The following is a 57671-nucleotide window of genomic DNA, read 5'->3' as shown; positions in this document are numbered from 1 at the left end:
ATGAAGGACTGGCAGAACTTCATGACTTCGTTGTCGCTCTTTCCCTTGGGGTCAAAGTCGCTGCCACCCTTTGCACCGCCGATGGGGGTGGTGGTCAGAGCGTTCTTGAAGACCTGCTCGAACCCGAGGAACTTGATGATTCCCAGGTAGACGGAGGGGTGAAATCGCAAGCCACCCTTGTACGGCCCAATGGCGCTGTTGAACTGTACGCGGAAGCCGCGGTTGATCTGCACTTCGCCTGCATCGTCCACCCACGCAACGCGGAAGATGATCTGGCGATCGGGCTCGAGGATGCGTTCGAGGACCTTGGCGCGGGCGAGCTCGGGGTGTCTCTCGACCACAACGGCCACGGACTCGGCAACTTCCTGGGCCGCCTGGTGGAACTCGGTCTCGCCCGGGTTGCGAGACACGACGGTGGACATGATATCATCGACGAAATGCGAGGACATGGACAAGTACTCCTTGCAGGAATCGTGGGGAAGGCAGAGCGCCACGGGGCGCATAGTTTAATATTATACCATAGTCTGTTCCTGCAGGTTACGGGTTCGTGTGCGCGGAAACCGATGCTGAGGACTGTGACGTGTGGACGAACCACCCTTGCCGCAGTCCATAGGAGAACCGATGCCCATAGCGCGAGGCGAGTTGAGTACAGGGCTGCCTGACCTGGACCGCGTGATCCGCGGCCTCCTGCCCGGCGACAATGTGGTCTGGCAGGTGGATGACCCGGCCCACTATCGACAGTTCGCGATCCCCTTTTGCAGAGCCGCGGTGGCCCAGGGACGCGAGACCATCTATTTCCGCTTTGCTTCCCACGACCCGTTGGTGGAGGCCACTGGTGGCGTGCAGGTACTGGAGCTAGACCCGCGTTCGGGCTTTGAGAGTTTCGCTAGCCAGGTGCGCGAGACTATCCAGCGAATGGGCACCGGTGCATACTACATCTTCGACTGCCTGTCGGAACTGGCCGAAGTCTGGCTGAGTGACGAGATGCTGGGCAGCTTCTTCCTGTTGACCTGCCCATATCTGCTGGACATGGAGACTGTGGCGTATTTCGGCCTGCTGCGCAATCGCCACTCCCCGGAAGCCACGGCGCTCATCCGGCAGACCACCCAGATCCTGTTGGACGTGATCCTATTCGACGGCGAGGAATACCTTTACCCCATCAAGGTGCAGCAGCGCTACTCCCCCACCATGCACAACCTGCACCTGCTGCACGGCGACAGTTGTACCCCCGTGGTGGACAGCGACATCATCGCCCGAATCCAGCAGGCGGCGCCGTGGATGAACCTCGGGTCGATGGGGGGCGGTCCCGGCTTGTGGCACCGGGGATTTCGACAGGCTGAAGAAGTCCTCGAGTACGGTGAGGCAGTACTGGATACTCGACGTGATCCCGCTGGAGAAGCGGCCCCTGCAAGGCCGCGTTCCTGGGACCTGAAGAACCGCCTCTTACGCATGGCGGTGTCTCGCGACGAACGAATGCTGGGCCTTCTCGACCGGTACCTGACACTGGAGGACCTCGTCGCCATACGTCGTCGCATGATCGGAACGGGCCTCATCGGGGGCAAAGCTGTGGGGATGCTGCTCGCACGCGCAATCCTCAAGGCCTCCGACCCGCGTTGGGAGACGATCCTCGAGCCCCACGACTCCTTCTACGTGGGCTCGGATGTCTTCTACACTTACCTTGTGAACAACGGCGTCTGGTGGGTGCGCGAAAAGCAGCGCAATCCGGAGGGGTTCCTCGAAGGCTCAGAGACTGCACGCCAGCACCTTCTCACCGGCACATTTCCCGACTATGCCGAGAAGCAGTTCCTCCAGATGCTGGACTACTTCGGCCAATGGCCCATCATCGTGCGCTCCAGCAGCCTGCTTGAGGACAATTTCGGAAATGCTTTCGCGGGGAAATACGAGAGCGAGTTCTGCGTCAACCAGGGCCCGGGGCAGCAACGCATCGGCGATTTCCACTCCGCCGTGCGCGCGATCTACGCCAGCGCAATGGGCGAGAAGGCCCTGGTTTACCGAGCCCAGCGCGGCCTTCTGCAGCGAGACGAGCAGATGGCGCTGCTCATCCAGCGGGTATCGGGAAAGCTCCGCGACGGTCTGTTCCTGCCGGACTTGGCGGGGGTTGGGCTGTCCCTCAACCCGTACGTGTGGCACCGCGACATCGACCCTTCCGCGGGTGTGCTGCGGATCGTCATGGGCCTCGGGACCCGCGCGGTAGATCGCACCGATGATGATTATTCGCGGGTGGTGGCGCTCAATGCCCCGCGCAGGCGCCTGGAATCGACTTTCGACCAGATCCGCCGCTACTCCCAGCGTCGGGTGGACTGCCTGGACCTGGAGGCCAACCGGCTCATCTCCGTCGCGCCCGGGGAGCTGGCCCGCCGCGCGCCGGACCTGCCCATGTCCATGCTCGCCTCATACGACCGTGATCTCGAGGAACGCGCGGGACGTTCCACACCAGTCTCGCCCTGGGTGCTCACTTTCGAGGGCCTCCTGGAACGGACGGAGTTCGCGGAGGATATGCGCAGGATGCTGGGGGCACTGCAGGAGGCCTACCAGTACCCGGTGGACGTGGAGTTCACCACGAATCTGAAGCCGGACGGCAGCTACCGCGTGAATCTTGTACAGTGCCGTCCGCTGCAGGTGCGAGGAGCCGGGCCGGATACCAGCATGCCCGCGGATATCCCGGCCGGCAGTCTCTTGCTGGCATCTGCGGGCCCCATCATCGGCCAGAGCACCGATCTCAACCTGGAGCGCATCGTCCTAATCCGGCCCGATGCTTACGCGCGCCTGCCCCTCAATCAGCGGCATCAGGTAGCCCGGTTCGTGGGTTCGTTGGCGGGAGTAGGGACGAATCCTGAAGGGCGAGGGGTGCTCCTCGCGGGCCCGGGACGCTGGGGGACATCAACGCCATCCCTCGGGGTCCCAGTCACTTTCGCGGACATCAGCGGCGCAACCGTTGTCTGTGAGGTGGCAGCGATGGGCGAGCACGCCCCGCCAGACGTATCCCTGGGCACTCATTTCCTGAACGAACTGATCGAAGCGGACATGCTTTACCTTGCGGTCTATCCAAGCCGCTCCTCGCACGTACTCAACGAAAGGCTCATCGAAAGCTTGCCAAACCGCCTCGCAAGGGTGTTACCAGATGCAAGCGGGTGGGCCGAAGTGATCCACGTTCTGGAGGCCGCAGACCTGCCGCCGGGCACTCGTGTACGCTTCACTGCAAATACCCCCGACCAGCGGGCCGTCTGCTACCTGACTGGTGATTTCGCTACCGGTCAGGGTTGTTGAGCACTGCGAAGGCTCTCAGGCGCCAGAAGAGGTCGGAAGAGTTGGCCACCAGTGCAGCCAGTTCCGCTTCCGCCTTCCAGTCGCCGGCCGCCGCCCGGGCATGGTAGCCGTCCACTCCAGCCAGCAGATCCTCCACCTGCCTCGTGGGAGCCACGCCGTCAGGGCCGGCATCGGCAAGCAACTGCATCGCTTCCGCGCGGAGCTGATCCACGTCGAGTTTCTGTACGCCCAGCGGCCGGAAGTCGGCCTCGGCAAGGCGCGCTGCATCCGCGGCGCCCTGTGTTTTCAGGTACTCTTCGGCTTCGGCGTTGGTGTGCCCTGCGAAGTCGTAGAAGCCCATCAATGCGCGGCCCTTCGAGGGGTCGTAGTTGAGAGTGGTCAACACCGCATAGCCGCCAATCGAGACGCTGCCGCTGGTGAGGCCATCGGGGTTGAGCAGTGCCGCGCATGGGCCATCGCCCTCGCCCTTGGCCACGTCAAAGATGGTGTCGTAGTAGTAGAGCCACGTGTCTGCTTGGGGGTCGACCACCAGCGTCTTGCCCTGCCCCTCATCGGTCCGCGGTGTCATGCAGTGCCGGTCACCCACGCGCTTACGGGCCGATGTGAAGAAGCTGGGGTAGCAGCGCAAGGACGCCTGAGCTGTCTTCACTTCCTTGCCCTCAAGGGGCGTCCAGCCCACTTCGCACAGCAGGTGATTCGCTCCCGGCAGGAGCAGGAACCGGAGCATCACGGTTGCATCGGGATGTGCGAAGACCACCTGGAACAGGCCGCGGCTGCCGCTCTCCAGCACCCGCCAGTCCTCCACAGGGCAGTTCGTGGCGTCCACCCCGTTGATTATGAACTTCAGGAAGCCGCCCCAGTACCAGTTTCCTGAGATCGGCTGGGGCATGCCGAAGTTCCCCTCGGAACTGGGCCGCTGGATGCCGTGGGATGGGTCGACGCAGCCCGAGTAGCCCAGTCCGTAACGGATCGCTCCCGAGTCCAGAGTGACGCTGCGTTTTTCGATCTTGTGACCGGCCGTACACTCGTGGGTCGCCGGCCCATAGCTGACGGCGGGGGCGCTGGCCACCACGGCGTCCTCGTCACAATCCACAGGTGGGCCGCAAGCAATCCCCAGGCCAAACAGCGTCAGGAGCACCCCGATCAGTATGCGCACTGTCATGTTTTCGGCCCCTTTCGCGAACCGCGGCAGCGTTCCTAGCGAACAGTCCAGTTGGCCTCGGCAGTCTGCTTGCTGAACAGCTCCGTGACTCTCACCCGCCAGGTGCCGGGCTGGTCATTGGCCGCGATCAGCAGCGGGACGGTGGCCTTGCCGCCCTCGAGGATGGCCACCTTACGTCCCCACAGCGGACTGTTGCCTTGCGGGTCGATGACCTCCACCCAGACAGCCTGCCTGCTCGATGCTCCCTCGGGCACGTCCAGTGAGACCGTGGCCTCAAATGGCTCACCCGGCTGCGGATTCTGCGCGCTGAGTGCCAGAGAAAGCCCCGTGATCTGCCTCGGCGAAGCCAGGAAGAAAGACGCCCGTCCCCACTTCAGCCGCGTATCCACCTGCTTCACCAGCCCCAGATACTTGCCCGCGCGCAGGTCGTATACGTGCATGGGCTGGGGTAGCGCGATGCGAGCCGGCTGCGGAGTGCCCGCGGTGGTCCCGCTCTTCGGGCCAAACCAGGCGTTCTCCATCCTGCGCATCAGGCCGAACACAAGCGTGTCTCCACTGGCCCAGACCCGCGTCTCGGTAACGGGCAGCGGGCCACCGTCCGGCGCAGTCATCTGCACAGCCGCCGAGGCTCCGGCGCTCTCGTACAGGGCCTTCAGAATCGCGCGCGTGCCGGCGCCTTCGGGGTCGGTTGTTCGCCCCACGGTTGGGTGGAAGTTGAGCAGGATCGCCCGTCCTGCGCCCACAGAGTTGACCAATAGCACCGGCGTGTCTTCGCACATGCCAAGGGCTTGGGCGCTCGCAGATGCCACGTCTATGTCCACTTTCGCCCGAGGGATGCGCGCAGAGAGACTGACCCCGCCCACTGCGCCACTGACATCAACGGACATCTCTTTGGGTGTTCCGCGACCCTTGCGGGTAATGCCGAAAAGGTCATCCAGCAGACCTGGCATGACCGGCTTGCAGTGGCCGTCATACACGCCGGGGCGCACGTCGGCGATCACCGTGCCTCCGCGCTCCACGAACTGGCGGATGATCGCCGCTTCCTTCGGACTGAGTGCCTGCGCCATGGGCAACAGCAGAACACGGTAGTTGCCGCGCTCCAGTTCGCCGTCCGCAAGCGTCGCGGCGGTGACATACTTCACGTCCCTCCCGAGTTCGTACGTCAAATTGACGAAGTCGTTGTGCGCACCTTCCGCGGATGCGAAAGCGCCGCTGTTTTCCAGAGAACCGGACAGTGCCGACGGGACCGAGTAAAAGACCGCGATCCCGCTGTGGAGCATGTCCGAATTGAGCAGCAGATCCCCGAGGCCCTCACGCACCGGCCGCATTTCGTCCTTCACGTCCTCGATCGCCGGCCAGAAGTCCAGGGTGGGCCGCAGATACCCCCGCCAGCTGCCGATGCCCGACCACATCCAATACCAGACGCTGTCCATGCCCTTGATGACCATGCGCCACGCTGCGTCAGACAGGGCGTCACCGGTCTTTGAGTAACCCATCCAGTTGGAGCGCACCCGGTCACGGTCATAGATCGAGCGGACAATATCGTCGCCCAGTGAAGGGTACGGTCCGTAGAAGGTGTTGATGGAGGTGATTGCGTCATAATCGTCGCCAAAGCCACCGGTTCCTTCGAAACCGCACAGGGACTCCGGGTCCAGCTTGCGGTAGCCGTCTACGAACCGGCCCGAGAACTGCATGAGGTTGTAGCGGGCGAAGGCGGCCCGGTCGAACCAGCGCGGGAAGTTACTCTTCTGCGCCTGGGTCTCCATATTGTCCTTGGGGTCGAGAAGGTTCACCTCGTCGAAGCTCGCATAGTCGCTTCCCCATGATTCGTTCAGGGCCTCAATCGTCCCGTACTGCCCCTGTAGCCACTGGCGATAGGCCGCGATGCAGTCGGGGTGAACGCAGCAGCCCTTGGTTACGCCCTCGTCGCCCAGGGAGTAGACAAACACCCCTTGCTCACGGAGGTTGATCTGGTTGTCCACGATTTTCTGGACATACTCCGCCGCCGCCGGATCGTCATTCCAGCAGACGGGCTGCATGTAGCCGTTCTCGTCCTTGGGATCAAGAATGCGGGTGCTGTACGGCACGATCGATGCATCGCATGCCTTGAGGGCCGCGGGTTGTTTGGACTTGCCGAATGCTCCCATCAGACAGACGTTGTGTCCGGCTTCCTGGAGTTGCCGCCAGGCGTATGCCGCGAGAGTGTCCCTTGGGGCGTCCCACATCACGAAGTTGAACTGTCCCTGTCGCCGCTTCGGCACAGTGAACTCGGCAGTCTTCATCTCGACCTCGGCACCGTCCGCAAGCAACGCGACCTCGCAGCGCATGAGGATCGTCGCGAACTCATCCGCGGTGTAGTCGAAGGTGTACTCAACCTGGCCTGCCTGTACCGGGATATCTCGCTGCAACAGCACTCGGTCGTAGGAGTCCCGCATGCGCATGCGCAGGACGCTTCCCTCCGCCGGCGTTCCGCGCAGAGTCGCCGTGGCCGTGATGGTCTCGCCGCGCTCGATGAAGGTTCGGTTCATCTCCACCTTCTCAACGCCCGCCGGACTGGTGACGGTGATCAGGCCGGCGCCGAAGGCGACGGTGCCCCCTTCGCCGATCACCCGCGCGTCCACGTAATACTCCCCGGCTCGCAGAGATGGCAGCGGGACCTGCACCTGGGTCACGTCGTCGGGGCGCAGCGCCACTTTCTGCTGACCCAGGGGAATCTTCAGCCCGTCTTCGGCGCGCCGCAAGGACGCGAACACAGTCACGGGCATTTCGCGAGCCGCGGTGGTGGACAGTGAGACTACAGCAGCCCGATTGGGCGCGTCGCGGGAGACGCTTGCCGTCTCATCACCGTTGACCGCCGCCACCTGAACCGCGCCTTCCTTGCCCGCCGCCCAGAGAGCCGCGCGCCCTGCGAGGGCCATCCAGTATTCATAGTCGCTCAGCGCTCGGAAGGAGAACTCTTTGAAGGGTGTGATCGCATGCGCACTGTATTTCAGCCAGACGCCGCGACCCCTGCCGAGTTGGTAGGCACCCACATACTGGCTCGCCGGCTTTCCGTCCAATGCAGGCAGACCGCCGGTGAGCACTCCCGGCGTGGGGGTGATCTCCCGCCGCGCCACCATGAAGTCCTTCGCCGGCGCCCCGCAACACAATAGTCCGGCGCCCTTCGCCACTTTCTCGAGGATCATATACTGCATCTTGGCGGGGAGGCGTTCGAAGGCGAATCCGGCGATGACGTACAGGTCATACCGGTTCTCCAGCAGCTTCTCGGCGCGCCTTTCACCGTCTCGCAGACCGTGAAAGACCCAGGTGTCGCCCCTCCCGCAGAATAGGACGGCCTCTCCGGGCAGGTCGAAGCGCTGCTGCAGTTCCACCGCTTCGCGCACGCGGGTTCCCGTGTCCTCCCACGTACCGTCGTACGGGCCGGTGTACACGAAATACAAGGCCCGCGCGGGACCTGCCGACCAGGCTTTGCCCCACGGCTCATGGGGCGTGGCGAGGTTGGATGCCAGGGAGCAGTCCTCCTCGACTTCCTGCGCATTCGTGGCGCAGAAAGCGGGAGACGATCCTGCAATCAGCGCGATCCCAAGGGTGATAACGGCGATCCAGCGTTTCACCGTGTCAGACCTCCCTGTATTGCCATGAAAGCCGGCTAGTTATTGCGCAGCAGCTTGTGAATCATGTATCCCCATTTGCATGCGTATGACGCTTCCATCAGGTCATCGGCGTCCAGCGCAACCGCTCGAAGCTCCTCTGTCGTAGCCTCGTCTGCCTTACTCGCGGCGCGTTCCAGCCGCCGCCAGCGCCGCCGCACGTCTCGCGCCCTGCTGCCGTACTCATCGTCTCGCACGGCCTCGCGCAGTGTGGGTGCATACTCCGGCGCGCCGGCAAGTGCATCCCGGATCATCCCGAGCAAGTGCCGGCGGTATCCCGAATTGATCCGGTTGGTCATTTCGGCGAGCTCGGTCTCACCGGGCGGGTTCCCGGCGAACACGATTACGCCGAAGTTCTCGGGCTCATTGAACTGCCGCGTCAGCGGAGACCAACTCGTGAATTGGTGCCCGCCGGATCTGCGCGTGAAGATGTTCCGGCACACATTAGCCCCCCACCTGTCCCCCGACCTCGGCTTAGCGGAAAGCACGGAATGGGGGATGCGCATCTCCAGGGTGTAGTTGTCTACCCCGAACTTCGAGCCCACCTGCACCTTGGTGAAGTCGGGGGAACCCGCGCCACAGGTGCGCATCCCCCGGGCAGTGATCACCAACTGGTACACTGTGTTTCCAGGTCCACCGGGTTGGAAGAACAGCTCGATGCCGTCATCCAGCCAAGCCTCGCTGCCATCCGCAATCTGGAACTTCATCACCGACACGTCGGGCTCCTCGCAGACCACGGCCACATACAGCGCCTCGTCATCCCAGCACATACGCGCCAAGGTCTGCTTGGCGAAGGCGTATCCGTTGCCGAGGATCGAGAAGCCGGTGGCGACCGGGGTGTTCGCCCAGACGGGGTCTCTGAGGACATCTCCGTCTATACTCGGGGCGGCGCTCACACGAAAGCACGGGTAGGTGAGCGGCGCCCCGTCGCTCATCGCCGGAAAAGCGAATACGAGTAGCAGGCCCGCGATCGTCAGCATGCGCATCGTAATACCTCCGCATCCAGTTAGCGGGCGAACTCGATGATCCCCGCCTGCATGACGTCCCACGTATGGGCGCCAGTGCCCTGCCACATGGTCCACTGCTCATCTGCGGTCTTCCGGACGCTCAGGTTGAACCACACCTTCGGGTCCTTCTCCGGATCGATGCCGAGCGAGGCAAGGGGCACCGACCACTCGGCAGTCCAGCGCTTGGTGTCCACCATGGTGGCAGCGTACTGCGTGCCCTCTTTGGCCTTCTTCACCACGGATTCTGGGGCGCCCGCCTCGTCGGTGCTCTCGAAGTGCCCGGACGGGAACCCTCGCAGGACAATGATCGGCGCGTCCTTTGCCTGGCCCTGGAATGCGATTTCCACCGCATCATCCTGCCCCCACACATTCCCCGGCCGGATGGGGAACTTGGGGTTCACGGGGTTGTCGATGCCCACGTAGAGCCGGGCATCATCCCACGCGATCCACGCGGTGCTCGCAGGCGTCTGCTTCGCGCCGTCAACGCCCTGCTCAATGACAATGCCTTTTCCTGTGTCCAAACCGAACCACTCGTCTGCAGTCAGGGAGCCGTCCACCGTCACCTGTCCCGCGAGCCGGGGCAGTCTGAACACCACGGGTGCGGTTCTCTGGGCACGAGGCGGCGGAGGGGGTGGGGAGACCATGGGCCGCGGCTCATGGACAACCGGCCACGTCGCCCGGTTCTCGTCGTCGATCAGGCCGATGAGTTTGATCGGGATCCGCCTGAAGCCGAGATCAAATGCGGGAGATTCGTCCCTCAACTGGAAGTTCAGGTTCTCGGGGTCCACGAACATGGGGTCGCCTTCGAGCATGTTGTCCTCGAAAGTTACCAGCGGCTTCGCCCTGCCGTCGAAGTCTCCCCAGCGTCCGCCCACGCAGATGTTTCGCGCGATCAAGTTGCCTCGCGGCGCCATTGGGTCTTCGTCGAGGATGTTGGGCAGGCCGGGGTACCTGGAGGCCCAGGGCTCTTCCTTGTAAGGCCACTGCTCCAGCTTGCTCTTGAGCCCCTCGAACCCGCCTGCTGCCCAGCCGAGGCCACGCGAGTCTACGTGAGTTGCCGGGACGCAGTCCACGAAGATGTTATTCTCGATGGTGCAGTCGCGCCCGCCGCCGATCATGGCCGCCCGGGTCACTTTGTAGAAGACATTGCCGTACATGGTAGTGCCGCTGAACTGGTCGTCGAGATACATGCCCACGCAGCCGCGACCCTCGCGGCCGTTGATGTGGTGCAGGTAGTTGTAGCGCAACACCGTGCCCCGCATGCTCCAGTCGCGGCCGGTGTAGATCGCCCCGGCGTCATTGGACTCATAGCTCACGCTATGAATCTCATTGAACTCGATCAAGTGATCGTTCCCACCGAACCCCATAGCCATGTGCGGTGCGTCATGGATCAGATTGTGCCGGGCCACATTGCCCACACCGTACAAGCTGATACCCGGCTGGTAGACCCGCTTCCAGCGTGCGTATTCGTAGATGTGATTGTTCTCGGCTACAAGATTGGCCGGCGTGAGGGTCCTGCGGTCGCCACCATTGAGGGAGATGCCGCCGTTGGCCGTCTGGGTGATGTCACATCCGTAGACGCCACTGTCCCTGCCGGACATGCTCACCGCCGCGCCTCCGGTATTGCGGATCACGCATGCCGCGATGCGCACGTGGTCGGCATTCCCGATCACCACCGGCGTCCCGCGGGTGGCCTCAATGATGAAACCCCGGAACTCCACGTTACTGGCACCATCGCAGCGGATAGCTTCGCCCATCACCGAAACGATTGGATTGCCTTCGGCCACTGGACTTGGCGGCCAGAAGTAGAGGATCCCGGTCTCGCGGTCCAGGTAATACTCTTCGGGCGAATCTAGCTCAGCCAGCAGGTTAAATGCGGCCCACCAGGCGCCTTTGCGATAGCCGTAGCCATGGTAGGGCGGCTTGACAGTAATCGTCCTTGTGGCGGGATCGATGGACTCGATCTGCTGGCGCTCATCAGCCCAGTCCCAGAACCAGTAGCCGTGCACCCACGGGTCCTTCTCGCCTATCCATCGCGAGGGGCGGTCGCCGTCGTAAGTGAACTTGCCGATTTTGTCACCGGGGATGCCGTGGATCTTGTGGGGTGCGCCGCCGGTGACATCCACGATCGTCGCGAAGCCCTCATTTGGCCAGCGCGAGACCTTCATCGGCCTGTCCTGGAAGAACAGCTCCAGCCGCTGCCCGTCCGCAACCGGGTGCCCAAAGTCGGTGATACCAAGGGCCTTGAGGTCCGCCTGCAGCACCTTCCCCCGGGCTTCGGGCATGAGGCGCTCCAGTACCGCGGCGTCCTCCACAGGTACGAAATTCGTGACCTTTCTGCCGCCCACGAGGCGGACCTCAGTGCCCGGCTGAGCTCGGTAGACCACAGGCGCACCCGGTGACCCGCTGTCTTGGGCATCGAGAGCGATCTTGTCGGCCAACTCGTACACACCGGCCTGGAACTGGACGATTACCCCGCCAGGAGGCAGTCCGCCCTCGGCCTTCATCTTGCGCACTTCGTCTCGTGCGCGGTTTGCAGTGGCGAAAGGGCCATCATTGCCCGCCGGTTCGGCTGTTCTCCCGGACCAAGCATCGTTACCGTCCGGCGCAACATACAGGGTCACGGGTTCGGCGCACGAGGACACCAGGCACACCCCCGTAGCAGCGAGTATCAGCGCGAGCAACAGCGCCTGCCTCAAGATCATCATAGTTAGCTTTCCTTTCACTGCGTCAGTCTGTCGTGGGAAAAGACGGGTTCGCGTCATTGGGCGTCGAAGCGCTCCTTCAGCCAGCCCAGGAGTATCCGGTTCACTTCATCAGGTTTCTCCAGATTCAGGAAATGCCCGGCGTCGGCCACCACTTCCACACGAACAGGTCCACCGATCCTGTCCAGCGCAAGCGCTCCGTGCAGCAACGCGGCATCGCCCGGACCGTACTTGCCGCGCCCGGCATACAGACCAAGAACCGGGCAGGTGATGGCGGGCAGCCATGGCCGCGAGTCGAAGGCAGCAATACTCGGCCAGATCGTGTCATACACGGCCTGCGTCATGTGATCTATAATGCCCTGCCGTTTCTCTTCGATCCATTTCCTCGTATCTGTGTGCAGCCCTTCTACAAACATTCCCGGCAGGTGGCGGCTATTGAGCTGCAGGCAGGTGAATGCGTCAACCAGCGCTATTCCCAATACCTTCTCAGGTGCATTCCGCCCGATCTCAAGGCTCATCATTCCGCCCAGGGAGTGCCCGATGAGCAGTGCCGGGCGTTCCAGCTGGGTGTCTGTCACCCACCGGGCCAGGCCCTCTAGTGACAACTCCACCCCTTTGCCCGATGTGCCGTGGTAAGGCAGGTCGGGCGCGAAGACCTGCCATCCGTCCTCAGTCAGAGCTTTCGCCTGCGGCTGCCAGAACCGAGAGTCACAGCCGAAGCCATGGATCATCAAGACCCTCGGGCGGGTCGCATGACTCGTTCTTGCCGGGTGCATCCGCGTTGACCCTCGCGCGTTGGGTGCTTGCATGGATGCATTTCCTGACGCGCTCACGGCCAACCTCCCAGGTCATGCAGGACGTCCCACTACTCGCCGGGAAATACCATCCGAACCAACTACGCTGCCACCGGAGTTTCAATATGCTTTTCGATTCCGTCTTTCGGATTGCCGGTATTCTCATCGGCGGCGCCGCGATAGCGCTGCCTTTCGCCTGCTCCGCCCAGAACGCCCCCGACGATGGCTCCCTCGCAGCATATCGCGCCAAACGGGCTGAGGCCGCTCACCGCACACGCCGGATCATCTTCAACAATGACGGGGACGACCACCTGCTTTCGGGAGATACGTCCATCGACGCATTCTTCGCGCAGCGCACCACGCCCCTGGACGGCTCACAGGTGGACACCATCGTCTATTGCACCTCGCGCCCCTTCGGCATGTTTCTACACGAGACGAAAATCGGCGAAATCCTCACGGACCGTAACGCATTCGGCCCGGGACGGGTAAACATCGTGCCGGACCTCCTGGCGCAGGGCACTGATCCCTTGCGCCTGATGATCGACCACTGCCGCCGCAATGGTCGGGAGATCATCTGGTCCATGCGGATGAACGACACCCACGACACCCCGCATACGCCTGCCAATCCGCACTACTACTTCTCACAGTTCAAGAAGGATCACCCGGAATACCTGTTTGGTACACCCTCCAATCCACCGAAGTTCGGTTCATGGACAGCGGTGGATTTCGCCGAGCCTGAGGTGCGTGACTTCCTCTTCAGTATCTTCGAGGAGATCTGTCAGAATTACGACGTGGACGGCTTGGAGATGGATTTCTTCCGCCATCTGGTGCTTTTCCGCACCGTCGCCAACGGTTCGCGCGCTTCAGACGAAGAGCGGGAGATGATGACCGAGTGCGTGCGCCGTGTCCGAAAGATGACGGAAGTCGAGGGCATGCGTCGGGGCAAGCCGATCCTGCTCACGGCCCGGGTTCCGGATTCCGTGGGCTACTGCATGGGTATGGGCATCGACATCGAGAGGTGGATGGACGAAGGGCTCATCGACTTCCTGGTGGCGGGAGGGGATTTCCAGCTAAATCGGTGGCAATACAGCACAGACCTCGGGAAACGCTACGGTATTCCGGTCTATGCCGACCTGGACCCCTCGGTACGCTACGATCTCGGCAAGCGTTTCGACCGCAATTCGGTGGAGGCGTACCGCGGCCGGGCGATGGAAGCCTGGCATGCCGGCGCGGCGGGGATGTACCTGTTCAACCTCTTCAACCCGCGACACCCGGTGTGGTGGGCCATTGGCGACCCCGAAAAGATGCAGGGCGAGGACAAGTTCTACTTCGTCAATGTCACCGGCCGCTCGGGCTACCTGCGCTCATCACGCGCTCTTCCGGATGGCGATGAGTTCGACAACCTGCCTACACTGCACCCGGCGAGCCCCGCGCGTCTGACGCCCGGAGAGGCGCTCGAAGTTGATCTGCCGGTTGCGGAGGACTTCGCGGCAGCCAGAGCCGCCGGTCTGAATCCCACTGTAACCTGCAACGTCTTCGCGACCTTTGATGACATTCCGGTGCTCAGCCTCAACGGAACACAGATTTCCGGAGCGCGAGACGAAGGCGGCTGGTTCACGTATCCCGTAGACCCCGGAATCTTGAAACTCGGACTGAATCGGGTGCGGCTGTCGAGGGAACAGCAGCTGAAATCCTCTGCCGCCTGGGACGTGGACTGGACATGCGAAGTGCAAGCGCCCACGCCCTGGAGCCGCGGCGGCCTCCCAACGGGCACAGAGGCGAAGATGCAGGACGGCGCGCTGCTCATCGCCGATCGCAGCGCAGAGCGAGGCTCATACCTGTACTACAGCTATCCGTGGAACGTAGATCCGGCGATCAAGGCCACGGTGGAAGTTCGCGCAAAGGCGATCTCCGGCCACAGTGGCGTCATCATCGCCAATGGGGTCGCTGAGGACGAACTGCACATCTACTCGGACCGTATCGATCTCCTGCGTGCCGGCCTGTCGCACGCGATGGACGCTGCGTCCGATTTCCACGACTACCGCGTGGAAATCGAGGGTTCGGACATCCGGGTCTTCGCGGACGGAGAGCTGGTGATCGATGGGCCGGGCAAGCTCACGGCTCCGGCGGCGAACGGCCGCAATTCCGTCAGCTTCGGCGCCAGCACCAGCGGCACCATGGGCGAGGCGCTCTGGGAGCGCATCCGCCTCCGCACAGGCACCGGCTCGGTGCACGATGTGGTGCTGGTGGTGGATTACCCGTAGGTTTCCGGTCTGGCTCTGCCGTCAGAACAGGAAATCCTCCCGGTCCGCCGCAGTCCCCGTGTTCGCCCCTACTCATTCTCGCCGGGGAATCTGCCCTGACCATTCGGCGTCGGCAGTTTCCCCGCTAGAATGTCCTCGTAGAAGGGGTTGTCCCGGGGCATGATCGCGCCGACCTCACCGCGCCAGTCCGACAGTTCCTCCTGGAGACGCTCGGTGACATCGGGCCGCCATGTGCTCTGGTCGAAACTCTCCGAAATGTCCTCGGCCAGGTTGTACAGCGCCGTGCGACCGGTCTCGTAGCACTCAATCAGTTTCCAGTCGCCGTCGCGGATGGCTCCGCTTGGGAGGCTCCCCTGGTTCGAGTAGTGGGGGTAGTGCCAGCAGAATCGCCTCTCGGGCAGAGGCGCGCCGCTGGTCAGCGTATCCAGGATGCTCACCCCGTCGCAGTGGCTCTCGATCTCCAGGGGCATACCGGCGGCCTGCAAGAAGGTCGGGTACAGGTCGCACTGCCACACAGGGTCGGACACCACGCGGCCGCCGGGTATCCCCTTCGGCCAGCGCCAGAGCATGGGGACCCGCAGCCCGCCCTCTTCCGACCACCCCTTGCCCTCAGCGTAAGGCAGATTGCAGGTAATCGAACCCTCCACACCCACGGAAAGCCCGCCGTTATCGGACAGGAAGACCACCATGGTGTCCCCATCGATACCCTCGTCAGTGAGCGTCTGCATGATCCGGCCCACATTCCAGTCAAGGTTCGCGATCATCGCCGCATAGCCCGGGTCGGACTGCACTGTGCGGCGCTGGATCACCTGCCCCGGGTAGTGCAGCGCGGGGTGGGGTTCGCCCGGAAGCAGCGGATCCACCCGGTCTAACCCGAGCCGGCGCGCTTTCGCTTCGAACCGGTCCACAAGAGGCGGCGGCGACACGATGGGCATGTGCACCGCGTAGTGAGACAGGTGCAGGAAGAACGGGCGGTCACGATCCCGCCTGCGGATCAGCCCGATGGCCTCGTCAGTCAGGCGGTCGGTGAGGTACTCGCCCTCGCGGCTCTGCTCCAGGCCGGGCAGTACCGAACCATCGCGACCAACGTAAGGGGCGTAGTAGACCCCCGGAATGTGGTACAGGCCGCCGTGGTGGTCGCCGCCGATATTCACCTCGAAACCGTGGTCCGTAGGCAGGCTCTTCTCAGCCGCGCCGCCCAGGTGCCACTTGCCCACATGCCAGGTTTGATAGCCTGCCTCGGACAACGCCGTGGCGATCGTCCGGTTTTTCGGAGGCAGGTAGAAGTGGTAGGGCGCTCCCAACATCCGACCCATCGCGTTACCGGGGATGTAGTTGGTGATGCCCACTCGTGCCGGCGCGCGCCCGGTCATCACCGCGGCTCTTGCTGGAGAACAGAGCGCGCTGGCAGCATAACCACAGGTAAAGTTGACGCCCTCGACCGCGAGACGGTCGATGTTCGGAGTCTCGTAGAAGGTAGAACCCGTGCATCCGAGGTCACGGGCGCCCATGTCGTCGATGAGGATCACGATGATGTTAGGGGAGGCCATGCTGTCACCTGCATTCCGGGTATTGCGCAACCTAATGGTTCGGTCTATCGTGACTGACGATCACGGGGACTTTCGTACTGATTCGACACTCGGCGTGCTGTTGACAAGGAGCCAACGCGCATGTTCGAGATCGACCTGTCTCGTTACCGGATGGTGGACCTGTCGCCAATCATCGCCCCGCCAGGAACTGATGAACGACCCCTGGAGGTTTCCATCGGCCGCCTCGCCGATGACACATACCGCAATGATATCCACCGCCTCCATACCCACGTGGGCACCCACGTCGAGGCCCCGGCCCACTACTATGAGGGCGGCAAGGTTGTCACCGAATACCCTCTCACCGAGTTTTTCGGCCCCGCAGTGCTCCTGTCCATCGATGACCCGGCGGACAAGGATGTGACCGGCGAAGTCCTGGACCGTCACCTGTCCGGCGTCTGGAAACCCGGCAGCATTCTCCTCTGCCGCAATGGTCTGCGCGACACCCGCGAGTCCATACAGGGCATTCCGAATCTTACCCCGGACGCCGCCAGGTGGATGGTGGATAACCAGGCCAAACTATTGGTCATCGACCGCTGGTTCGGCCTGGGTCGAGACATCCCGGAGACCCGGGAACTGCATGACATCCTCATGAGCCGGGGCATGTGCATCGTCGAAGTGGTGGTCCTGGACGATCTGAGGCGCCCCGATTGCTTCTTCATGTGCCTTCCGGTCGCATTCGCGCTGGACAGCGGCTTCGCTCGGGCATTTGCTCTTGAAGAGCGATAGGGCGCGAGTCACACCTGCGGTGGGTCGGACATTCGCGTTGGCGCCGGCATCCGAGCTCGGACCGTACCCGAAATAGCTGCTCGCACCCACTGCGCTGCCCCTCGACCTGCTGTCTGGAGGGCTCCATTGCGACCCGGGCAGGGACGCTCTCCCCTACCCCACCCCAATGACCCGCACCGGGATGATTGATAGCACGCAGTCTTCCTTGCCCCGGGTCATGCTCACGTACAGGTTTCCGTCGTGCTCGATGGCCGCCGGGTACGACCACTCCGTGGTCTGTCCGACCATGCTCCCGTCTCCCCAGCCCCCGAACAGCCGCCTGCGCGGGTACTGCTGGTGCCTGATCTTCCAGACGCGCCGGAACCTGTCGCCCCCGGGGTCGGTGACCGCGATGGATATCAGCGCCCGGCCGTCCTTCGCGTCACACGTGATCAGGTAATGCTGGCCCGTGCTCAATCTGCCACAGTATGGCTGGCTGGCGCAGAGCGGATAGTTGCTGTACTTGAGCGCGGCCCACGTGCGGCCACAGTCACAGCTCATTGACACCGGCGCCCGGGACGCTTCATGGGGCCGACAGATGGCGATCATGCGGTCGCCGAGGTCCATCAACGCGGTCTCTGGGAACACCAGCTTGAGTTCCTCCGGGCGCGGAAGCTGCACGGTCTCCCACGAGGTCAGGTTATCGCCCTCGCTGATGGCGACCGCCGCCTCGTACCAGAAAAGCTCCCCGCCCATGATCCAGTTGCCGTCGCGCATCTTCAGCGGCGGCCGGAAAGGCAGGAATCCGGGTATGCGCGCGCCGGTGCTCTCCCACCGGCCAGAGTCGTCGTCCAATGTGAAAATCTCCACACCCGGCCGGCCCTCATCCCAGCGAGTGAAGTAACCCAGCAAAGTCCCGTTGTCCTCGTGTAGTACAGGGTGGTTGAAGGATTCACCGTGTCCCTCGGATGCCTCCACCCACGTCTCAGCGTCGCGCCAGGTGAACCCGCCGTCCGTACTGACTGTCCCCCGGATCAGTTCGTCGCGCACGTTCACTTCAGCGGTCCGGTGATTAGCCCAACACAGCCACAGGGCGCCGCGGTGGAACGCGATCGACGATTCGTGCAAGTAGTGGTATCCGCCAGGAACGGCCTCTTCAACGGTCACATGTGTGACGATGTCCAGGTCCTGCATCTCCTCTGGGTCGGGAAAGGGCACATCCGGGTCCCAGAGGGGGAAGGGCTCGTCGCAGTTCCAGTCCCTGTGTCCGTGGATCATCGTGGGAGCCTGCCTTTCAACGCGGAGTTCAGCGCGACCATATTCGCCGCGAGTGCGCGGTCGCCTCCCGGCTGGGTTCCCGGGTAACTCAAACTGAACCAGGGGTCCGTGGCAGGCGTTCTGTGCAGGTATGTGCCGGACAATCGCGGAAAGCGTATTCCGTCAGTTACCGGCGAACATCCCGGCGCAATCACTCCATGGAGAAGCCCTCATGTCCCGAGGCATCCTGCCCATGCTGTCCATTCTACTCAGCCTCAGTGGAGCCTTTGCACAGGTCTCAGGCGACGTCGCCCATTGGGCCTTCGAGGGCAACCTTGAGGACTCCAGTGGCTCGGGCAATCACGCAACCGGCCCCGAACTGAAGTACGTGCCGGGCCACACGGGGCGCGCGCTGAGTCTGGCTGGTCAGACACTCACCGTACCCAGCAAGCCAGAGCTCCAGATATCACCCGGGATCGTCATCGACGTCTGGGTGCGGTTCGAGAGCCAACCCAAAGCATACGAACAGATCGTGCGCAAGGACGGCGAATACTACCTGCGCATCGACGCCAGTTCCGAAGGTGGCTGCTATGCGTTCTTCGTGTTCATGGGCGGCTGGGAGCCCCGTGTGCGCGGGCCCGAGCCGCTGGTGGGCAAGTGGCAGCACATCGTCGCCCGCTGGACGGGCAGCGAGATTGTGCTGACCGTCGACGGTGAGGACTTCACGGGCATCCGCCAGGGCGTGCCTGTTCCTACGGACAAGCCCATCGAGATCGGCCCCACCAGCGCGCAGATCGACGAACTGCGAATCGGTAATCCGGGTCTCATCAGCCGCAGGCGCCTGGCCGACGCCACGGCGGCCGCAACGGACAAGTCGAGCCAGGCGCATTTCGGCGGCGCCGATGGCTGGGAGGGCTGGCAGGCGGGCTGGGGCGCCACAACTACCAGCCGGGCGGGCACAACCCGACTCAGTTGCCCGGAAGCTACCTCCATGTTTTTCAACGCGAACCTGGACTTGGATATCACACAAAAGAGGTACCTCTGCCTTGATGCGGGGAGCGATACGGCGAAGTCGGTGCATGTCCATTTCTTGACCGACGTGGGCGAAGGCAGCGTCACCGTCCCTCTGCATGATCTTAACCGCACCACCATTTTCGATCTTGGCCCCAGTCCGATGTGGACCGGGAGGCTCAAGGCCCTGGGCATCACCTTCGCGGACGGCGACGCTCACCAGCTCACCCTCGAGCATCTGTACATCTCGGAGAAGCCCGCGGGAAAGCCACTGGTCTACTTGCGCAGTCTGGCTCCGGGCAGGGCGGTCTTGCGAGCGGGCCGGACCGAAGAGATTCTCACTACCGTACGCGGTCTTGCCCGAGACGTGGAGAGTGTCTCAGTCGCTCTTGAGGTGCCAAAGGGGGTTGAGATCATCGGCGAGGCCACCAAAGACCTCGGGCTCGTGCCCTTCGGGGCAACACGGATCGTGCGCTGGACTGTGCGCGCGGACGAGCCGGTCTCGGGACGCGTGAAAGCCACCGTCAGCGCCCCGGAAATGGCCGCCTTCAGCGAGGAGATTGGCGTGCGGTTCGATCCTCCTGCCAATTTCCCGCCCAGTGATTACGTACCCGAACCTGTCCCGGCAACTTCGAAGTACACCATGCTCATGCATTACTGCCCGCTGTGGAAATTCGGCACCCACTACGGCTGGAACCGCATTGAAGACTGGCCCAACCGCCGGCCTGCGATCGGCTGGTATGATGAAGGGACTCCCGAAGTCGCCGACTGGCATATCAAGTACGCCCTCGAGCATGGTATTCAGGCTTTCATCTACTGCTGGTACCGCGAGAACTGGGGGCCGGATGTCAAGCACACCCTCGGCCACGCCATTCACGACGGTCTGCTCAAGTCTCGTTATGTCGACCGCTTCAAGTTCTGCATCATGTGGGAAAACGGGTGTGCCAAAGGCGTCCAGTCGGTCGAGGACATGATGGACAATCTCATGCCCTACTGGATGGAGAACTACTTCACCCACCCCTCATACCTCATCATTGACAACAAACCCGTGCTTTTCGTCTGGCGGCCAGAGCGGGTCGCTGGCGAGGTCGGCGGCTCGGAAAACGTGGCCCGCATGTTCGAACTCATGCGCGCCGAGTGCCGTAAGAAAGGCTTTGACGGCTTGTATATCATCGGCTGCGTCGGCGGCGTGGAGACCAACCTCCTTCGCCGCATGAAGGAAGAGACCTGGGATTACAGCTCGGCGTATGGCCTTTCGGGCAAGCCCACCAGCCGGCCCGTCAATGACATCGAGGGCATCCCTTACGTGGACCACACCGAATGGGTGACCAGCCAGGCGCAGGTGCTCCAGGGGAAGAAGGACGCGGGTGGAGTGCCTGACATCGTGGATGTCATGTGCGGCTGGGACCCCCGGCCCTGGCACCGCGAACACACGACTTCGTACGTGGGTAACCTCTCGGTAGACGCCTTCAAGCAGGCCTGCCTCAACGCCCGCGAGATCGTGGAGAACACCCCCGGGAACGGTCTCGACAAGCGTCTGGTGGTCTTCGACAACTGGAACGAGTTTGGCGAGGGCCACTACATCGAGCCCTGCACGGGCGAGGGCTTCGGCTTTCTGGATGCTATCAAAGACGTCTTCTGCGACCCGGGCCAGCCATGCAACCACGTGATTCCCGAGGATCTTGGCCTTGAGCCGCCGGAGCGCGTCTACAAGCTGTACAGGGAGATCGTGGGCCCGGAGGCCGTGAAGAAGGACCACGTGGTGGTGGACCACCTGGTGGCACGCTGGAGCTTCGAGGAAGATGACGAAACCCTCGCCTACGACTCTTCGGCCTGCGCTTTCCATGCCATGAAGCAAGGCTTCGAATCCGCGCCAGGCGTGATTGGCAAAGGCTTCCTGTGCAAAGGCGGGACGATCTCACACGCTGCCAGCCCCGAGTTCTGGTCGCCGTCGGGTCTGACCATCGAACTGTGGTACAAGACGGACGTACCGGACCAGACCGACCAGTGGATGATCAATACGATAGGTCAGTCCACCACCGGGTATCGCCTGGGCATGGGTGCCGGGCATATCGTCTTCCAAATGCCGGTAACCTCCTGGAGCCACAACCTGACTTCGCCCGAGCCCGCGCCGCTGGGGAAATGGACCCACGTGGCCGCAACGTACGACAATCGCGTGATGCGCCTGTACATTGACGGCAAGCTCGTGGGGGAACTGGCTCGCGGAGGGAAGATCACGCCGAGCACCGCGAACTTGAACGTGGGCAGCTACACACCGGGACATCCCCGCGCGTACTTCGAGGGCATCCTGGACGAGGTCACGATCTGGGACCGTCCGCTCAGCGCCGAGGAGATTGCTGAACACGCAGAGCTTCCTCAGAAGTAGGCATGGGCTGACCGGGCATAGAAGCGGGGACCGGTTCACGCCCCGGGGCTGTCCCGGTGCTTGTGTCGGTCCCCGCTCCTGCAATCGTCACCGGACCGCCGGAAGCTACTGAGCTGAAACCGGCGCCAGTGCCAAGACCTCAACCACTGCCCCACAGTCGTCGCGCACCGGCACTGCGAGCATCACGCCGCAGTCCTCGCACCCCTCTCCTCGCTCCGGCCGGCCACTTTCGAAAGCCCGCGCAACGGGGCATTTCTGCGTGTCGGTGCATGAGAATAACGCGCCACACCTCATGCACTCCGGCATCGAAGCACCGTTGCCGTTACCGCACCAGGTCACTCGCCGCTGTAAGTCCACCGCGGCGCAACGGTAGTCCAGCGCTGTGACCAGGGCAGCCAGGCGCTTCTCAGACAGTCCCAGCGCTTCGGGACACGCCGGACGTTGCGGCTCGCCCTGGGCTTCACGGAAAGCTTGCCCGAAAAGCTCCACGGCGCGGTTGATAGCGCGTTCGACCCGGGAAACCGACCAAACCAGGAGACGCGCGTCGTCCCGGAACTCGGCCTCAATCACCGGGCAGACCACGTCGCAACCCATCAGGAGTGCATGCTGAATCTCTCCCGCGGCGAAACCCTGGGCAGCGCGCAGACCGGCGATGGCCTTGAGGGCAGCCTCCAGCTTCTCGAACTCGTCCTCAATGACCGCGGCGATCAGGCCGTCCAGCAAGGCCTCGGAACGGGCCTGGATCTCCTCGATCGATCGGCTCTGGTAGTGAGGGCTCGAAGCATGCACCCTTCGGGCCCAGTCTGCCGCGATCTCACTCTTGCGACTGCGCAAAATCTCCGCCAGCCTGTTGTCCACGCCGGTCCCTCCAGTCCCCCCTGCGTTTTCCTTCCCTCCAAAGGCGTCTGTCCCCTCCCCCGGCTGCAACGCGACTAGACAGGCGTGAAATCGGTGGTCGCATCGATCTTCCTGAGCATAGCCGCGATCAGCTTGATGGCGTTCTCGAGGTCGACCAGAGAGATCATCTCCACAGGGGTGTGCATATAGCGGTTTGGAATGCTGATGAGCCCGGCGGCGACACCGGCCCGGCTGACCTGGATAGCATTGGCGTCTGTGCCTGTGCTGCGCGGGCAAGGCTCAACCTGGTACGGGATCTTCTCCTTCCGTGCCGTGTCGATGAGCATTCTCCCAACCACCGGGTTTATGTTGGGTCCCCGGCCGATCGCCGGGCCACCTCCGATCTTGATGTCCCCGCACTGACCTGGATCCACGCCGGCGCAGTCGCTTGCGTGGGTGACGTCTATCGCAATACCCACCAAAGGCTCGATCCCGAAAGCGCTGGTCTGCGCGCCGCGTAGACCAAGCTCTTCCTGCACCGTAGAGACAGCATACACTGCGCAGGCAATTTCCTCTTTCTGCAGAAGGCGCAGGACTTCCATCGCTACGAACACGCCGGCCTTATCGTCGAAACCAGCCGCGAATCTCAAGTCACCAGCCAGGCTTTTCATGCCCAGCTCGAAGGTGACCGGATCCCCCACCTGGACGAGCTTCCCCGCCGCCTTTTTTCCGCACACGCCAATATCAATGTACAGGTCGGTCAGCTCGATCTTCCCCCCGCGCTCCTCGGGCTTCATGACGTGGACCGGCTTGCGCCCGATGATTCCGGGCACCGGACCATGTTCACTGTGGACGATGACTCGCTGTCCGGCGAGCACCGTGGGATCAACGCCGCCGATCTGGGCGAACTTGAGATACCCCTCGTCCGTAATATGCTGGACCATCAAGCCGATCTGGTCGCAATGCCCTGCCAGCATCACACGCGGGGTTCCCGACGGATTCTTGACCGCGATCACATTACCGTGCACATCGGTGCGCACTTCATCGGCGAGCTTCGCTGCTTCGTCTCGCACAATCTTTTGTACAGGTTGTTCGAAGCCAGATGGGGACGGCGTGCCCACCAACTGTTCGAGAAACGCAAGAGAGGCTTTCTTCATTAGGGACCTCCTGGGTTTTTCCTCACCAAGCGCCTTTCGACACCCTATAGCCTGACACCTTCCGTGCGTTTGCAGAGCAGAATCGAGGGCTTTTTGAGGCGGCTTCTGTTGGCTTGGGCGCGTATGGAGCGCGCGGTCAACGTCAGAACATACCTTGAGCAACTTTTGATTGTTATTTGCGCGACCAAGGATTGATTCATGATAGGCTTTTGGATACTATACTTGTGCACCAAGGGATACATGAACCCTCAGACATGAAGACCTTGTGCCAGCAGCGCGATAACTGAATATCAGACACAGCCCAAAGTCCAACTCTGGTGGCTCCGACTAAGGCCCCCCCCGGCCAGGTGTTGAAACCAAGGGCACCCACGGCAGAGCAGGTCGTCAAGCGTTCCTGCTCTTGGGTCCTCATTCGGATTTCCTCCAGATATCTATTCCAAAGCTCACGAGACGTATATACCTTGGTCATCTCGCTCCATGCGGATGCCAGGGGGGCATCATAAGGCATCTGCTTCCAGAATGCCATTAGGAGGAAGAAGCATGTTGAGCAAGTCCGGAACGGGTTTTCCCGCCGCACTAGTGGTGGTGCTGCTAACCGGACTGTGTGCGACCAGCTGGTCGCTGGGCACCAAGTCCGCCAGCAAGATCAGCGGATACGTGTTCACCGACGGGACAGGACCAGGCGCCTACGGCCTCACGAATGGCATGTGGGATGCGGGCGAGCAGGGGTTTCAGGGGGTCGCCGTGGGCTTGCGGCTACATTTCCTGAACGGGCCCAACGGCAACACGCCTTCCGTCTTAGAGCTGAAAAGCACCACGACGGACGCCAACGGCTACTATGAGTTCAATGCTCTGAACACGGCAGCCCAGTGGGCGGCCCTTGGGCGCAATGAAGCACGTTACGAAGTGTATATCAAGGTCAACGAATGGCCTGAGGCGGCCTATGGTCCGTTCTCAGCCCTTACCTGCACGACCGGTCACGACGATCCGGCTGGCGAGATCCTCAGCAAGCATGAAACTAATGCCCTGAAGGCATCGTACGGCAATATCGTTCTGGCCTATCCGCAAGTGCCCGGACAAGTCTTCAACTGGCCGACAGGCACGTTCCCTGGTTACCGCGGCTTCATGACCAAGAACAACGCCGTATGGCCGGAGCCGCCGTATGATTGGTCAACCGGCGAGCTGACCGAGTATTCCCAGGTTGCCAACGATATCGCCGGCTTCAAGGGTGACCATCGCAAGCATGTGGACTTCGGCTATACCATCGACACGCCTGACCTTCCGCCTGCGTCCATTGGTGACTTCGTCTGGCTGGACAAGAACAGGGACAACGTTCAGGACCCGGGCGAGCCGGGGGTGGCCGGGGCAATCGTCACCCTCTACGACGACAATGATGAGGTTATCGCCACGCAGACCACCGGCTCTGATGGCAAGTACCTGTTCCAGGGCCTGAAGCCCGGCAGCTACTATGTCTCATTCCAGCCGCCTGCCGGCTATGGCTTCGTTACCCCGAACGCCGGTGGAGATCGGGCACTCGACTCCGACGCGGATCAGGAACTCAGCAGCCCGAGTGTCCGCCGCACTGTGGCAACCGATCTCGCACCCAGTGAGCAGGACCTGACCTGGGACTGCGGTCTCTACCAGCTCCCTGCGGCCATCGGCGACCGGGTCTGGTTCGATCTGGACCGCGACGGCCTTCAGGACTCCAGCGAGCTTCCCGTACCCGGTATCACGGTGCTCCTGTGCGACGGGAACGGCGACCCGCTGGGGCCGACTGAAACCACTGATGAGAACGGCCTTTATCTCTTCGACGGCCTGGAGCCTGGCGATTACTCCATCACCTTTGTCAATCCCAACGCTTCCTTCGGGTTCACGAAGCAGAACGCTGGTGACGACGCGATCGACTCCGATGCCAACGTGGACGGGAAGACCGTGTCGACCACGCTCGACCCCGGCGAGACCGACCTCACCTGGGATGCCGGGCTGGTTGTCCTTCCGGCGGCTATCGGTGACTATGTCTGGCTCGATGCCAACGAGAACGGCATCCAGGACGATGATGAAGATGGCGTGTCCGGGGTGCTGGTCAAGCTGCTTGACGGCAATGGCGCCGAAGTAGACAGCATGCTGACCGATGAGGATGGGTTCTACCTGTTCGACGAACTGGAGCCGGGAGCATACTCGGTGAGCTTTGAGCTGCCATCCGGCTACAGCTTCACCACCCAGGACGCCGGTGACAACGCGGCAGATTCAGATGCGGCGTCTGACGGGACCACGGTCGGCACCATCCTGTTCCCCGGTATCACGGATCTTACCTGGGACGCCGGCCTGGTTCGCGAAGATGAGGACGAGATCACGATCGAGAAGACCGGCGGCAAGATGGTGGGCGAGTGCCACACCATTGGCTTCTGGAAGAACAACGCTCAGAAGATCCGAGACTGCAAGAGCGGCACGCAGGTTACCCGGACGCAGTACATCACGTGGCTGAACCTGGTGCGGGATTTCTACCTGGACAACCCCTACAAGAACCTGATCCCGGCAGCCATCCCTGGCGACAAGGCATCTGAAGACGCTGCTCTGACCGCGGCATTCAACATTATGTCCAGCAACAGCAATGACTGGACCTCCAAGACCCTGAAGCAGCTGCTGGCCTGCGAGCTCAACTACGTGTCCGGCGTCTTCGCAATGGCCGACGGCGCGGCACACTCTGCCTTCCTGCGGATGGCCGAAGAAGCCCTGAACACTCCAGGGGCCGATCTCGAGACTATCCACAACCTCGCGGATACCATCAACAATCTGGGCAACGCCAGCAGCGATCCTACCCCGGTAATTGGCAGCTACATGGCCTTCACCATCACGGTGCGCGCAGAACTCAGCGCTGCCCGGCAGGTTGAAGTGCGCGACTACCTGGACAGCTGCCTGAGCTTCGTGACCGCCAGCGCCGGCGGGCAGTTCGTGTCGGCCGGTGGCTATGTCAAGTGGACCGTTCCGCTGCCAGCCGGCCCAAGCGTCACCAACCTGGTGCTCGTCGCGAAGATCACCAAGCTCCCGGCCGGCGATGCCGGGGCTCCGAGCGGCACCGAATGGGTTGTAAGCAACGAGGTGGAGTTCGAGGTCTGGGACCAGCTTAGCGCGTCTGTTCCCAACTTCCAGCTCGTTCCGGCATCCTGGACTGGCAGCAGTATGGGCTCCATATCCTTCGCCTGCCATCCCGGCACCATCAAACTGACCAACATCGCCTACGCGAAGCTCGGTGACGAAGTGACGCCGCCAGCGAATCCCGAGAACCCGGGCAACCCCACCCCGGACAACTCCGGCGCCACTCCCGACCCAGTGGTGACGATCACCAAGGCCGTGTCCGATGATGAGGTCGTGGTGGGCGACACCATCATCTACGCTCTGAAGGTGACTGTGGAAAACGGGCCCGCAACGGTTACAATCTGGGACAAGCTCCCGACCGGACTGAAGCTGGTCGGCGCGACACCGAGTGCACAGTACATCAGCTCCAAGCGCACGGTGGTCTGGAAGGACGTTACATTGGAGACCGGCGACCATTACTTCCTGATCAAGGTCAAGGTGGAGGACTGGCGCGAGAGCCGGCAATGCTCCGTCGAGGCTGACAGCGAAGCCCGCATTGACTTCACCTGCGGCAGCGGTGGGTACAATTGCGGAAAAGAGAAGGTCTGCACTCTGTCCAACACCGCTTACGTCGGGATCGACGGCGAGGTTACCAAGAGCAACACTGTCAAGGTGGATGTGTACCGCCAGAAGAGCTCCAAGCGGACTCGCGACCGGCATCGCTGGGGGTGCTAATGGTCGCCCGCCTTGTTCCCGGGCTCCCTTCACCGCTTTCAAGGCGGTCGAACGGTCCTTCCTCTGAGGGAGCCCCCGGGGGGGGGCCTGGGACCGAATTGCGCGAAGTGAGGTCGAACGGCAGGACTCGCTTACGAACTCGCTGAACGCCGGCCGCCTTGAACATCTGCGCACCTGACTGGCTCCGCCCCAAGCGGAGCCAGTTCAGTTCTGGGCCCTGGGTATCCATGCAGGTAGAGAGTGGATGGAGGGCGAAAGGCCTCCAAGTGGCATCCGGCCCGGAGCATCAGCCTGATCCCGGCCGCTCTTGCGAATGCTTTGGAGTGGTGTTCTTGACCGCCGCCATCCCCCTCTTGACGTTCGTGCTTTCTTCTCTGGTCCTTCCGTCAGTCACCTTCGCAATAGACGACTACGGGGCCGAAGTGTCCCGCCTGGAAGACGCAGGTGAGATCGAATCGGCCTTCCAGGCTGCCCGCAAATGGATGGAGAATGAGCCAGACAACCGACACGCCCTCCAGGCCTGCGGACGTCTTGCCATGCGCTGTGGTGCATTTTCAACCGCTGCGGACTGCTACGAAGCTCTCCTGTTCCTCCAGCCCGACCCGGACGTCAGCGTTCGTCTCGCATCGGCACTTCACGAGATCGGTCGGGCGGATGAAGCCCTGTCCATCTACCAGGACGCTCTTGCCATGGACCGCGCCAACGTCGCTGCCCACGTGGGCATCGGACGCATTCTACTGGATGACCCCGAGCGTCGCTTCGAGGCACGCCTTTCGGTAGATTTTGCTCTCGCCGCAGCGCCCGAGATGGCCGACGCGCTGACCGCCAGAGCGGAAGTGGATCTTGCGGAGTATGACACATCAGGAGCCCTGCAGCGCCTTCTGGATGTGATCGCACGTCACCCGGATGCTGCCCGCGCTCGATTGTTGGCCGGGAAAATCCTGGCGCAACGGGGCCAGACAGCGCAGGCCCGGGAGCACTGGCTGGCCTTCACCCGCCTGGAGCCCTGCCGGCCCGAGACGTGGGTCCTGCGCAACAACCTCTACCCGCTTTACGAAAGCTCCCTGGAGATTCGCGGGAACTATTTCCTGTTCTCCCCCGACGGAACACAGATCGCGTACACAGGTGCCGGTGCCACCGCCAATAGACAGCTCCTGGTCTGCTCGGCCGCGGCACCCCAGGATGCCAGGCCGCTCCTCACCGTGGACGGCTACCCTTCGGGCATCGGCTGGTCACCGGACGGGACGCGTCTGGCATTGCGGTCGTACCACGAGGTAGAGAAGGATGGAAAAAAGACCTGGGAATACGAGCTTCGCACCGTCAACGCAGACGGCACCGACGTGCGGCTCGTACACTCGGGGCAGTCTGTTGGCATCCCATGCTGGCACCCTGACGGAAAGCGCCTGTGCTTCGACGGATACGTGCCCCGCAGGGGTCGCGGCATTCTAATCGCCCAGGACGCGGTGAACGCGCCGCAGGAGGTGCTGGTCTCTCCTCCACCCGGTTACAGCTTCCAGCATATCACATGGAGTCCGACGGGGACCGGCTTCGTGACGCTCTCTGTCACATACACTCCCGAGCGCCTTTGGCGGCTCTCTTTCCATCCCGCCGACAAACCCGACAAGACCAACGTGCTCGTGGAGGACCCGGAGATCATCTACTACCCCAGCTTCATGCCCGACGGCAAGTCGATCCTGTTCCTCATGCGCAATGCCCGCAAGACCTACGACGTCTACGCCACGCCGGTTGATGGCTCTCTACCACGCCCAGCGTGTGCTTTCAAGGGGACGTACTACGCATCCCCTCCCTCCGCTGGTCCGGATGCCCGGCGCATCCTGGTGTATTCGGCCGCCGGAGCAACGCTGGTCACGGTCTCCGGTCTGAACTGATCGCAACTCAACCGTCCCGGTTGTTTGCGGAGGAATTCCAACTTTCCCCGTCGAAAGCCATCCGGCTCCCACGGAACGCAGCGTCTGCGCTCCGTTGGCTGCCCTACCCAACAGCATTCGAGGTGCACCATGTCTGTTCGCGCCTGGCAGAACAAGATCGGCATCCCCACCTACCCCCTTGGCCCCGAAGACCCCAATCCGCCATTTCAGCGGCAGAATAGCTCGTGGGCGGTCTACCCGTACCCGCTCCAGGATGATGTGCTGGAAGGGCCGCCATCAGTGCGTAAGTGGGTGGCGCTGCACCTTGAGAATGACTTCCTCCATTGCATTGTTCTTCCCGAACTGGGCGGGCATCTGTACTCGTTGTACGACAAAGTCTGCAAGAGAGAGGTTTTCTACCGCAACAATGTGATCAAATACGGTCTCGTCGCTACCCGCGGTGCCTGGATCTCCGGAGGGATCGAGTTCAACTTTCCCATGGGGCACACGTATACCACCGTCGACGCGGTGAGTTGGAGCTTGGAACAGTGGAAAGACAGCGCGCAAATCAGTATCGAAAATACGTGCCGAGTGAGCCGAATGGAATGGGTGGTTGACCTTCTCCTGTATGAAGGCGAACGCGCCCTGCACGAGCAGGTGACGCTGACCAATCCCATGCCCTACAAACAGCGGTACTGGTTCTGGAACAATTCCGCTGTGCCGGCCAGGGATGACCTGCGGCTCGTGTATCCGGCACGCAAGGCCAGGGTCTCCGGCGGCATTGTTGACTACCCCGTCAAGGCCGACGGAACCGACATTTCCCGCTACACTGCTCATGATCATGCCGATGACATCTTCACCCTGGACGTTCGTGAAGATTACTTCGGCTGTCACTATGATGACATCGACTTCGGCATGGTGCACGTGGCCGACCGTCACGAGATGCAGGGGAAGAAGTACTTCACCTGGGGCACCGGCGATGATGGCATGATCTGGGTGGATCTGCTCACGGACGAGGATGGGCAATACGTCGAAATCCAGTCCGGCCGTTACGAAACCCAGAGCATTTGGGAGTTCATCCAGCCGAACGAGACGGTGCGACTTGACAGTGTGTGGATGCCCGAACACGGCATGGGTGGCTGGGTCTGCGCCGACGAGGGCGGAATTCTCAATTTCCAGCTCATTGGGGACCAGATTCGTGTCGGCGCGCTAACGACCACGGAGTTCGAGGGCGCTGTACTGGCGCTCACGCACAACGACGTCACCGTCTGGTCAGCTGAGTTGTTGGTCGGGCCCAGAGCGCCCTTTGCCGCGACCATCCCGCTTCCCGAGGGGGCCGGTCCGGACAGCCGATACAGGCTGGAGCTTACCCACCACGAGATCGACGGCCCGATCATCGCCTACAAGCACCCACCTTGGCACATGTGTCAGCCGAAAGTTGCGGAGACCGGCGAAGACAAACCCCGGCAGCCGCCGTCAGAGGAGCACGCGAACTGCGAAGAGCTGTGCGTTCTCGCCAACTCCGCCCTCAAGCGTTTGGAGCACTCTCGGGCGCGCGATCTTTTCACCCGTGTCCTGAGCATCGACCCCGGGTTCTCACAGGCGCATATCGGCCTGGGCCTTCTCGATATCCGCTCCGCAAAGTACGAAGACGCAATCGCCCACCTCGAGGAGGCTACCTTCCGCAACCCCGATTGCGCCGAGGGTTGGCATCTCCTTGGCGTGGCGCGCCGACGGGCGGGAGATCTACTCGGAGCCGAGGACGCCCTGGCCCGCAGCATGCGAACCATGGAAGGCCACGTATACTCATTCCCCGAGCTAATGGCCACCATCAGAGATCAGGAAGGGCCCGGGGAGATGCTGGATCCCGGCGTTCTGCCGTATGGGATTGCGTCGGGACACGCCTTGCTCACTGGCGACCTGTTCCTCCCACCGCCTGGAATCACGCCGGAACAGGGGCTGCGAGGGTTCATCAAACGTTGTCGCGGCGATGTCGAACGATGGCTTGAGTACGCGGTCCGCCAAGAGCCCCGTGTTGCAGTGAGAGTCATGGAGCTCGCCCTCGAACACTGTCCCGGCGCTTCCAACTACCCCATGACCCAGTATGTCCTCGCCTGGTTTTACGAGAAGCTGGGGGAAAAGGATCGGGCAGACCGGGCCTTCGAGCGCGCGGCGGCCTGCCCCGTGGATTTCTGCTTCCCCAGCCGCCTGGAAGAGGTGCCGGTCCTCGCTCGCGCGATCGAGGCTAATCCTTCCGACTGGAAAGCCCGGTACCTCTACGGCAACCTTCTTGCTTCCCTCGACCGTGGCGAGGATGCCATGGCACAGTGGCGCGCAGCGCTGGAGATTGATGACTCTTTCGCCGTGTTGCATCGCAACCTGGCCTACGGCAGTCTGGCCTGGGAGGACAATGCGGAGGCATCGGCGACCCATTACCGGAACGCCATCGCCCGCAATCCCCAGGACTACCGCTACTACCTGAGCCTGATCCAGGTCATGGGCGACAAGCTTGGGGCCAGTGATGATGAACTGTGGCAAGTGCTTGCGAGCAGTCCCCCTGAGGTCAGGAGCAAATGGCAGATAGCCGGGCGTGAGGCCGAACTTCTCGTCCGCCTGGAACGGTTCGATGAGGCTCTCGCGCTGCTCACCTCCCACCGCTACTTCCCGTGGGAAGGCGCCCATCACATGCGGGGCCTTTGGACTGACTGTCTCTCTGGCCGCGCCCGGAAGCACGCGGAATCCGGCGACCACAGAGCTGCCCTCGCCGATCTCGAGCTTGCCCTGACCTACCCCCGCAATCTCGGCGTGGGCAAGCGTTCCCGAGACTCTGACGCCCTTCTCTACTGGCTTGCTGCGGAGCAGGCAGGGGCCGTCGGGGATGCAGGGCGCCGCTCTCAACTGCTGGAGGCAGCGGCGGCCGAGCCCCACGGACACAACCGCGACGCCGACTGGTGGCAGCTTCTGGCTCTGCGGGAGCTCGGCCGCACTGACGAGGCCTCCGCGCTTGAGGCCGAACTACGGGCCTGGGCCGAGGAACATCGCGATCACCCGCGCGCGGGCGCGACTGCACGAACGATTCTGGACCGTTTGGCGGAATAATCAGACGTCAGAATGATGCATTGCGAAGTTGAAGACCGGAGGCCGCGACTATGACAGGCAATACCGTGAAGATCGCCCAGGTGGGCTACGGGATGTTCGGCAGCGACGTGGTGGCCGGTTCCATGTGGGACCTGCAACGCAACGGCATCTCGCCGTATCTCGACCGCATTGGGCTTGACGACCGCGCCGCCGACTACCGGGACCTGCGCTTCGAGATGGTCGCCATTGGTACCCGGTCCGAGAAGTCGGCCCGCAAGGGCTGCGCACTCAACCGCAGGAACGCGGGCATCAAGCCGATGGCTTACCACGGTGACGCGCCCTGGGAGCAGATCATCGCCGACCACCCGGACCTGGACGTGCTCATCGTCGCCACCCCGGACCACCTGCACACTGAGCCGATTCTGTGCGCGCTTGAGGCCGGGGTACACGTCATCGCCGAAAAGCCCCTGTGCCTGAGCCTGGACGAGGCCGACCGGATAATCGAGAGCGCCCGCGCGAAGAACCTGATCGTCGGTGTGGACATGCACAAGCGTTACGACCCGGACCACCTGAAGATCTTCCGGGAACTTGCGCCGCAGATGGGCCTGCCGATCCACGCACGCGGGGTCCTGGAAGAGCCCCTTGAGGTCTCCACTTCTATCTTCAAGTGGGCCGAAGACAGCGACCCCTTCACCTATGTGGGCATCCACTGGGTCGACCTCTTCTGCCACTATCTCAAACTCGTGCCCATGAGTCTCTTCGCGTTCGGCGAGAAGCAGCGCCTGCGCAGTGAATTCGGCAAGGACGCCTTCGACGCCGTTCAGGTCTTCGTGACCCACACCAACGGCATGGCCATCAGCTACGAGAATACGTGGCTCACCCCGAAAGATTTCGAGGGTCCGGTCAATCAGGAGAGCCATTTCATCGGCGGCAACGGGAAGATCGAATCCGACTCACAATATCGCGGCCTGCGCTACTGGATCGAGCGGAAGGGTTCGCGCACGAGCAATACCCACTTCTTCCGCTGGGTGCCCCGACCCGACGGCTCTTTCGGCTGCACGGGCTACGGCAAGGACAGCCTGATCGACTGTATGGAGCGCATCGTCCGCTGCCTCACCGGGCGCGCAACAGCGTCCGAACTCGAGGGGAGCTACCCGGATGCTGCATCCCAGCGCATTCCGGTGGCGATTATCCACGCGGCCCGAGAGGTCATGCAGCGCAACAGCGCTTACTTCGACCAGGGCAAGCCGCCGGTGGTGAGCGCGGGCTTCGGCCCGGACGGGATCACCATCTACGACGGACATGCGGGGAAGAAGCGCATCTATACAAAGCCGGTAGTCTGAGCCGTGATCGGCGGGAGCCCACATGGACTACATCACGGACAATGCGGATGTCCTGATTATCGGCGGCGGGACTGCCGGGCATATCGCTGCCATTCAGGCGGCGAAGCTCGGAGCGCGCACGGCGATCATCGAGGCCGGACCGCAACTGGGTGGCACCATGACCACCGGCGGCGTCTCGTTCCCGGGACTGTTCCACGCCTGGGGCAGGCAGGTCATCGCGGGCATCGGCTGGGAGCTTGTCCTGAAGGCGGTGGACCTGGATTCCGGGACCCTGCCGGACTTCAGCGTCGTGCCTCCGCGCCACTCGCAGCATCACGTCAGGATCAATGGGCCGGTCTACGCGGCGCTCGCCGAGGAGACCTGCCTGGACGCCGGGGTCGTCCTGCACTACTACGAGACCGCAATCGACGCGGAACCGGAGAACCCCGGTTGGCGCGTCGAGACTGCGGGGCGAGGAGTGCGCCGGGCTGTGACCTGCCGGCAGGTCATCGACTGCACCGGCGGCGCGGACATCGTGGGCATGCTGGGCTTTGAGCGCCGTCGCGACGAGGTGATCCAGCCAGGAACGCTGATCATGGTGCTCGGGGGGTATGATCCCGACGCCCTGGACCCGGAACTGATCCAATCCCGCTACCGCGCTGCCCTGGAGTCCGGCGCACTGCGGCGCAGCGATTTCTCCAGCCCCGACGGGCAGTTCATCCACTTCCTGAAGGGCCGGGGCATCAATGCCAACCACATCCCGGACGCCGACTCCTCCACCTCGGTCGCCTACACGAACACCAACATCGCAGGGCGCGCGTCGATGCTGCGCCTACTGCGCTTCATCCGCTCGCTTCCCGGCTGCGAAGATGCCCGGGTCATCCAGTGTCAGGCGGAAGTCGGGGTGCGCGAGACCTACCGAATTGTGGGCGAAACGACGATCACCGTCGAGGACTACATGTCGGGGCGCACGTTCGAAGACGCTGTGTGCAATGCCTTCTACCCCATCGACGTGCATGACGAACACGGCGTAACGCCTCAACCCCTCAGCCCGGGGACGGTCCCCACTGTTCCCCTGCGAGCGCTTGTGCCGAAAGGCAGCGAAAACTTACTGGTGGCGGGGAGGTCGGTGAGCAGCGATCGCCTGGCCAACTCGGCGCTGCGTGTCCAGGCAACCTGCATGGCCATCGGGCAGGCGGCCGGTGCCTGCGCTGCCCTGGCTTGCCGGGCCGCAGTGACGCCGCTGCAGGTGCCGCACAGCGAGCTTGTGGCGGTATTGCGGGAGCATGGGGCAATCGTACCGTAGGGGATAGCCTCATCCCGGCGCGTCGTGCCCGCGCGCGTCTGGTCTCTCCCCCGCGGAGCATGCAGCCGGTCGGTGGGTTTCGGGATGAGGGGCGAAAACGGCGATAGCCGCTAGACCCGCGGCAGCCAGTAGCGCTTCGCGATCTCCAGCGGAACCAACGGCGTGATGTTCCCCCAGACAATTCCACCCCAGAAGAACTGTCCCAGGGCAATTCCCACGAAACACGGAATCAGCTGCCGATACAGGCGCACCCCACCAAGCCGCAGAATCAGGGATTTCACCAGCCAGATCAAGAAGATGTCGCCCCAGATCGGGCACTCGTTCTGGTACGAGGTGGCGATCAGATAGCCCAGCGGGTGTAGCGGGAAGCGCAGGAACAGGAAGCGCAGGGAGGCGAGGGCCAGGGTCACCGCTCCGCCGCCGATGGCGAAGCCCATGCGGGTCACGTCGGGCATCACGCGCCCCGCCATCAACTGCTCCATGCTGGTGAAAGTGTTCACCGCCACCTTTGCCCGGTGATCGCCCAGACCGGTGGCGCCGTCCACGATATTCTGCCCGTACTGGTAGTAGGCGCTCAGATGCGCCCAGGCCGCACCAGCGAAGCCGAGCGCCATGGCGATGAAAAGCGCGCCGGTCATTTCGCCGCGGCGAATATGAGCGTCATCAGCCAGACGGAAGCCGTCGAGCTGGTAGGCGGCCATGAAATGCGAGTAGTAGTGATACGACAGCCACCCCAGGCTGCCCAGCGCCACCATGCTGCTGTCAGGTCCGAGCGCCTTCAGCCCCCTCGAACCCAGGAATATCTGCATATTCAGCAGAGGGAAATCCGTGGGATAGACCTGACTGTACGGGATCCCTGCTTCGGCGCGGATGCGAGCATAGACCAGCGAATATGACAGCACGACCCCGAAGAAAATGAGCGCCAGTACCACGCTCATCCCGGTGAGATTGCACCAGATGACGGCAAAAGCAAGCCCGCCCAGGAAAGCCAGCACGGCACCCCACGCAGGCAGCGGTTCATTGTGCTGCTCATTGCCCCGCACAGCCACGAAGGCCCGCCGGAACACATCTGCGATCTCCTTCCGCGCGAGGAAGGCGAGGATCAGCGCCATTACCGGATAGCCGCCGGAACACTGCTCGGCCATGAAGGGCATCGCCGGATTGTCGTAACCGAAGGCCCGGGCGCCTACGGCCAGACCTTTGTTGAGCAGGAAGAAGAACCATACAGACTGGAGGACTTCAAGATTCACCAGGTAGCCCAGGCCAAAAACCTGGGGGAAATGATGCCAGCGGAAGGGCCGCACCGCATCCCAGGGCGATTCGGTGAAGATGTTCCCAAGTTCGGTGACCGTGCCCATGGCCGGGAACCCGGGGTTGAAGGCACGCAGGACATTGCCCAGGTTCACCACGAATGCGGCAATGAACCCGATGTAGAATATGGGGTTTGAAAACAGGCTCAGACCCTCGCCCGTCGCCGGCAGTATCTGGGTGGGGAGGTAGAGGATCGGGAACTGCAACCGGTCCCCATCCACCCAGCGGCGGCGAAAGAAGCTGAGCATGCCGCTGACGCACAGGAAGATGGCCGCGAAGAGCAGGAACCAGCGGCCAAGAACCGGCATCCAGAAGGCCCACGGCACACGTTCATTGGGCGAGGCCTCGAAACACTGCCGGATAATCTCCTCGTCTCGCACGACCTGCCAGTCCGGGAGCATCGACCACATCTTGGCAAACTCATTGGTGGGTTCGGCGAAGTAGGACAGGACGGTGAGATGGGGCAGGAAGGCCCGCATGATACCGTAGCTGGACATGGGCACGGCCAGGGCCAGGCAGGCGTAGATGACCAGAAGCTCGGGGCGCGACAGGCGCAGGGGCCTCCACAGCCGCCCGAAAGTGACGGCGATCCCCAGCAGCAGGAGCAGCCACCCAACAGCAATGGCAGGCGGAGTGCCTCCAGTGGCGTAGCTCCCGGTGAGAAGCTCCGTGCGCAGAACCCACAGATTGCTGAGGGCGAGGATCGCGGCGAAGACCAGCATCGACCGGAGAGTCAGGCCGCGTTCGAATGGCCTCGGCTGTTCGCTCATCTGTCCTGTTTCCCGTGCGGGCAATTGGGGCTGAGACTCACCCCACGCGGCTCGCACTATCTTAACCAACGGGGACGGGCTCGGCAAGGAGGCCCTTCGACCGGCCGCGTGCCTTGCCTCCACACCCAGAATATGGCAATATGGCTCCTGCCAGGCTCCGGCGCGAGCCTGGCTGTCCGTTGCCCGGTTATCTCCGCCCTGCCATGGTACCAGTCATGCTGGAGCAGTACGCCACCACACTCCCCACTCTCCTGGGAATCGTATTCGTTGGCTCCATCATCCAGGGAGCCAGCGGGTTCGGATTCGGGCTGTTCGCCGTGGCGGCCCTTTCACTCTTTCTCCAGCTCACCGTCTCCAGTCCACTCCTGGCCCTGCTGAACACACCGGTGGTTGTCTACGTACTCTGGGTCCTGCGCCGACACGTGAAATGGGACCACGTTTGGCCCATCGCAGTCACGATGGTGCTGGGGGTGCCTCTGGGCGCGTATTTCCTGATCAAGTGCCCCCAGGAAATCCTCCTGCGGGTGCTGGCGGTCGTGCTCGTGTTAGCCTCGGTGCGCTCGTTCCGGGCCCGGAATGGCAATGGGAACGCAAACGACAGCACCGACCCTCCCGCGGAAGAAACCTGCTCCGGGACGCGCCACCGGGCGAATACCGGGATTATCGGACTGGTCACCGGCGCCCTCGCGGGGGCATACGGTGCAGGTGGTCCGCCGGTGATTGCTTACGTGTACTGCCGCCCATGGACCAAAGAGGAACGGACCGCGACGCTTCAGGCGATCTTCGCGATCAGCCTGGCAACGAGAATCGTGACGTACGGCGCGTCAGGTCTTTACGACATGACGATTGTGCTGGTGTCGCTTCTCTGTATCCCCGCCGGCGCGCTGGGGATGGTGCTGGGACAAGCGATCTTCCGGCGATTTCCACCCCGAGCAATGGAACTGTTCGTTGCGGTCTTCCTGCTACTGGTCGCGATCAAGCTCTTCATCTGGCCGGGAGCGATCTAGGATGATGCCTCGTTGAGCCCCGGACCGCAGATCATCAAAGCGCTGCTCGTTGTCTTTGCCGCCGCTGCAGTGCAGGGCGCATCGGGCTTCGGGTTCGCACTGACCGCTGTCGGCCCGCTCTCGCTGATGACCGAACTGACCAGCGTGACCCCGCTGATTGCCCTGTTGAACGCGCCGGTGACCGGGTATGTACTTCTCCGTCTGCGGCGGCACGTATCCGCGCGCCGCGTGCTTCCACTTGTGAGCGGAGTGGCAATCGGGACGCCCTTCGGGGTGCACGTGCTGGTGAACTGGCCTCGGGAGGTGCTCTTGCGGGGGCTTGCGGTGGTGCTCGTCATCGCCGCTGTCCGTGCTGGGCGCGCGGGCCTGCGAAACGGTCCCAGTGACGGGGCTCCGCATCACGAACCGCGCCACGGCACCGCTCTGGCGCTACTCGCCGGGGTCGCGTCGGGTGCTCTCGGCGGAGCGTTCGGCACCAGTGGCCCGCCGCTAATCGCCTACGTCTACTCGATGCCCTGGTCCAAGGAGCAGCGGACTGCTACGCTGCAGGCCTGCTTCACCGCGAGCGTGGTGCTTGGCATGGTGATGTTCGCGGCACGGGGGCTGTACACGGCCGAACTACTCACCACCGCCGCCTGGTGCATGCCCGGCTCCCTGATCGGCATGCTCGTGGGCTACGCGGCCTTCAAACGCATCCCGGCGCGGGGTCTGGAGTTGTTCGTGTCGGTGTTCCTGGTGGTCATTGCCGTGCGCCTCTTCATCAGCGGTTGAAGCCGGCGCTCTGCGCAAATCTCCAATCCTGTGAGGCGATCCATGGACACCCCTTCATCGCGGCATTCCTCGGGTTCGACCCCGCCTTGGCTGCTCCCCGCAGTAGTCGCCGGCATGCTCGCGGGAGCGCTGCTGGGAGGCTTCTCCCCCGAAGCGGGCCTTGCAGTCTCGGTCCTTGGCGACCTGTTCCTGAATGCGCTGCTGATGATCGTCGCGCCGCTGGTCATGCTCTCGATGATCACCGGGGTCACAGGCATGGGCGACATCCGCACGCTTGGGTCCCTCGGCCGGCACACGATCCTGTACTACCTGTTCACCACCGGCCTCGCCGTCCTGTGGGGAATCCTGCTGGTCAATGTGGTGCGCCCCGGCGCGGGGATCAGCCACGGCGAGAGCATTCCGGGAGCCGAGTATTCCCTGACCGGCCCCCGAGTGACCTTCTCCGATGGCCTGCAGCGCGCAGACTACGACAGCCGTTTCGTGGTCACTCTAGTCGATCAGGGTCTGACCGCGCCCATCGAAGAGGTGGGGACCGGCTGGATCCAAACCGGGCCCTGGACGGATGCCGAGGGGAATCCCGCAGAGCCGCGAGCCTCCGGGAAGGGCATCGAGATCGGGCTGCCCATCGCCGAGAAGATCAAGGGCAAACCAAAGACAGTGCGCGAGACCACAGAAGAGGTCCTGCGGGGATTGCTTCCTCGGAACCTGTTCGCGGCGATGGCGGATAACCAGGTACTGCCGCTCATCGTCTTCTCCCTGCTCCTGGGGGGCGTGCTGACCACCCTTGGCGACCGGGGCCGCCCTGCTATCGCGCTCTTCGATTCCCTGAACGCCGCGGTCATGGGCATCGTGCATCTGGTCATGCGCGCGGCGCCGATCGGGATTTTCGGTCTTGTTGCCGGACGCATCGCCCAGGCGGGCGGCTTCGAGGGCTTTGTCCCCGAACTCGTGGGTCTTGCACGGTATTTCGTCACGGTGGTTGCGGGCCTGTCGCTGCACGGCATAGTGGTACTGCCTTTCATCCTGTGGGCGGTGGGCAGGCGCAATCCTTTCCGTTTTGCTGCAAACATGGCGACGGCGCTGCTCAATGCCTTCTGCACTGCGTCGAGTTCGGCGACGATCCCCCTCACCCTGCAGGGCACGGAGGAGCGAAATGGAGTGTCGCCAAGAGTCGCCGGGTTCGTGGTTCCCCTGGGAGCCACCATCAATATGGACGGCACCGCGCTGTATGAGGCCGTGGCGGCGATCTTCATCGCGCAGGCGTACGGAATCGAACTTCACGCGGCAGCCATGGTCATCGTCTTCCTCACCGCCACCCTTGCTTCCATCGGCGCAGCGGGGATCCCCGAAGCCGGTCTCGTCACCATGCTGATGGTTCTTACCGCGGTCGGCCTGCCTCACGAGGGAGTGGCGCTGTTGCTCACCATCGACTGGCTCCTCGACCGCTTCCGCACTACGATCAATGTCTGGGGAGACGCCGTGGGAAGCGCTGTGGTAGAAACCCTCGAGAAGCGGTCCAATGCCTGGGTGGAAGGCTTCGCTTCCCCCGCCGGCGAATAGACCGGTGCCGTGAAGATCCATCTGGCAGCCCTTCCCGGAGGCCACGAATGCATCGTCTGACCAACCCTGATCGCCCCGGCCTCGCAAGTGCGCGTCTTCTGCCGAAGGTGCTCTACTGCTGCTGCGCTCTTGCCGTATCCATTGCGCACTGCGAGACCGCCAATTTCGGCGGAGTGGAGTACACCCGGGAGCCCTGGGGCATTGAGCGGCCATTTCCGACGCCGTCTGTTGAAGACAAGGAGCGCGGCTGGATCGCTTTTGTGCCCTCCATCACCGACGGGATCGGACCGGATTACCGACCGGTGAGGGCCGAGATCGGCGCGCCGATGCAGGTCTTCAGCGCGCCGGGAGAGTTCGAACCCGCCACCTTCGCGGTATACGCTCTGCGCGACACAGGGCCGCTGGACATCACATCGGGCCCACTGATCAGCACTCACGGAAGGACACTCAAGGAGTACCGCGTCGACGTCAGGGCGGTCACGGTATGGCCTCAGCGCACCTCGTGGCGCAGTTCTTCCTACTACGTCATCCCCGAGCTTCTGGAAAGCGCCAAGCGCCTGTCGGTGTCAGCCGGGAAAGTCCAGCAGTTCTGGGTCAGCGTCTATGTACCGCCGGGCACCCAGCCCGATCTGTATCAGGGCTATGTGCGGGTCGCGGAGGGTCTGCGCACGGCGGTCGTCCCCATCAGTTTGCGCGTTGTGCCTTTTGTGCTCAAGGAGCCCAAGAACCGCTTCTGGGGGCTCTGGCCGGACACCGGGCGTTGGCGAGGCCGGTCGGACGACCGCATCCTGGACGAGATGGTGGACTGGCGCATCAATGGCGTGACCCGCTGCATTCTGTACCCGCTGACACATGGAGCTTTCACGTGGGAAGATGGGCGCGTCAAAGCCGATCTGACCGAGTTCCAGCGCCACGTGGACCTGTATCTGGACGCCAACCTCTCCGAGCCGATCGTCATCAGCCTGCAGGGAATTGCCAGTCTCGTTCGCCGACTGCGGGGGCTGCAAGCGGACGATTACGGTCCGCAGTTCGCCGAGACGCTACTGCAGATCGCGGGTGCTGTGGAAGACCTGCGGGTGCGCAAGGCCTGGCCCAGGTTCGTCTACCACACCGTTGACGAACCCGGAGGGCACCCTGCGGTGCGGCAGGAGGCCCTGGAGACCCTGCGGATTCTGCACGATGCGGGCTACCGGACTTTCACCACTGCCGACATTGACTTTGCCAACAATGTGCTGGACCCGTACCTCGATGTGCGCTGCTATGGTGTCGGCTTTTGTGCAGGGAACGCCGAGCAGGCGCAGGCCCGGAAAGATGAGTGCGAGGCTGCCGGTGACGACTACTGGTGGTATGGGATCGGCTGCTACACCGGGCAGGAGGGTTCCGTCGCGGTGAACCGGCATCTCGGCGGGTTCCTGTTCCACAAAACCGGCGCCCAGGCGTGCTGGGCATGGACATTCCAGCGCCCCAACGGCGACCCTTTCAACGACTTCGACGGAACAGGGGCCGAAGCGAAGGACGCCTGCATCACCTACCCGGGCCGATCCGGGGGATCCGCGAACATCCCGACGCTTCAGTGGGAGGGAATTCGCGAGGCTGTCGACGACGTGCGCTATTTGGACTTACTCGACCGGGCTCTGTCGGAACTCGATGCGTCTGAATCACCCGCTGCCGCCGTCGTGGCCCGGTCAACGAGGGCAGAGCTGGCCCGGATCCTCAATGACGTGCCGTGGCTGGACGACGGGCAGTTGCCCTCGGACTCGGCCCAGGTTCTGCGCTGGCGGGTCTGCGAACTGCTCTTCGACTGCGCCCAGGCGCTGGGTGGCGCACTCGCTCGCCCGAACGCTCCAGGTGAGAAACGGCAAGGCAAGCCGGTTTTCGAGTCCGGAGCGCTGCCGGACATCCGGCCGGAGTTCGAGCCGGCGGTCCCAGCGGCCTGTGCTCCCCTCGTCTCTACTCCCCCCGTGCTTGACGGCGACCTCGGCGACTGGTCCCCCGTCTACGAGGTCGCGGTGCTCACCGATGAACACGGGCATTCCGCGCCGCGCTCAACGAAGGTCTTCGCAATGCGCGACCGATCGCGGCTCTACGTGGCGTTCCAATGCGAGGAGGACCAGATGGACCTTGTGCGCGCGGATGTGACAGAGGACGACGGACCAGTGTGGTCGGACGATTCCGTGGAGGTGTTCCTCGGCGCATCGCCCGACCCGCGCAACTACTGCCATTTCGTCGCCAACAGCCGGGGGACGCGCTACGACGCGCGGGTACGCGTTCAGGGCGCATTGGGCAATCAGGCTCCCAGGGGCTCTGCAATCCGTTCAGACGCATCCTGGAACGCGGACTGGACTGTGAGCGCCGCCGCGTGTCCCGGCGGATGGTGCGTGGAGATGTCGATCCCGCTTGTGGCACTGGGATGGGACGGGGCCCGCTCGCTCTACGCAAACTTCACCCGCACCCGCCGCGTTCCCGGGGGCTCCGAATACGCCTGCTGGTCGCCGACCTTCGGCGGCTACCACAGCCCGGCCCGATTCGGCCGGCTGATCATGCATACCGGCGCGCTGTCGATAGACAGTGTGCAGTGCTCGCCCGCTTTGTGGGGGGCAAACCGGATCACACTGGACATCTCGAACCCTGACGGACTGGCAGAAGTGGACCTCACTGTTACGATTTCCGGTGCTCCGCCCGAGCGCATCCGGACCGTGCTCCTACCCGGCGCGGACCGGCTCACAGTGCCCTTCGAACTGAATGCGCGCGACCTGAACACAGTGGCGATTCAGCTTCAGCCCATTAGCATGTGGGCGAAGCCCTCGGACGCGCCGCAGGGACCGCTGGATGAACGAGCGCGCCTGCGTCTGGCCCGGGACCTGGCGCCCTCTCAGGTCCGACCAACGCGGAGCACGGCGCTGACCGTGGTCTCGGCGCGCTGGCTGGACCAACCCCTGACGATCACTCCGCAACGCACCATGCTCCTGGCAGGCCAGCCGGGAATTGACATAACCGCTGATCGCAATCTGGACCGCGGCCTGCTTCGGCGCTCGGTGCTGAATGTGATCTTCACCGGCCCCGAGTGCAATGAGCGAACCACATTGGAACCGGGGCCGACCGGACGCACCTATCTGCACCTGGGGACTGCTTCGCTAAAGCCCGGGAGGTACGAGCTTGGGGTGAGGCTGACGGCCGAGGGCAAGCAGCTGGATCAGGCGCGGGTGCCTCTGTGGATCAACGCCGGCCCATGGAACTGAGATGCTGGGGTACCGCACCGCTACTCTTCGACCACCACCGCCCGGCAGGGCGCGGCGCATGACTCTTCGAGCTTCATGGGCAGTGCGCACAGTTTCACGCGGTCCGCGCCGATGTTCATCAGGTTGACCGCAGGAGCAAGAAGCAGCGTGCCTTGCCCGAAGAACCGATCCCAGAAGCCCTGGGGATCCGCCCAGGAGTCAAATCGCGGCACGTCGCCGCAGAGGATCACCGGTTCGTGGTCCAGAATCCAGTGCATCGCTTCCGCGCTGAACCATGGGCAGTTGGTGACGAAATCCGGCTCGCGCCAGTGGGCGTCCCATCCGGTGGCCACGATCACGGCGTCGCCTCGCTGCACAGGGACATTGCAGTCTATGAGGTCCCGCGCGGTGATCATCCCGTCCGGCTCCTTCGGGACCCGCAGCACCGCACAGTCCACCATCCAGAGGTCTTCGAGGGCAATGTCAATGAGCGCCGGGCCATTGCGGTCCACGTGCAGCGAGGTCTCAAGATAGGTCCCAGACTGCACACTCATGGCCATTCGCCAGGAGTAAGTCACGTGCTCCACAGCCTCGAGCTGGGGCACTTCAGCGATCTGAACTTCACCGTAAGTGCCGCCGTAGGTCCACATGCCTGAGTAGATCGGGCCGCTGATGTCAACGATTTTCATTATAGCAACCTCCGGAAGAGCGGACGGTATCCGCCAGTGAGAGCGGCAACTGAAGAGCTCCGCCTGATTGTACAGGACCCCCGCATGCCGGTGAAGTCCCGCAATGGCACGCAGGGAGACGGCCCCATGTTGTCGAACTGCCCGCGGGTGACCTTCATGAACCGCGCACACATTTTCGCGTTGGGGGCGGCCCTCGCGATGGCTCTCTTGCCCGGATGCACGAGGGAGAGGGAGCCTGACGACGGGAAAGTCCACGTCACCTATTGGGAGAAATGGACCGGGTTTGAGGGCGACGCCATGCGCGATACCGTGGACGCCTTCAACGCCTCCCAGGACCGCATTTTCGTGGAGCTTCTCACGGTCAGCCAGATCGATCAGAAGACCCTCATGGCCGCCGCAGGTGGCATCCCGCCGGACATTGCGGGCCTGTGGTCCAATGATGTAGTTTCGTACGCCCAGAAGCGTGCAGCCCTGCCCCTGGACAAATACTGCGAGAAGCATGGGATCACAAGGAGCTTGTTCATTCCCCAGTTCTGGGACATGTGCGTCTACCGCGGCAGTCTGTATGCCATCCCGACAACGCCCGCGACCACGGCCTTGCACTGGAACAAGGGACTTTTCCGCGAGGCCGGGCTCGACCCTGACAGGCCCCCTCGCACCATCGAGGAACTGGACGAGATGGCGGCGCGGCTCACGAAACGCGAGAATGGCAAGATCATTCAGATGGGGTTCATCCCGGCCGAGCCCGGCTGGTGGAACTGGGCGTGGGGCTACTTCTTCGGCGGTCAGCTGTGGGATGGCGAGTCGAAGATCACCTGCGACTCACCCGAGAACGTCCAGGCATTCGAATGGGTGCAGAAGTACGCGCGGGAGTATGGCGTCGAGGCGCTACAGACCTTCCAGAGCGGCTTCGGGAACTTCTCATCCCCGCAGAACGCCTTCATGGCCGGCAAGGTGGCCATGGAAATGCAGGGCGTGTGGATGTATAACTTCCTGGACAAGTACGCACCTGGGGTCGAATGGGGCGCAGCGCCCTTCCCGCACCCGAAGGACCGCCCCGACCTGGCGAACACTACAGTGGCCGAGGAGGATGTGGTCATCATCCCTCGCGGAGCGAAACACCCGGACGAGGCATTCGAGTTCCTTGCCTTCCTTGCCACCCACAAGGGTTCGGAGTTGCTCAATCTCGGCCAACGCAAGTTCACGCCGCTGCTGAATCCCACCCCCGAGTTCTTCCGACAGCACCCGAACCCGGAGATCGAGGTTTTCACCGACCTCGCCGGCAGCCCAAACGCTGTGAGCAGCCCGCATCTGTCTATCTCCCGCGAATTCACGGGCGAAATGGCCAACGCCTTTGACGAAATCTGGCTCTGCCGGAAGACGCCGAAACAGGCTCTGAGTGAGGTGCGCGTGCGCATGCAGAAGCGGCTGGACTGGGAGTTGTCACGCGCGGAGCGGTTTGACTGAGGGGCTTCGTTGGCCGTCCGCCTGCGCCGTCCACTACCGCGCGGAGCGCGGGTTCGTACCATGCAGCGTCGTCTACCATCTTTCTGATTACCAAGACACCATGCAGAGGACCCCATGACATCACCCATCACGAACTCACAACCGATGAACCTCTGGCCCGGCGAAGTACCCGGAATCCACACTGGCGAGCCCCGTCACGTCCCGACCCTGGTTCCCTTCCTGGTCGACACCCCGAAACCGCGAGGCGCTGTGGTGGTCTGCCCAGGTGGCGGCTATGCGGGCCGGGCCGATCACGAAGGCGAGCCCATCGCACGCATGCTCAACCAGGCCGGCATCCACGCCTTCGTTTGCCATTACCGGGTCGCGTCGTACCGGCACCCGTACCCGCTCATGGACGCCCAGCGCGCCATTCGTACGGTTCGAGTGAACGCTCAATGCTGGGGCATTCTGCCCGACAGGATCGGGATTTTGGGCTTCTCGGCCGGTGGGCACCTGGCAAGCACCGCGGGGACGCATTACGACGCCGGAGATCCAAACTCGGCCGACCCCGTTGCCCGGGTCTCCTGCCGTCCGGATGCGCTTGTGCTCTGCTACCCGGTCATCAGCTTCGGACAATTCGGGCACCTCGGCTCGCTGCGCAACCTGTTGGGCGAGAACGCGCCGGCAGAGCTGATCTCTTCGCTATCCAATGAGACCCAGGTGACCGGAGACACCCCTCCGACTTTCCTGTGGCACACCGCTGATGACGCCGGAGTGCCGGTGGAGAACAGCATCCTGTTCGCGAGCGCTCTGCGCAAGTGCGGGGTGCCCTTCGAACTGCATATCTACCAATCGGGCCGGCACGGCCTTGGTCTCGCGCCCGAAGACCCCCACGTCGCGAGCTGGGCCAAGCTCTGCTGTGAGTGGCTCGCCGGGCTCGGGTTCTGAGTTTGTTCCGTCGCCCAATAATGCGGGAGGCCGCGCGATGCGCTGGGCAAGTTCGCTGGTTCTCGTCGCCCTTGTGGCTTCGCACACGTGGGGCTATCAGCCACGGAGCAATGTCACCCGAGGCATCTACTGCAATCCGTCCGCTGCAATCGCTACTGCGGTCTGGGCGCAATTCCGCGGTGCTCCGCAGTATGTGACCGACGTGAAGTTCAGCGGCGCCGGTGCGCTGCTGTGCGACAACACCGGCGGCGGTCGCGGCTCCGGATCCGGAGTGCGCCAGACCGTCTCCCTGAACCAGGCCGAGCCGAAGCCCATCAAGATCGCGGGCTGGAGCAAGGCCCAGGACGTGGCCCCGGGAACCGGTTACGAATACTCGCTGTATGTGGACATGGTGCTGGCTGACGGCACCCCCTGGCATATGCAAATCGCGGCGTTCCGGCCGGGCACCCACGACTGGGAGTATGCGGAGTCAGTCGTGACGCCGGAGAAGCCCGTGAAGAGTGCCAGTTTCCACGCCTTCATCCGCGAGAAGTCCGGCAAGGTCTGGTTCGACGACCTGTTCCTGGGCGAAGTTGACGGCGGGAATCTCCTGCGTAATCCCGGCTTCGAGCCCGACGACCGCGTGGATACGGAAGCTCGAGACAAACTGGTCGCAGAGTACCTGGACCTGAACGCGAATGCCATGCACATTTACCTGTCTCCGAGCGCTCCATGCTGGGAGTCGGATCTTCTCGGCAGGCACTATGACGGCCCCAGTCCGCTGGCCGAGTTCCTGGAGTTCCTCAAGCAGCGAGGTATCGGCGTCTGGGTGACCATGGGCTCCCTGCCACAACCCTTCGACGGCGTGGATGATCCGCGCTTTCCGGCCTACTACTGTCCGAACGAGAAGTGGGGCGAGAACTGGGTCGCAGTCATGGGCGACATAGCGCGCCAGGACATTGCGGGCATCAGTCTTGTGCCCGATGAGTACAATTACGACAACCGCGGCCTCAAACGGGACTTCGCCAATCACCGGGACGACGCGGTGCGCGCGTATTATGAGCGGATGCCGCCATACTGCGACGGTCCCGGTTGTCGCGCCATTTACCGGGCGAGATTCGGGACCGACATGCCTGATCTGTCCACGGTCCAGCAGACCAACGCCTGGCGCGACTACATTCGCTTCCGTTATCAGACCACCACCGAATGGCTGCGCAAGAGCGCCGAAGCTGTGAAGCAGGCGAACCCGGACTGCCGTGCGGATTCACTGCTGTGTGTGACCCCGGTCTGCTCCGATCGCTGGTGGACCGTGGGCGTGGCGTGGGACCAGGTGGGGTACGGCACCAAGATCGACTTCCTTACGACAGACCCCTACATCCTGCTGCACAATTACCTGGGGGACTCTACCCACTGGTATGTCACCGAGACTTGCGAGCGGCTATCCGGCGCACATCCCCTGCGCCAGTGCGGGTCGGTTCTGGAGGCTTCGCGGCTGCGTCCCGAGCATCGCGAGCTCGAGCCGGTGGAAGTCTACGGCGCCGCGTTTAGCTCGGTGTTTCACGGCGCGAGAGAGCTTGCCTGGTGGCACCACTCACACATTACAGGCCAGACGGCCACCGCGTCGGACCCAGCTTTCACATACGCCACGGTAAAGGCTGCCTATCAGGCGCTCAAAGAGGCCGATCCGTGGTTCGAGGGTTTGACCCCAATCAAGCGCATCGCCCTTCTACACAGCCGCGCTTCGGAAGACTGGTGGCGGTTCAACACCGAACCCGAGCCACAGCCGGTTCTGACCCACTCCGGCAAGGATGCGCGCTACGCATCCCGGGCACAAGTGGAGCCGCTGATGCACCTCCTTCGGTCGGCGGTGCCTGTGGACCTGTATTACCTGGAATCCGTCACCGCCGAGCAGCTCTCGGACTATCCGATAGCGGTCGTTCCCTTCGCCTTCGCGATCTCCGATCGGCAAGCGGAAGTCCTGCGTCAGTATGCGGCCTCGGGCGGCCGACTCGTGGTCATTTCCGAAGTCGGAACGCTGGATGAGGATGGTAAGCTCAGGGACCGACCAGCGCTGCTTGAGCTTCTCGGCCTTGCGCGCGCACCCTCTGGTGAACAGATGGGTCCGCTGACCGTGGAGCCAGGTACCGGCGTGGAGTGGCTCAGTCCGACGGAGGAGTTCAGCGTGTTCGCGTCGGTTGCCCTGGACAAGTCGGCGCGCGCACTGGCTAGCGCAGGAGATGTCCCGGTCATTACCTACCGCGCCATCGGGGACGGCGCCGTCGTCTATCTTGCCGGCGAATTTGGCGCGGGGCTGCCCGTGGACTATAGCAATGAGAAGCGGACGAGGACCGAGCGCATCTACCCGCCGAAATTCAGGCCCGCCGCCTCCGAATTGCTGCTGCGCATCTACAAGGCGCTCTTCGAGGGCAGCCCGTTGCGGGAGAACTTCGAGTCCCTGAGCGTGGTCGACCATGTCCAGATCGCCTACCCGGGCGCAGAGCCTCCCTATCCAGACGACCTGGAAGCAGTCGCGGCTCGAAATGCCCGGGGCGAGCTTATCTGCCTGGTCACCAATTGGACGTCCGGGACTGCCCGGTTCACTCTTGATCCGGGAGGTCTCAGACCAACCGGCGCGGAATTACGCGATGGCATCCTGGTCTCACCCGACGCCACGGTGCGGAAGCTCGACGCTCTGCCTCGTGAACTGGCACCGCAGCAGAGCTGTATCCTTCGCCTGGAGTACCCGCGTCCATGATGCCCTGCAGGGGGGGAACGCTGTAACACGGGACCGTGCCACGCTGCCGGCCCAGAGCTCCTTTGAGGTGCACTGATGAATGAGATTCTCTGCAAGGAAGAAATCGCGCCGAGCACTTTTCGTTACAGAATCTATCAGCCGAAAATCGCCCGTAAGCGCAAGGCGGGGCAGTTCGTTATCGTCCGTTCCCATGAGGGCGGCGAGCGCGTGCCCCTCACGCTGGTGGGCTCCGACCTAGATGAGGGCTCAATTACCCTCATCTTCCAGGCCGTCGGGCATTCCACCAGGGAACTGGCGCTTCTCGAGGAAGGCGACAGTCTCCTGGACGTTGCCGGTCCCCTCGGCCAGCCGACGCACATTGAGAACTACGGCACCGCCTGCGTCATCGGCGGCGGCTACGGAACCGCGCCGGTTCTTCCCATCGCCCAGGCACTCAAGGATGTCGGCAATGACATGATCGGAATCATCGGCGCCCGAACCCAGGACCTGGTGATCCTGGAGAAAGAGCTCGGCGAGATCTGCCCATCATTGTACGTGGCCACCGATGACGGCAGCTACGGACACAAGGGCTTCGTCACCGATGTGCTCAAGGAGATCCTCGACGAGGGCCGAGAGATCAACTTCGTGCTGGCAGTCGGCCCGACCCCGATGATGCGCGCGGTGGCCAACCTGACCCGAGAGCGCGGCATCCCGACAATGGTCAGCCTCAATCCACTCATGATCGACGGAACGGGGATGTGTGGAGGGTGCCGTGTTGAGGTCGGCGGCGAGACCAAATTCGCCTGCGTTGACGGCCCGGAATTCGACGCGCACCAGGTCAATTTCGACCTGCTGATGAAGCGGCAGGCCACATACAAGGAGCAGGAAGCCGAAGCGCGAGACTGGGGCGCCCACTGCAAGCTTGACCTGCCCGAATCCAAGTAGCGTCTGTATTGAGCGACCTTTCACCTGGAGGAATGTCTCCTCATGGCAAGTGCATCCAAACTGCCGCGTCAGCCGATGGCCGAACAGCCTCCACAGCAGCGGATATACAACTTCGATGAAGTTCCTCTGGGCTACACCGCGGAACAGGCGATTGCCGAGGCCAGTCGTTGCCTGCAATGCAAGAAGTCCCCGTGCGTTTCGGGGTGTCCGGTTGAGGTGGACATCCCCGGGTTCATCGCCCTCGTACGCGAGGGGAAGTTCGCCGAAGCTGCGCGAAAGATAAAGGAAACCAACGTCCTCCCGGCCGTCTGCGGACGGGTCTGCCCGCAAGAGGACCAGTGCGAGAAGCTCTGCGTTCTGGGGATCAAAGGGGAGCCGGTTGCCATCGGCCGCTTGGAGCGTTTCGTGGCCGATTACGAACGCGAGAACAACCTGATGGAGCGGCCTGATCGCCAACCTGACACCGGCAAGCGGGTGGCCATTGTGGGCTCCGGCCCTGCCGGGCTCACTTGCGCTGCCGAACTCGCCAAACGCGGGCACCAGGTGACGATCTTCGAAGCCCTGCACGAGATGGGTGGCGTGCTGGTGTACGGAATCCCCGAGTTTCGCCTGCCCAAGCGCATTCTGAAGGTGGAGATCGACGCATTGCGAGACCTGGGCGTTGAACTCGTGACCAGCGCTGTCGTGGGTAAGCTGGACACGATCCATGAACTCCTCGATGATGAAGGCTATGACGCCGTGTTTGTTGGTACCGGCGCGGGCCTGCCCACTTTCATGGGCATCGAGGGCGAGAACCTCATCGGCGTATATTCCGCCAACGAGTTTCTGACTCGATCCAACCTCATGCGCGCCTACGAGTTCGGGGAGAGTGACACCCCAATCGCCCGGGGCAAGAGCGTCATGGTGGTGGGCGGGGGTAATGTGGCGATGGATGCCGCTCGGACCGCGAAACGCCTGGGTGCGGACAAGGTGATCCTGGCCTATCGGCGCTCCCGCGATGAGATGCCCGCGCGCGCCGAGGAGATACATCACGCCGAGGAGGAGGGCATCGAGTTCCACCTGCTCACGGTACCGCTGGAGTTCCGCGGAGACGATCAGGGCAGGCTAACGTCGGCCTGGATGCAGAGAATGGAGCTCGGCGAGCCCGATGACAGTGGCCGGCGAAGGCCTGTTCCCGTCGAAGGTTCGGAGTATGAGGAAGCTATCGACGTTGCGGTTATTGCCATCGGCGCGGGTGCAAACCCGCTGATCAGCAGCACCACGCCAGACCTGGAGATCAATCGCAAGGGTTACATCGTGGCGGACGAAGAGACCGGCGCCACCAGCATTCCGGGGGTCTATGCGGGCGGGGACATCGTCACCGGTGCGGCCACGGTTATCGAAGCCATGGGGGCCGGTCGCAGAGCCGCAGCAGCGATTGACGAGTACCTCAGGAACAAGTGATCCTGCGCCATGCCAACCATACAAACAGCTGACGCCTGCCTCGATCAGATGCAGGCGTCAGTTGTCTCCGAGACCTACCCGGAATCACAGGTCTCCGTAAGCCGGCAGGATTCCTCCGCTGAATATGCCGCCCTGTTCCGAGCACAGCCAAACGATGGCTTCTGCCAGAGCATGGGGCGTCACCCACTTTGATGGGTCCGACTTTGGCATGCCTTCGCGGTTGGCCGGCGTGTCAATGGTGCCCGGGGCGATCGCCACTGCCGTGACTCCGGTGCCACGCAGTTCCTCGCGCAGGACCTCTGTGAACTTCGCCACAGCGGCTTTAGAGACCGCGTAGCTTCCGGTCCCGGCCTTCACCGTGAAGGCGCCGCGCGAGGCGATATTCACCACCCGCCCATACCCGGCCTCAAGCATGACTGGGATGAAAGCCCGGCAGCTGAGAAACGTGGTGGTCAGGTTCAGGTCCATCAACCTGCGCCACTCGTCCGGCTCGATCTCCCAGAGCTTGGGACCGTACGCAAACCCGCCGACGATGTTGGCGAGTGCGTCCACGCCGCCCATGAACCCCAGGGTCTCCCCTCTGAGCCGCTCTACGTCGTCCGCAATCGTCAGGTCTGCCTGGACGGGATGGCAGCGATTCGCTTCGTTACCGGCGGTCCCCACGATCTCTTGAAGTGCGTGCTCGCTGTGGCCCACGGCTACCACCTGCGCTCCGTGGTCCAGAAACGCGCGCAGGACAGCGCTGCCCAGGGCTCCTGCCGCACCCGTGACTACCGCTCGTTTCCCGTCGAGAAGCATGGCAGACCCTCCACTCTCTCAGATCGAGTCACCGGGTCGCCAGGACCTGCTCGATGAAGGAATACGCTTCTTCCCGCACCTCGGGCGGGAAGTCGTGTCCGCACACCGGATGCGCGGCCCGAAGGTTGCCCGGAACTCCCAGTAGTCCAAACAGGGGTGCGGCCGCTTCGATGCAGTCTCGCACGCCCTGAAGGTCGAAGTTGCTGTCCCCGGTGGGCGAGTTCGTGAACACCACCCGGGGAGCGATAGCGGCCAGCACATCGCTGAAGTCGAAGGGCATCCGCTCTGGACTGGCGCCGTAGAGCTCCCTAATTCGCGGCATGTATCCCGCATGCGACCAGCCCGTGAGGTCTCCCTTCATGTACCGGTAGAACGAGCAGAACCCGCAACTGGTCACCGCTACCTTGATGCGCAGATCAAAGGCCGTGACGAATAGAGTGTTGTGACCGCCCAGGGAGTGCCCGATGCAGGCGATGCGCTCCGGGTCTACAGTGGGCAGCGACTGGAGCACATCCACCCCGCGCATATGGTTGACGATACCTTTCATGGTGGCGCTGACATATCCCAGCGCGTACGCATCTGTCTGGTTCTCGCCGAACCGCGGGTAATCAGGCGCGAGGGTTATGAATCCGCGCCGGGCCAGTTCAAGCGCGTACTGCAGGTTCTCGCTTCCGCCAAGCCCCGCCGGCTCACCTTTGCCGATGGGTATCGTCTGGTGCAGACAAAGCGCCGCGGGCATGTCCGGGCGCTGGTCCACGGGGATGAACAGGTATGCGGGAACACGGTCGCCATCCCGGGTGTCGTATCGAATCTTCAGTCGTGTGACCCCGGGCAGGTCTTCGCGCTCATCCACGATGAAACTCGGAGGGGTCGAATCCGGACCGGGAAAAGGCCCCATCACCTGCTGCATGCGCGCGAGAGCGATCTCTCGCCGCTTCTCTGCGTCTTCAGCGCCTGCGACCGGGCGCCGGTTACCTTGGGCATCCCACCATGACATGCAGTCAAACTTCTCTTCGCGGGTGGGCGCGGAACCGTCAGCGAAAGCGGCGACACACATGAGGGAGATCACCAGGACTGTTGGTATTGGGCTCATGGGTTGCTCCGGGGCCTGCCTTGCCCCAGTCGGGGATCCGGCCGTGCTTTTCCTACACGATTGGCGGAATGCCTGTGTACTCGATGGGATGGGTTGGCAACTTCGCCCACTGGCAGTCCGCATCCGCCGGCCCGTTCTCGTGTTCGTAGAGTCGTCGCCAACGCGACTTGAACTCCTGCCAGTTTTTCATGGTCGTGTACTTGAACTTCACATCCACGGAACCGTCGGTGGTCACGTTCTCGAAATGGTACATCTCGGCGCCCGGTTCATACAGCACGCGCCAGCCCTTCTCGCGGGCACGGTAGCACAGGTCGAAATCCTCGAACTGAGCAGGGTTGAAGACCTCGTCCATGCCGCCCAGCGTATCCGTGATCTCCTTACGCATGAGCCAACAGGCGCTGATGAGACACTGGACTTCGCAGGGATGGTTGAACTCCGGGGCGTCAATGGGTTCTCCCCTGCCTCGGTACTGAACGCGACCGTGAGGAGAGATCGCGACCCCCGCGCACTCGATATTGTAAGGCGCGAAGGGATACACGAGTTTCGGCCCGACGAAACCGTTCCGTGGGGCGGCCTCCAGAGCTTCCTGCAGGACCGCAAGCCAGTTGCGGCTGCGGACTGCCAGATCGTTGTCGCAGAAGGCAATGAGCGGCTGGGTGGCCAGTTCAAGCCCCTGATTGCGGGCAGTGATCGCGCCCGCGTTGCATTCGTTGGTGATGAGGGCGTAGTCCACCCCGGCGCCCTGTGCAAGCCCGGGGAGCTCTTCGGACAGATACTCTCGTGTGCCGTCTGCTGATCCGTTGTCAATGCAGACGATCTGCGCGGGCAGAGGGTCGGATTGCAGGATGCTCTCCAGGCACAGGCGCGAGTATGGGAGCTTGTTGTAGTTCACGATAATGGCACAGACGGGCGCGTGCACGGCAGTCTCTCCTCGGGCGGCGCATGGCCGCGTCATATCCAGAAGATCATGTTGCCGGTTCCACCGGCGAACTGATCGATAATGAGCCAGAAGCCGTTGGCGCAGAACTGGCCCAGGATCAGGCCCAGAAAAAAGGCGCGGGCGCGACGGTACATCTTCACACCGCCATAGCGCATGATGGTGGTCTTGAGGGTCCAGCTGAGGAGAATCGTCATCCACTGCTGATCCATGATCCAGACCGGGGCCAGAGCAAATCCCAGGGGGTGGAAGGGCCACCAGAGAAACCGCTGGCGCATTCCTGCGAGGAATGCCATGAGCGCCGCTCCGCCGGCAGTCAGAACAAGTCCGGGGATGTTTGGCCCCTTCGGGCTCATGAAATGAACCTGCACCCACTTCAGCGGCGCGAGGGGCCCGCCCGCGAAAAACCAGCTGTTCATGGTCACGCCGCCGGTCTGGTACGCCCAGCGCATGGTCAGGTAGATGCTGATCGGCGCGCTGGCAAGCAGGGCCAGGATCATCAGCCAGAAAAGCCTCTTTCGGTTGCCCGTGGTGTTCTCGGCCAGCTTCAGCCCGTTCGCGGCGGAGGCCATGACGAAGGTACGCATGTCGGAACACCAGACGTAGCTCATGGCCAGGGACATCAGGCCCTTCTCCCCCACCGCAGGGGCCCCAAGAGCCGAGACGATCACGCCCGGCGCGATTGTCGGCGCAACGGCTTCGGCCATCCCGCTCTCGGCAACGATCCGCGTGAGGCCCACGAACAACACCATCGCGGTAATAAGAAATATCACCGCCACGTAAAGCGGCATGCCGGACCAGTTCAGCCACACAGTCATGAAGACAAGCCCGACCAGTAGTCCCCAGAACGCCGCGCGGTAGGAGAGAATCTCTCCGCGATCCGCTCCGGGCTCACCGCGGCCAATCGCGCCGGCGACAACTTCTGACAGGTGCCCCCGCGCTGTACGCAGGCCCCCGAAGACAAGGACCAGGAACGCGCCCATGCCCAGGTGTGCGAAGACAGGTGACGGGGCGCCGTAGACGCCCAGGTTCTCGGTCATCCCGACCTTCAGGACGTTCAGAATACCGCGGATGATGAAAAAGAGTACATTGAAGAACCACAGGCTGAAAGCGGTCTGCTGTTCCACGAGGTAGAAGAAGCCAACCATCGGAAAGCTGACGCGAAAGTGCATGGTCTGGGTCTGACGGAACATGGAGATCTGCCAGTGGGTCGTGGGCGAGGGCACGGTGGGATAGTAATGGTGCAATCCCTGGAGGGTCGCAAAGGCCAGTGGCACCGCGAAGCCCAGCCACATGACGGGGTTACGGTACAGCGGCGCCGTGCGCGTTCCCTCACCCTCAGCTACCATCTCCAGAGGCAGGACGGTGAGCGGGTAGATGAGCCGTTCGCGTTCCACCCACTGCCGGCGCAGGATCACCATTGTGCAGATCATCACGAAGTAGAGAACCATCAGGAACGGTCCCCAGGCGGACAGAGGGCGGATCCAGGCCGACCAGGGCGCGAGACGCCCGGCAGGCAGGCCTTCGTAGAAGAACCGAATGGCCTCTTCAGATTCCGGCGCGAGCCAGGGGTTCAGGTGAGGTTGAAGCAGCTTGTCCCAGTCGTTCTCCGGCGTGGCGTAATAGTACGGGGCGGTGATGATCGACATGAGCTGCCCGCTTAGCCCCATGGTTTGCACAGCGCAGGCCACGATCATCATGATGTAGACGGTGGTGCATTCGCCGGGTGTCAACGCCCAGCTTCGGCGCACGCGGGCGACGGCATTGTTCGCGAAAGCCGTGAGAATGAACAGCAGGAACAGGGCGGCCGCAGTGGAGAAGTCGTAATCCATCGAGGAGCCCTTGAGCACCAGCGTGGAGTACGGGGCGCCGAACCCCACCAGGAGACAGGCAATGGCGCCCACCACCGCCGCCCGTGCCGAGAAGGAAGACGGGCGGGGTCTCGCATCAGGGCCGGGGGCATCTTGCGGAACCATCATGGGTTCGCTCAAGGCTTTCCTCGCGCGGCAGGGAGTATTCCGTGGATGCAAGAGCGAAAGGCTATTCGCCAGACGTGGCGCCTGTCCCTCCCCGGCACGAAAAAGGCCGCCGAAGCCGTGGCCCCGGCGGCCCTGCTACACAAGTCCCTGGCGATCACAGCCAGCGTGGGCTTAGTCAGCGTCCCACATGTCGGTGACGTTCACGGCGTCGTCCTTCATCCACTTGCAGTGGCCGTCGACGAAGGCATAGTTGTCGCCGTCATTGTGGCGGCGGGGATGATAGGTGGCAGATTGGTAGAGATAGTACCGCTGCCAGGAAGCAGTGGGTGCTCCACTGTCACCGAGCATAAAGGTTTCGGACGGTCCCGGGCTGTTGTAGATGGCCAGCGAGCAGCCCTCGTAGATGGCGCCGGTGCGTGCCGGGCTCCACTGCGTGCCCGGAGCGTATCCGCAACCCGAGTAGTTCCAGCCGTAACCCGGGAAGACACCGGGATCTGACGGGCAGTAGAACATCTGTACGTTCTTGACGTACGGCTGTATGACAGAAGTCCAGTATTGCCCCCCGCAGGAAGCGAAGGGGAGCTTTTCGTCGTAGTCCTGGGCGTACATCAAGGCGGCGAGAGCCAACTGCTTGCAATTGGACAAGCAGCTGGACTGGCGCGCCTTCTCCCGTGCCCTTGCGAACACAGGGAACAGTATTGCTGCGAGGATCGCGATGATCTAATCGCTGAACAACCCCATTGGCGGGGTGTTACGCGTCGCTCTGGCCGTCTTTTTTGAAGGCCCGGGCCCTTTTCTCTCAACGTGAGCCGTTTACAGGCGCTCTGAAGGCCATTCTGTTGCGGTC

General features: G+C 63.0%; 35 protein-coding genes (1 of these 35 running past the window's edge). 18 read left to right on the top strand and 17 right to left on the bottom strand.

What is annotated here, in order from left to right; all coding sequences use genetic code 11:
• Window positions 1-449, bottom strand: the 5' end (the start) of a protein-coding gene (gdhA, locus tag HPY44_07760) for an NADP-specific glutamate dehydrogenase (protein NSW55891.1). Its footprint begins 892 nt before the window's first position; 449 of the gene's 1341 nt are visible here — the first part of the coding sequence; it begins with the start codon at window positions 447-449; its stop codon lies off the left edge, out of view.
• 172 nt (window positions 450-621) lie between these two features.
• On the opposite strand from gdhA, the gene HPY44_07755 reads away from it, so the two are divergent.
• Window positions 622-3288, top strand: a complete 2667-nt coding sequence (locus HPY44_07755; GenBank protein NSW55890.1) for a pyruvate, phosphate dikinase — start codon at window positions 622-624, stop codon at window positions 3286-3288.
• Here HPY44_07755 and HPY44_07750 read toward each other — a convergent pair.
• The 5 genes from HPY44_07750 to HPY44_07730 are packed head-to-tail and all read right to left on the bottom strand — an operon-like array spanning window position 3269 to window position 12543.
• On the bottom strand, window positions 3269-4450 hold the full coding sequence (locus HPY44_07750) for a hypothetical protein (GenBank protein ID NSW55889.1): 1182 nt from the start codon (window positions 4448-4450) through the stop codon (window positions 3269-3271). The genes HPY44_07755 and HPY44_07750 overlap by 20 nt on opposite strands.
• A 35-nt stretch (window positions 4451-4485) precedes the next feature.
• Window positions 4486-8064, bottom strand: a complete 3579-nt coding sequence (locus tag HPY44_07745) for a beta-galactosidase trimerization domain-containing protein (GenBank protein ID NSW55888.1) — start codon at window positions 8062-8064, stop codon at window positions 4486-4488.
• 35 nt (window positions 8065-8099) lie between these two features.
• A complete protein-coding gene (locus HPY44_07740) occupies window positions 8100-9086 on the bottom strand; it encodes a hypothetical protein (GenBank protein ID NSW55887.1) in 987 nt (328 codons plus the stop codon).
• A 20-nt stretch (window positions 9087-9106) separates the two neighbouring features.
• The gene (locus HPY44_07735; protein ID NSW55886.1) at window positions 9107-11815 is read right to left on the bottom strand and encodes a right-handed parallel beta-helix repeat-containing protein; all 2709 of its coding nucleotides are present in this window, start codon (window positions 11813-11815) and stop codon (window positions 9107-9109) included.
• A 53-nt stretch (window positions 11816-11868) separates the two neighbouring features.
• Window positions 11869-12543, bottom strand: coding sequence for an alpha/beta hydrolase (locus tag HPY44_07730; protein NSW55885.1), 675 nt, complete (start codon window positions 12541-12543; stop codon window positions 11869-11871).
• A 188-nt stretch (window positions 12544-12731) separates the two neighbouring features.
• Between HPY44_07730 and HPY44_07725 the strand changes: the two genes are divergently transcribed.
• Window positions 12732-14870 (top strand): hypothetical protein, encoded by a 2139-nt coding sequence (locus HPY44_07725; GenBank protein ID NSW55884.1) that lies wholly within the window; start codon window positions 12732-12734, stop codon window positions 14868-14870.
• A gap of 68 nt (window positions 14871-14938) precedes the next feature.
• On the opposite strand, the gene HPY44_07720 is transcribed toward HPY44_07725, so the two are convergent.
• Window positions 14939-16420, bottom strand: a complete 1482-nt coding sequence (locus HPY44_07720; GenBank protein NSW55883.1) for a sulfatase — start codon at window positions 16418-16420, stop codon at window positions 14939-14941.
• 120 nt (window positions 16421-16540) lie between these two features.
• Here HPY44_07720 and HPY44_07715 point away from each other — a divergent pair, with 120 nt between their 5' ends.
• Entirely contained in the window at window positions 16541-17185 is a 645-nt protein-coding gene (locus HPY44_07715) for a cyclase family protein (GenBank protein ID NSW55882.1), read from the top strand.
• 153 nt (window positions 17186-17338) lie between these two features.
• Here HPY44_07715 and HPY44_07710 read toward each other — a convergent pair whose 3' ends face one another.
• A complete protein-coding gene (locus tag HPY44_07710; protein NSW55881.1) occupies window positions 17339-18442 on the bottom strand; it encodes an exo-alpha-sialidase in 1104 nt (367 codons plus the stop codon).
• 211 nt (window positions 18443-18653) lie between these two features.
• On the opposite strand from HPY44_07710, the gene HPY44_07705 reads away from it, so the two are divergent.
• Window positions 18654-21818 carry a glycoside hydrolase family 99-like domain-containing protein gene (locus HPY44_07705; protein ID NSW55880.1) on the top strand — a complete coding sequence of 1055 codons (3165 nt, stop codon included), beginning with the start codon at window positions 18654-18656 and terminating at the stop codon, window positions 21816-21818.
• Window positions 21819-21923: 105 nt separating this feature from the next.
• Here the strand turns inward: HPY44_07705 and HPY44_07700 are convergent, their stop codons facing one another.
• Both HPY44_07700 and HPY44_07695 read right to left on the bottom strand, forming a co-directional pair.
• Window positions 21924-22676, bottom strand: a complete 753-nt coding sequence (locus tag HPY44_07700; GenBank protein ID NSW55879.1) for an RsbRD N-terminal domain-containing protein — start codon at window positions 22674-22676, stop codon at window positions 21924-21926.
• 74 nt (window positions 22677-22750) lie between these two features.
• On the bottom strand, window positions 22751-23812 hold the full coding sequence (locus tag HPY44_07695; GenBank protein ID NSW55878.1) for a M42 family metallopeptidase: 1062 nt from the start codon (window positions 23810-23812) through the stop codon (window positions 22751-22753).
• A 540-nt stretch (window positions 23813-24352) separates the two neighbouring features.
• Between HPY44_07695 and HPY44_07690 the strand changes: the two genes are divergently transcribed.
• The 5 genes from HPY44_07690 (at window position 24353) to HPY44_07670 (ending at window position 35196) form a co-directional block, all read left to right on the top strand.
• The gene (locus tag HPY44_07690) at window positions 24353-27622 is read left to right on the top strand and encodes a hypothetical protein (GenBank protein NSW55877.1); all 3270 of its coding nucleotides are present in this window, start codon (window positions 24353-24355) and stop codon (window positions 27620-27622) included.
• Window positions 27623-27954: 332 nt separating this feature from the next.
• Window positions 27955-29511 (top strand): PD40 domain-containing protein, encoded by a 1557-nt coding sequence (locus HPY44_07685; protein ID NSW55876.1) that lies wholly within the window; start codon window positions 27955-27957, stop codon window positions 29509-29511.
• A gap of 129 nt (window positions 29512-29640) precedes the next feature.
• On the top strand, window positions 29641-32589 hold the full coding sequence (locus tag HPY44_07680; GenBank protein NSW55875.1) for a DUF5107 domain-containing protein: 2949 nt from the start codon (window positions 29641-29643) through the stop codon (window positions 32587-32589).
• A gap of 50 nt (window positions 32590-32639) precedes the next feature.
• Entirely contained in the window at window positions 32640-33911 is a 1272-nt protein-coding gene (locus tag HPY44_07675) for a Gfo/Idh/MocA family oxidoreductase (GenBank protein ID NSW55874.1), read from the top strand.
• Window positions 33912-33933: 22 nt separating this feature from the next.
• On the top strand, window positions 33934-35196 hold the full coding sequence (locus HPY44_07670) for an FAD-dependent oxidoreductase (GenBank protein ID NSW55873.1): 1263 nt from the start codon (window positions 33934-33936) through the stop codon (window positions 35194-35196).
• Between the two features lie 110 nt (window positions 35197-35306).
• Here HPY44_07670 and HPY44_07665 read toward each other — a convergent pair whose 3' ends face one another.
• Window positions 35307-37277, bottom strand: coding sequence for a hypothetical protein (locus HPY44_07665; protein NSW55872.1), 1971 nt, complete (start codon window positions 37275-37277; stop codon window positions 35307-35309).
• 203 nt (window positions 37278-37480) lie between these two features.
• Between HPY44_07665 and HPY44_07660 the strand changes: the two genes are divergently transcribed.
• Genes HPY44_07660 through HPY44_07645 form a run of 4 tightly spaced genes read left to right on the top strand, consistent with a single transcriptional unit; the run spans window position 37481 to window position 43854 of the window.
• The gene (locus HPY44_07660; protein NSW55871.1) at window positions 37481-38284 is read left to right on the top strand and encodes a sulfite exporter TauE/SafE family protein; all 804 of its coding nucleotides are present in this window, start codon (window positions 37481-37483) and stop codon (window positions 38282-38284) included.
• Window positions 38285-38296: 12 nt separating this feature from the next.
• The gene (locus HPY44_07655) at window positions 38297-39055 is read left to right on the top strand and encodes a sulfite exporter TauE/SafE family protein (GenBank protein ID NSW55870.1); all 759 of its coding nucleotides are present in this window, start codon (window positions 38297-38299) and stop codon (window positions 39053-39055) included.
• 42 nt (window positions 39056-39097) lie between these two features.
• Window positions 39098-40615 carry a dicarboxylate/amino acid:cation symporter gene (locus HPY44_07650; GenBank protein NSW55869.1) on the top strand — a complete coding sequence of 506 codons (1518 nt, stop codon included), beginning with the start codon at window positions 39098-39100 and terminating at the stop codon, window positions 40613-40615.
• 47 nt (window positions 40616-40662) lie between these two features.
• Window positions 40663-43854: a hypothetical protein gene (locus tag HPY44_07645; GenBank protein ID NSW55868.1), complete on the top strand. Its 3192-nt coding sequence runs from the start codon at window positions 40663-40665 to the stop codon at window positions 43852-43854.
• A gap of 20 nt (window positions 43855-43874) precedes the next feature.
• Here the strand turns inward: HPY44_07645 and HPY44_07640 are convergent, their stop codons facing one another.
• Entirely contained in the window at window positions 43875-44522 is a 648-nt protein-coding gene (locus HPY44_07640; GenBank protein NSW55867.1) for a cyclase family protein, read from the bottom strand.
• 126 nt (window positions 44523-44648) lie between these two features.
• Here HPY44_07640 and HPY44_07635 point away from each other — a divergent pair, with 126 nt between their 5' ends.
• From HPY44_07635 to gltA, 5 genes are all read left to right on the top strand, one after another.
• On the top strand, window positions 44649-45989 hold the full coding sequence (locus HPY44_07635) for an ABC transporter substrate-binding protein (GenBank protein ID NSW55866.1): 1341 nt from the start codon (window positions 44649-44651) through the stop codon (window positions 45987-45989).
• Window positions 45990-46133: 144 nt separating this feature from the next.
• Window positions 46134-46916, top strand: coding sequence for an alpha/beta hydrolase (locus HPY44_07630; GenBank protein ID NSW55865.1), 783 nt, complete (start codon window positions 46134-46136; stop codon window positions 46914-46916).
• A gap of 37 nt (window positions 46917-46953) precedes the next feature.
• On the top strand, window positions 46954-49650 hold the full coding sequence (locus HPY44_07625) for a beta-galactosidase trimerization domain-containing protein (GenBank protein ID NSW55864.1): 2697 nt from the start codon (window positions 46954-46956) through the stop codon (window positions 49648-49650).
• Between the two features lie 75 nt (window positions 49651-49725).
• On the top strand, window positions 49726-50574 hold the full coding sequence (locus tag HPY44_07620) for a sulfide/dihydroorotate dehydrogenase-like FAD/NAD-binding protein (protein ID NSW55863.1): 849 nt from the start codon (window positions 49726-49728) through the stop codon (window positions 50572-50574).
• A gap of 42 nt (window positions 50575-50616) precedes the next feature.
• Window positions 50617-52017, top strand: coding sequence for an NADPH-dependent glutamate synthase (gene gltA / locus HPY44_07615; protein NSW55862.1), 1401 nt, complete (start codon window positions 50617-50619; stop codon window positions 52015-52017).
• Between the two features lie 84 nt (window positions 52018-52101).
• Here the strand turns inward: gltA and HPY44_07610 are convergent, their stop codons facing one another.
• From HPY44_07610 to HPY44_07590, 5 genes are all read right to left on the bottom strand, one after another.
• Window positions 52102-52815, bottom strand: a complete 714-nt coding sequence (locus HPY44_07610; GenBank protein NSW55861.1) for an SDR family oxidoreductase — start codon at window positions 52813-52815, stop codon at window positions 52102-52104.
• A 28-nt stretch (window positions 52816-52843) separates the two neighbouring features.
• Entirely contained in the window at window positions 52844-53908 is a 1065-nt protein-coding gene (locus HPY44_07605; GenBank protein NSW55860.1) for an alpha/beta fold hydrolase, read from the bottom strand.
• Between the two features lie 52 nt (window positions 53909-53960).
• Window positions 53961-54827: a glycosyltransferase family 2 protein gene (locus HPY44_07600; GenBank protein ID NSW55859.1), complete on the bottom strand. Its 867-nt coding sequence runs from the start codon at window positions 54825-54827 to the stop codon at window positions 53961-53963.
• A 32-nt stretch (window positions 54828-54859) separates the two neighbouring features.
• Complete coding sequence (locus tag HPY44_07595; GenBank protein NSW55858.1) at window positions 54860-56836, bottom strand: hypothetical protein; 1977 nt, start codon at window positions 56834-56836, stop codon at window positions 54860-54862.
• 159 nt (window positions 56837-56995) lie between these two features.
• Window positions 56996-57544 carry a DUF1559 domain-containing protein gene (locus tag HPY44_07590; protein ID NSW55857.1) on the bottom strand — a complete coding sequence of 183 codons (549 nt, stop codon included), beginning with the start codon at window positions 57542-57544 and terminating at the stop codon, window positions 56996-56998.
• Window positions 57545-57671: the final 127 nt, after the last annotated feature.

This window comes from Armatimonadota bacterium, from assembly GCA_013314775.1.
GTDB lineage: Bacteria > Armatimonadota > Zipacnadia > Zipacnadales > JABUFB01 > JABUFB01.
This window is presented reverse-complemented; position numbering and strand designations above follow the sequence as displayed.

Excerpts from the sequence above, each read along its gene's own strand:
- HPY44_07735 (NSW55886.1), bottom strand. The coding sequence starts at position 11,815 with ATGATGATCTTGAGGCAGGCGCTGTTGCTCGCGCTGATACTCGCTGCT.
- HPY44_07610 (NSW55861.1), bottom strand. The coding sequence starts at position 52,815 with ATGCTTCTCGACGGGAAACGAGCGGTAGTCACGGGTGCGGCAGGAGCC.
- HPY44_07680 (NSW55875.1), top strand. The coding sequence starts at position 29,641 with ATGTCTGTTCGCGCCTGGCAGAACAAGATCGGCATCCCCACCTACCCC.
- HPY44_07670 (NSW55873.1), top strand. The coding sequence starts at position 33,934 with ATGGACTACATCACGGACAATGCGGATGTCCTGATTATCGGCGGCGGG.
- HPY44_07750 (NSW55889.1), bottom strand. The coding sequence starts at position 4,450 with ATGACAGTGCGCATACTGATCGGGGTGCTCCTGACGCTGTTTGGCCTG.
- HPY44_07715 (NSW55882.1), top strand. The coding sequence starts at position 16,541 with ATGTTCGAGATCGACCTGTCTCGTTACCGGATGGTGGACCTGTCGCCA.
- HPY44_07660 (NSW55871.1), top strand. The coding sequence starts at position 37,481 with ATGGTACCAGTCATGCTGGAGCAGTACGCCACCACACTCCCCACTCTC.
- HPY44_07720 (NSW55883.1), bottom strand. The coding sequence starts at position 16,420 with ATGGCCTCCCCTAACATCATCGTGATCCTCATCGACGACATGGGCGCC.
- HPY44_07690 (NSW55877.1), top strand. The coding sequence starts at position 24,353 with ATGTTGAGCAAGTCCGGAACGGGTTTTCCCGCCGCACTAGTGGTGGTG.
- HPY44_07635 (NSW55866.1), top strand. The coding sequence starts at position 44,649 with ATGTTGTCGAACTGCCCGCGGGTGACCTTCATGAACCGCGCACACATT.
- HPY44_07620 (NSW55863.1), top strand. The coding sequence starts at position 49,726 with ATGAATGAGATTCTCTGCAAGGAAGAAATCGCGCCGAGCACTTTTCGT.
- HPY44_07665 (NSW55872.1), bottom strand. The coding sequence starts at position 37,277 with ATGAGCGAACAGCCGAGGCCATTCGAACGCGGCCTGACTCTCCGGTCG.
- HPY44_07725 (NSW55884.1), top strand. The coding sequence starts at position 12,732 with ATGCTTTTCGATTCCGTCTTTCGGATTGCCGGTATTCTCATCGGCGGC.
- HPY44_07640 (NSW55867.1), bottom strand. The coding sequence starts at position 44,522 with ATGAAAATCGTTGACATCAGCGGCCCGATCTACTCAGGCATGTGGACC.
- HPY44_07740 (NSW55887.1), bottom strand. The coding sequence starts at position 9,086 with ATGCGCATGCTGACGATCGCGGGCCTGCTACTCGTATTCGCTTTTCCG.
- HPY44_07730 (NSW55885.1), bottom strand. The coding sequence starts at position 12,543 with ATGATCCATGGCTTCGGCTGTGACTCTCGGTTCTGGCAGCCGCAGGCG.
- HPY44_07605 (NSW55860.1), bottom strand. The coding sequence starts at position 53,908 with ATGAGCCCAATACCAACAGTCCTGGTGATCTCCCTCATGTGTGTCGCC.
- HPY44_07675 (NSW55874.1), top strand. The coding sequence starts at position 32,640 with ATGACAGGCAATACCGTGAAGATCGCCCAGGTGGGCTACGGGATGTTC.
- HPY44_07650 (NSW55869.1), top strand. The coding sequence starts at position 39,098 with ATGGACACCCCTTCATCGCGGCATTCCTCGGGTTCGACCCCGCCTTGG.
- HPY44_07710 (NSW55881.1), bottom strand. The coding sequence starts at position 18,442 with ATGATCCACGGACACAGGGACTGGAACTGCGACGAGCCCTTCCCCCTC.
- HPY44_07630 (NSW55865.1), top strand. The coding sequence starts at position 46,134 with ATGAACCTCTGGCCCGGCGAAGTACCCGGAATCCACACTGGCGAGCCC.
- gltA (NSW55862.1), top strand. The coding sequence starts at position 50,617 with ATGGCAAGTGCATCCAAACTGCCGCGTCAGCCGATGGCCGAACAGCCT.
- HPY44_07755 (NSW55890.1), top strand. The coding sequence starts at position 622 with ATGCCCATAGCGCGAGGCGAGTTGAGTACAGGGCTGCCTGACCTGGAC.
- HPY44_07695 (NSW55878.1), bottom strand. The coding sequence starts at position 23,812 with ATGAAGAAAGCCTCTCTTGCGTTTCTCGAACAGTTGGTGGGCACGCCG.
- HPY44_07645 (NSW55868.1), top strand. The coding sequence starts at position 40,663 with ATGCATCGTCTGACCAACCCTGATCGCCCCGGCCTCGCAAGTGCGCGT.
- HPY44_07705 (NSW55880.1), top strand. The coding sequence starts at position 18,654 with ATGTCCCGAGGCATCCTGCCCATGCTGTCCATTCTACTCAGCCTCAGT.
- HPY44_07625 (NSW55864.1), top strand. The coding sequence starts at position 46,954 with ATGCGCTGGGCAAGTTCGCTGGTTCTCGTCGCCCTTGTGGCTTCGCAC.